Source organism: Sphaerisporangium corydalis, from assembly GCF_025506355.1.
Taxonomy (GTDB): Bacteria; Actinomycetota; Actinomycetes; order Streptosporangiales; family Streptosporangiaceae; genus Sphaerisporangium; species Sphaerisporangium corydalis.
Genome location: NZ_JANZYP010000002.1, coordinates 222,937 through 277,615, shown reverse-complemented (window position 1 = coordinate 277,615; position 54,679 = coordinate 222,937). Strand labels below are relative to the sequence as shown.

The following is a 54,679-nucleotide window of genomic DNA, read 5'->3' as shown; positions in this document are numbered from 1 at the left end:
CGGACCTCCTGACCGCGCTCCACTACCCTGCCACGCACCCCGATAACGTCCGGCGCGGCACGCGGAGTTCCGCCCCTGGCAGGAGCTTCGCCGGCGCGGCATCCCGTGCCCCGGACGGCGTCAGGACGCCTCGGGGGCCAGTTCCCGCACGGCCTGGGGGATGGAGACCTCACCGTCAGGGATCGGCGCCAGCACGGGCGTCGTCAGGCCGTTGGCGACGTACTCCCGGATCCGCGCCCGGCAGGTCGCCGCGTCACCGTGCACGACGAGATCGTCCACGACCTCGTCCGGGATGGCCTTGAGCGCCGCCTGGCGGTCGCCCGCCGCCCAGGCCTCGTGCATCGGGCGCAGGATCTCACCCCGGCCGAGCCAGTCGTGGAAGGCCGCGTACACCGGCACGGTCAGGTACGCCGCCAGCATGCGCCTGCCCAGGGCGCGCACCCTGTCGACGTCCTCGCTCACGCACACGAACAGCCGGGCGATCAGCTCGGTCTCCGGACCCGTCTCGGCCCGCACCTTGCGCACGTCCTGCGGGGAGAGCCAGTTGGTGATGGCGCCGTCGGCCTCCTCGGCCGCGAGGCGCAGCATGCGGGGGCGCAGGGCGGCCAGCACGATCTTCGGCGCCACCTGGGGCGCCCGTTCCAGCTTGAAGCCCCTGACCTCGAAGGTCTCGTACTTCTCTGTCACCTTCTCGCCGGCGAGCGCCCTGCGCAGGAAACGCAGGGTGTCGCGCGTCCTGCCGTACGGCTTGACGAACTCGCCCGCGTTCCAGCGCTCCACGATGACCGGGGACGACGCACCGATGCCGAGCACGAACCGCTCGGGCGCGACGTCGGCGAGCGTGGCGGCCGACATCGCCAGCAGCCCGGGGCCGCGGGTCGACACCGGGATGATGGCGGTGCCGAGGCGGAGCTCCGGCGCCCAGCCGGCGGCCAGAGCGAGCGGGACGAAGCCGTCGGTGCCGCTGACCTCGGCGGACCACGCGTCGGTGTAACCGAGTCCCGGCAGCTCGGCCACCAGGTCCCTGGACTCGGCCATCGTGAGATCGAAGAACGGGATCGTGATTCCCCAACGCTTCACCTGTCCACCTCCGCACCGACCGTACCAACCGGACGGTATGGAGCGCATCGCCTTCGCGCCCCCGATCTTCACGGGCCGGGTTCGCGGGGTCAGGCGCGCAGCTCGCGCATCGCGGTGATGAAGTCCCTGGTCACACCGCGTAGGCCCGGCAGGTGGGACAGGCCGACCAGCCGGTCGATCAGCGGGACCATCACCTCGATCAGCCGGTACGTGCGCTCGCACCCCGGCGAGGTGTCGTGCACCCAGAACAGCACCACCCCGAGGGACGACAGCCACAGCAGCTCCGGGAGCTCCTCACGCAGCTCGACGTCGATGCGGTCGGCGGAGCCCTCGACCACCTGGCGGTAGATCTCGATCGCCGCCTCGCGGGCCGGGGCCGACTCCCCGCTGAAGGGGCTGAGCGGGTTGCTGGGCTCGGAGGCGTGCTTGAAGAACTTGACGGCGAACCCGTGGTACGGCTCCGACACCTGGACCCAGGCGCGGAGCACGCCGTCCAGCCGGGCCGCGAACCTGCGCTCGCCGGCGAGCAGTTCGCGGCAGGCGGCCTCGTGCTCGGCCTGCGCCCGGTCGTAGTAGGCCTGGACCAGCTGCTCCTTGGAGGCGAAGTAGTAGTAGGCGTTGCCAACGGAGACACCCGCCTCGGCCGCTATGGCCCGCATGGTCGTCGCCTCGTACCCCCGCTCCCGGAAAAGGCGCAGGGCCGTCTCGACGATGACATCCCGGGTCTTTTCTCCCCCACGCGCTCTCGGCGTCGATTCGACCACGTGGCCACTGTACGACCCGGAGCCCTTCAAGGTCACAGACGCACAGCATGCCCGCTATTTTCCCGCAAAAATACACAGAGTAGTGGAGTCAGCACTTTGCGCGGGTGGGATAGATCTTCTTGGCGGAGGGGCGCCCTGCGACAGAGGATCAATATGGCTTTGCATCCATGCACTCGGGGACCCGTGTGGCTGGGCGCCTGCGCGCTGCTCGCCGTACAGATCACGGTGATGACGCTGGGCTCCGCAGAAACCGCCTGGGCGGCCACACCGCCGCGCCCCACCACCACAACGCCCCAAACCACCCAACAAAAACCCCAAACCATCCCAAAAGGGACTCAGACCCCACCCAAACTAACCCACCAAGAAGCCCACACCCTTGCCGAAACCACCCCTCGAAAACCTCGCACCCCTGCCGAAACCACCCCACGTAAAGCCCGCACCCCGTCGAATGTCCCCACCGGCAAATCAACCCCCCGAACCACCTCCGCGACCACCCGCGCGAACAACCGAACCACCCACGCGAACCGCGCCGTACCCACGAACGGCCGAACCGTACGCGCGAAGCGCGCCGTACCCGTGAACGGCCGAACCGTACGCACAAAGAGACACCCCGCACGCGCGACCAGCCCGGCCGTACCCGCAGGCAGGCAGGCCGTACCCGCCGTCACCCCAGCCATGGCCGCCGACACCGGCGCCCCCTCGGCGACCGTCCACGCCCTGCCCCTCGACACCCAGGCCCTGCAACCCGTCACCCTCGCCGTACCAGCGAAAACCCGGGCACAACGACCGAACCACCCCAGTGTCCTGTCCCTCGGAACCCGATCCACACCGACAAAAAGCCGCACCGCACCCGCAGAAACCCGAGCGCTCCGGGCAGGGAGGCGGGCGGTGCCGGTGAACGCGCGGGCCGTACGAGCGAGCGGCCGCACCGCGACCGCGAGCACCCGAGCGCTGCGGGCACGGGCGCGGGCGGTGCCGGTGAGGGCGCGGGCCGTGCGGGCGAAGGCCTGGGGCGGGCCGGTGAGCGGCCGGAACGTGCGGTTGCGGGGGATCAGTTACTCGATGCCCGGCCGGACGGCGGACACGACGAGGGCGCGGCGGACGGTCGTGGCGCAGGCCCGGGCGCGGATGGTCGGCGCGATGATGTGGCGGCAGCACCGCCGCTTCCGCGCCGTACGGCTCCAGCACCCGCAGGCCACGCGCCGCCTCCGCCTCGCCGGGCTGAGGTGGCGGTCATCCGGGCACTGCGTCGACCGCCTCGGACCCTCCTGCACGTCCCTGGCCTCCGTGCGGCTGGGAACCCTGTGGGGTCTGGTCAACCTGAGGCACCGCAGCCACTGCCCCCTCACGGTGACCGGCGGGACCGAGACCGGCCACGCCGGGGGCCGCTACAGCCACGGCAACGGCTACAAGATCGACATAGCGCACAACCGGTGCGTCGACCGGTACGTCCGCAGGAAGCGCGCCGGCCAGGTCCGCAGAGACGGCGCCCGCCTCTTCTACGAACGCCACCCCCAGGGCTACACCGTCTACGCCAACGAGCCCAGCCACTGGGACATCCTCTTCCGCTGACCCCCCTGGCGGGGCCGTCGGCCGGGCCCGCCTGGCAGGGCCGTGGCCGGGCCCGCCTGGCAGGGCCGTGGCCGGGCCCGCCTGGCGGGCCGTCGGCCGGGCGCCAGGCGGGGAGGCGGGGAGGCGGGGAGGCGGGAGGGCTAGGCGGAGAACTCCGCGGCGAGGAGTTCGGCGATCTCCGCGGTGTTGAGGGCCGCGCCCTTGCGAAGGTTGTCGCCGCAGACGAACATGTCGAGGGTGTTCGGGAAGTCGAGCGCCTGGCGGATGCGGCCGACGTAGGTGGGGTCGGTGCCGACGACGTCGGCCGGCGTCGGGAAGATGCCGTTCGCCGGGTCGTCCAGCACCACCACGGTCGGGGCCTCCTCCAGCACCGCCCGGGCGCTCGCCACCGTCACCGGCTCGGCGAAGGTGGCGTGCACCGCCAGCGAGTGGGTGGTGATGACCGGGACCCGGACGCAGGTCGCGGAGACCTTCAGGCCGGGAATGCCGAGGATCTTGCGGGACTCGTTGCGGACCTTGAGCTCCTCAGAGAACCAGCCGTCCTCCTTGAGCGACCCGGCCGCGGGCACGACGTTGAAAGCCAGCGGCGCCGGGAACGGCGAGTCGACGAGGTCGGGAACGGCCTTGCGCACGTCCCCGGCGACCGTGCCGATCGTGCGGTTGCCCGCCACGGCGGCGATCTCGTCATACAGCCGCGCGGGCCCGGAGACGCCCATCCCCGAGACGGCCTGGTAGGAGGCCACGACCAGCTCCCGCAGGCCGTACGCGCGGTGCAGGGCGCCGAGGGCGGCCATCATCGACAGGGTCGTGCAGTTGGGGTTGGCGATGATGCCCTTGGGCCGCTGCCGCACCTGCTCGGGGTTGCACTCGGGCACCACCAGGGGCACCTCGGGGTCCATGCGGAAGGCACCGGAGTTGTCGACCACGACCGCGCCACGCGAGGCCGCGATCGGCGCCCACTCGGCCGACACCTCGTCGGGCACGTCGAACATGGCGACCCGTACCCCGTCGAACGCCTCAGGGGACAGGGCGACGACCTCGACCTCCCGCCCCCTGACCACGAGCTTCTTGCCCGCCGAACGCGCCGAGGCGATGAGCCGGATCTCGCCCCACACGTCGGGGCGGCTGGACAGGATGTCCAGCATCACCGTGCCGACGGCGCCGGTCGCGCCGACGACGGCCAGGGTGGGCTTGGTGGCGTTCACTGCCGGGTCACTCTCCTCGCTGGCTTGGTGTGGCCGGTCGCTCATCGGCCGGTCCCCCCGTAGATGACGGCCTCGACCTGGTCGACGTCGAGGTCGAAGGCACGGTGGGCGGCGGTGACGGCCGAGTCCACCTCGTCCTGCCCGACGATGACCGAGATGCGGATCTCGGACGTGGAGATCATCTCGATGTTGACGCCGGCGTCGGCCAGGGCGCCGAAGAACTTGGCGGTGACGCCGGGGTGTGAGCGCATGCCCGCGCCGACCAGGGAGACCTTGCCGATCTGGTCGTCGAACAGGAGCTTCTCGAACCCGATCTCCTCCTGGATCCGCTTCAGGGCCGTCACGGCGACGGTGCCGTCGGCGGAGGGGAGCGTGAAGGATATGTCCGTGCGCCCCGTGGCGGCGGCCGAGATGTTCTGCACGATCATGTCGATGTTGATCTCGACGTCGGCGAGCGTCCTGAAGATGGCCGCGGCCTCTCCGACCTTGTCCGGCACCCCGACGACTGTGATCTTTGCCTCGCTCCGGTCGTGTGCGACACCGGAGATGATCGGCTGCTCCATCTCGATTCCTTCATTGTTGGGATCGGAGACGACCCATGTGCCTTCCCTGCTGCTGAACGAGCTCCTGACGTGGATCGGCAGGCCGAACCGCCGCGCGTACTCCACGCATCGCAGGTGCAGGATCTTCGCGCCGCAGGCGGCCATCTCCATGGCCTCGTCGTAGGAGATGCGGGGGATCTGGCGCGCGGCGGGGACGATGCGCGGGTCGGCGGTGAAGATGCCGTCGACGTCGGTGTAGATCTCGCAGACGTCGGCGTCCAGCGCCGCCGCGAGCGCGACGGCCGTGGTGTCGGAGCCGCCCCGGCCGAGCGTCGTGATGTCCTTGGTGTCCTGGGACACGCCCTGGAAGCCCGCCACGATCGCGATCTGGCCGACCTGCAGCGCCTCCTGGATGCGGCCCGGGGTCACGTCGATGATGCGCGCCTTGCCGTGGGTGGAGTCGGTGATCACGCCGGCCTGCGAGCCGGTGAACGACCTGGCCTCGTGGCCGAGGTTGGCGATCGCCATCGCGAGCAGCGCCATCGAGATGCGCTCACCGGCCGTCAGCAGCATGTCGAGCTCGCGCCCCGGGGGCAGCGGCGTCACCTGCTGGGCCAGTTCGAGCAGTTCGTCCGTCGTGTCGCCCATCGCCGAGACGATCACCACGACGTCGTTGCCGGCCTTTTTCGTCGCGACGATCCGCTGGGCGACCCGTTTGATGCGGGACGCCTCGGCAACGGAGGAACCACCGTATTTTTGGACAACGAGCGCCACGGGATGTCTCCCAAAGGTTCAGTCTGCGGAGCTCTCAGTCTACTGGGGCGTCCAGAAGGCCCAACTGAATTGGCCAGCATGTGGACAACCACCGCGCTGACCTGTGGAAATCCCGGTCAAAACTGTGGATGACGGTCAGCGACCTGTGGACGACCGGGCTCAGCCTGTGGACGATCAGGCCGTCGTGGTCTCCTCGACCACGTCCAGCCGCGTGTGCGCCACCAGCGCCTGCAGAGCCCTCATCGCGGCGCCCGCGTGGTTTCCCCAGGTGTTGAAATAGGAGTACTGCCACCACCACAGCGCCTCGAGCGGGCGTCCCGCGCGGTAGTGCCCGAGCCCGTGGACCAGATCGGCCGCGACGGCCGCCAGGTCGTCCGACAGCCGGTAGGCCGTGACGACCGTGTCCTTGTACGGGTCGAAGACCTCGGCGTAGTCGTCCACCGGGCCGAGGCGGATGGCGAGGGCCGTGCGCACGCCGTCGAGATCGGGGTCCGGGCCGGTCGCGGGCTCGAAGTTGCCCTGCAGGATCACGTCCTGCGCCGCGCCGAGCTGCGAGCCGGCCAGGCTGACCTGCGCGACCTCGACCAGCAGCATGGGGAGCGTCGCGTCGCCGCCCTCACCGCCCGCGAGCCTGGTCAGGCCGTCGAGGTAGTTCTGCGCATGCGTCGCGATGCGATCCGCGAGAGCGCTCCACTCATCAAACATCCAGCAGCCTCCGTCCTTCGAAAGCGCGGCCCAAGGTGACCTCGTCGGCGTACTCGAGGTCGCCGCCCACGGGCAGACCGCTGGCCAATCGTGTCACTTTCAAACCCATCGGTTTGACCAGCCTGGCGAGGTAGGTGGCCGTGGCCTCCCCCTCGAGGTTCGGGTCGGTCGCGAGGATCAGCTCGGTGATCTCGCCGTCCGCCAGCCGCTTCATCAGCTCGCGGATGCGGAGGTCGTCAGGTCCGACGCCCTCGATCGGGCTGATCGCCCCGCCGAGCACGTGGTAGCGCCCGCGGAACTCGCGGGTCTTCTCGATCGCGACGACGTCCTTGGACTCCTCCACGACGCAGATGACGTGGGGATCGCGCCGGGAATCCCGGCAGATCCGGCACTCCTCCTCAGCCGCGACGTTCCCGCAGACGCGGCAGAACCGGACCTTCTCCTTGACCTCCAGCAGCACGTGCGCCAGCCGTTTGACGTCGACCGGATCGGCCGCCAGCAGGTGGAAGGCGATGCGTTGCGCGCTTTTGGGACCGACGCCGGGCAACAGCCCCAACTCGTCGATCAGACTCTGGACGACCCCTTCGTACATGATGCCTAGAACCCCGGCAGCTGGAGACCGCCCCCGCCGAGGCCCTGCGCGAGCGGGCCCAGCTTCTCCTGCTGAAGATCGGCGGCCGCGCGGACGGCGTCCCGCACGGCGGCGATCACCAGGTCGGCGATCGTGTCGGCCGTGTCCTGCGGGTCGCCGGGGTCGACGGCCTTGGGGCTGATCTTGAGTTCGAGCAGCTCACCACTCCCGTTGACGGTCGCGACGACGAGGCCGCCTCCGGCGCTCCCCTGGATCTCCGCGTCGGTGAGCTCCTGCTGGGCCGTCGCGAGCTGCTGCTGCATGAGCTGCGCCTGCTCCAGCAACTGCTGCAAGTTGACATCCCCTGGATTCACGATCGTGCGCTCCTCATGGCTTCGCGTGTGGCACGAGCCTACGGGGTTTGCCACGCATGTTGCACTGGCGCACGTCAGTGTTCGCGTGGGGATACCAGATGGGTGCGCGGTGTCGCCGCCCTCGCGCGGCTAGGGGTGGTCGATCTCGCTGATGATCTGGCCCCCGAGTTCCCGCTGGACCAGGGCCATCCCGGTCAGCGAGTCGGGGCCGGCGTCCGCGTCGTTGTAGGGATCGACGTCGTCCGCGTCGCCCGCCGTGGGACGGCGCGGCACCGCGTCCGGCCAGCCCGCGGCGGCACCCGCCTGGCGCGGCCCGGCCTGCGCCGCGGCACCCGCCGCCGTACGCGCGGCGGTGAAGCCGGTCCTCGGCGGGGTGCCCTCGTCGTCGGGGGGCGGGGCGTCCGGCCACGGCTCGTCCGAAGGCGCCGGGACGCCCTGGGGGCTCTGGGGGCTCTGGGGGCTCTGGCCGTCGGCCTGGCGCCGGTTCCCCGCCGGCGCGTCCTTGCCGCCTGCGGCCGGCCTTCGCGCCGTGGACTGCGCCTGGGGCGCCGCAGGGCCGTCCGGACGCGGGGAGGCGGCCCTCGGCGCGGGCGACTGCCGTACGGCCTGCGCGGGGCCCGAGGAGGCCGGGGCGGAGGCGGCGGACAGGGGCGCGCCACCCGGGGAGTTGCCGACGACGGCCTCCACGCGCCAGTCGCCGCCCATCACCGCGTTGATCGCCGCCGCGACCACGGAGTCCTTGGCGCCGTTCACGAAGTTGCGCATCGCGCCGACCTGGCTGAAGCCGAGCGTGACGATGTTGCCCTCGACGCCGATGAGCTGGGAGTTGGTGTTCACGTTCGCCCACACCGACAGGGAACGCTGCTTGAGGACCTCGAGGACCTGCGGCCAGACCTGGTGGAAGGCCCCTCCCGAGGGGGACACCAACCCCGTCGGGGCCGCGTCGGGACGGCGCGGCGCCTCCTGGGGGGCTCCCGCCTGGGGGGCGCCCGCGCGGGCCGGAGCGGGCCAGTCGTCCGCCGGACGGCGCGCCGCGGGCGCGCGTCCCTCCGCCTGCCGCGCGGCCGGGGCCTCCTGTGCCTGGACCGCCACCGCGGGCCGCGCCGCCTGTGCCTCGGCGGGGCGCGCGGGCTGGACCGGCTGGACGGGCTCGGCGGCGGGCGGCTCGTCCTCGGCGATCACCGTGCCGGCCGCCGGAGGCCCGGACGATATGGGACGGGGGGCGGCCGGAGCAGGAGGGGCGGGAAGCGCGGGCGCCTGGACGCCGGGAGCCACCGGTCCGCCGCGTTCGAGGCGTTCCAGGCGGGCGAGCAGCGCCGCCTCGCCCTGCTCGGCGGCGGGCAGCAGCACCCGGGCGCACATCAGCTCCAGCAGCAGCCGGGGCGAGGTCGCGCCACGCATCTCGGTCAGCCCCGCGTTGAACACCTCGGCGGCCCGGGTCAGCTCGGCGGGCCCCATCGACGCCGCCTGGCCGACCAGCCGCTCCAGCTCGTCGGCCGGACGGTCGAGCAGGCCGTTGGCCGCCGCCTCCGGGACGTTGGCGAGCACCACCAGGTCGCGGAACCGCTCCAGCAGGTCCATCGCGAACCGGCGCGGGTCGTGCCCGCCCTCGATCACGCGGTTCACCGCCTGGAACACCAGCGCACCGTCACGCCGGGCGAACGCCGCGACGATCTCGTCCAGCAGGTCGCCGTCGGTGTAGCCGAGGAGCGAGACGGCGCGGGCGTAGGTGATTCCGGTGTCGCCGGACCCCGCCAGCAGCTGGTCGAGGATCGAGAGGGAGTCACGCGCCGACCCGGCGCCCGCCCGCACCACCAGCGGCAGCGCGGCGGGCTCGTACGGCACCGACTCGGAGCCGAGGATCTCCTCCATGAGCAGGCGCAGCGTCGCCGGCGGCATCAGCCGGAACGGATAGTGGTGGGTGCGGGACTTGATCGTCCCGATGACCTTCTCCGGCTCGGTGGTCGCGAAGACGAACTTCAGGTGGGGCGGGGGCTCCTCGACGAGCTTGAGCAGCGCGTTGAACCCCTCACGGGTCACCATGTGCGCCTCGTCGATGATGTAGATCTTGAAGCGCGCGGAGACCGGGGCGAAGAAGGCGCGCTCACGCAGGTCGCGGGCGTCGTCCACGCCTCCGTGGGAGGCGGCGTCGATCTCGATGACGTCGAGGTGGCCGGGACCGGTCGAGGACAGGGCCACACAGGACTCGCACTCGCCGCACGGGTCGGGCGTCGGGCCCTTCTCGCAGTTGAGCGACCGCGCCAGGATGCGCGCGCTGGAGGTCTTGCCGCACCCGCGCGGGCCGCTGAACAGATAGGCGTGGTTGATGCGGCCGGAGCTGAGAGCCTGCCGCAGCGGCTCGGTGACGTGATCCTGACCCTTGACTTCGGCGAAGGTCCCAGGCCGGTATTTGCGGTAGAGCGCGAGACTCATGCCGTCTCCTCGCCTAGGGGCCGGAGTGCGTGACCGCCGGACGCCCACGAGGGCCGTGCAGCCCGCTCATCCGACGGCACCGTCCCGTGACTCCAGCTAAGAGACCCCTCGCACACCCGACAGAGCCCGCTTATCCTTGCTGCCTTCCGGCCCTGGGGAGGTTCACAGGATGACGCCATGCGAGGGGTCCGAGGACAGTCTAGCGGGGCCCAGCAGTGCTCGGGGCGACCACACCACCGAACACCGAGACCGATTCGTGGTCGTTCCCGTGGTCTTCACGCCCCCCGAAGTCCGGTAAGCTTCTCGGCGGAGGATTCGCCTAGTTGGCCTAGGGCGCACGCTTGGAAAGCGTGTTGGGGGCAACCCCTCAGGAGTTCGAATCTCCTATCCTCCGCGCTTGGTTGAGCAGCAAGAACACGAGGGGCCCGGTCCACCCGACCGGGCCCCTCGTGCTTGGCGGTCTCAGTTCTAGTCTCAGCTGGAGTTCAACTGCGCCGCACGCGCTCGCCGGCCCGGCCGCCCACCTGTCACTCGGTCCCAGAGACTCGGACGCCCCTCAGCCCTCAGAGCATCACAGACAAGATCAGCAAAACCGGCCCCGTTTCCCCCCTCCAGGGAAAGCGCAACGCGGAACCTAAGTTGCCAAGAATGGCCGAAGTCCTAGAGACGCATGATGAGACTGTGTAACCTTGTCCATGGATAAGGACAAGGTTTAAACAAGAGGTTGGTAGCGCATGTGAGCGGAGCGCTCACGGTTCGCTTCATGAAAACGATAAGGCCCCCAGCCGCGCAAAGGTCTCCCAAACCCGGGCTGGGGGCCCTGCCGTTACTGCCAGTCGTCGACCTGCGTCCACACAACGAGCCAGATCACGAACCTGGCGAACGCCAGTCCGGTACGGACTCGTTGGTGAAAGCAAGCGTTCCTGGCGTAGCGGCTCTCGGGCGCCTCGTCCATGAAGTCTCCTTTCGGTTAACCGGCTTGCCTCGGTATCCAAGGCATGAAAGCGATCCGGCCCGAACGAAGACGTTCTGTACAACACGCCTTATCTGAGGCTACTAGTGCTCCACCGCGCGTGAGGCAGGAATTCCACAAGTTCCATCGGAAGCACGTGCTACTAGGCCCTGGTTTCCGAGTTGTCTGATTGAGCGCCCAAAGAAGCCCGTCCAACTGTTCGGCCATGGTCTGCCGCATGGTGTCGGTCACATGCTGGTACCGCGATGCCATGCCAGTACTCGATCAACCCATGATGGCCGACACGGTCCGCTCGGGGATTCCCAGGAGCAGGAGAACGGTGACGGCGGTCTGCCGGGCGTCGTGTAGCCGAGCGTCCCGGAGTCCGACCCTCTTCAGTAGATCTTCCCACTGGTGGTAGTCCCTGTTCGGGTTGAGCGGCTCGCCGGTCGCGGTGGCGAATACCCATCCACCCTCACGCCAGAGCTGGTGAGCGCTCACGCGGTCCTTCTCTCCTGCTCTTGGTGATCTCGCTGGAGGGTGACGAGCTGGCCTAGATCCACGTCATCCCACTTCAGCCCCAGGGCTTCGCCCTGCCGGAGACCAAGTGCCAGCGCGACGGCCCATCGAGCGCTATTGCGGGGTCGGGCACTGGCCGTCCTCAACAGCCGCTTGACTTCCCCGATGTCGTAGGGCTCTACCTCCTCTTCTGAGATGGCGGGGGCTTTGGCGAGTGTGGCGGGATTACTCGTAAGGTGTCCGCGTCGTACGGCCACGTTGAGCGCCGTGCGGACGGTCCGGTGAACGTAATGCGCGTTGCCTGCCGACTTCCCCGCGCTGGATCTTCGCGTAGAGCTTTCCAGGTGCTCGGGGGTCAATCTGTCGAGCCGGTGAGCCCCGATGCCGGGAATGAGGTGAGTGACCACGTCTACCCGGTAGCGGCGTGCGAGTTCTCACGGATGGCGGGGGGAACCGCGATGTTCTCGATCCAGTGCGTCAGACAGGTGGCGACGGTTCAGCGCGGACCGGACTTGCGGACGCTTCCTGCGTCGCGCGCCTTCTCGATCTCGCGAACCGCCTTGATCACCTCGGCCTCGGTCTTGCGCTTCACGTGGCGCCGGTCCGGGTTGCCGTCATCTTTGACACCTACGGTCACCCGCCGTGCCATTTACCGTCTTTGCCAAGGTAGATACTTGAGGGACCGTTCGGCCTACGTCTCATTCAGTGCCCCTCTCAGGCCACGGTCTTCTCGTGCTGACCGCCGTTGGCCAGCCGGTTCTTCACGCACTTGTGCAAGCACTCGATCGGGACCCGGCGGAGTCGGCTGACTACTTTGAAGCCAACGGCGCCGGTCGTCACGAGGTGGTACATGTTGGTCCGGCCGATCCTGAGCTGACGGGCGGCCTCTTCGACAGTGAGTAGCAACATCTCCTCCGGGTCCGTGGCGGCGGCCGGGTGAAGCCGGATGATGTCCCGCGCTGCGGTGGTCATGGTGGGGTGTTCTCCTCAGCGGTACGGCTCAAGCCGTACCGGGGATGGAGGCCTCTTCGGGCTGACCTGCGATGTTGAGGGTGGTACGGCCGTTTCGGCTTCCCCTGCCGAAGGTCAGCAGTTCGCCTCGTTCGGCAGGGTCGAGGTCGGGGCAGTAGCGGGTTCAGGCGTCGGTGAATTCGATGCGGTGGTAGCCCTTGACCTGTCCGATGGGGGCAGGGAATCGGGTGGTGGCCGCTCGATGTCGTACGCGCGCAGCGAAACGCGCAGTCTCTGGTGGTGAGCTCGTTCAAGGGCATGACATCGCGCCGTGTGTGGAGCTGGAAGATCTCCAGAGGGTCGGAACGCCTGGCCAGCCTGCTCGCATACCAGGGGGTTCGTTGGTGTCGTCACTCGCGCCCGGCAGGTCAAAGGAAGGCGTGGGGCGAAGCCCCTCCTTTTGAGGTTCGTGTCGAGTCGGCGGAGTGACGCTCGATGTGAGATCGAATCTCCTGTCCTTCTCCGTTAGGCATGCCCTTTGCCGGTCGCGGGAGCGGGGCTTGGGGTTCAGCGGTGGGCGGGGAGCAGGGTTGGGGGGATGGGTTGCCATTGGACTATGTAGGGGAGGCCGGAGCCGGGGGGGTTCTGGTGGGGGTTGGCCAGGCCGGGTTGGTCGGAGAACGGGGTGGTCAGGGGGCAGGAGGGGGTCAGGCCTAGGCCGAGGCCCGCGCCGGTGGCGAGGGCGAGGGCCAGGCCGGCGACGAACGGCCCCTGGGAGGTGACCTTGGCGCGCATCCACCGGCCGGTCGGCATGATCGGGACGCTCCGCACGAAGTAGGCGGGCGGCGGTATTCGGTCGCAGACGGGAAGCGGCAGCACGTTCGCCGTACGCAAGGTAACCTCCAGCTGACGTTCAGTGGTCGCCTGAATGTCACGGTAACCAGGCATGAGTCGGTAGCCCGGTTCCCGCGCCCGGATCGAACCGATCTCGTCCAGCCGTTGGCCCTCTGTGGTGATGGTCTTGGAACAGGCCCGTCGCCGCGCCCCGCCCCACGTTCGGAACAGGCCCGTCGTCGCCCGCCCCGCGTTCAGAAACAGGCCAGTCGTCGCCGCGCCTCGCCTGGAGAAGGCACTCTGACCTGGGTCTATTCACTACACGTGCATGATCGTTTCCCTGGGGGGAACTAGCGGGTTCATAAATGACCCTGAAAACCTAAGAAAAGGGACAACGGGCCAATGGACTTCCGTGACGATGTCGACCTTGATTCCTCACAGGTCGAAAACCGAGGTGGGGGCGGGGGAATCCGCGGTGGCGGACTCGCCATCGGCGGAGGCGCGGCGGGCATCATCGCCCTCATCGCCGCGCTGATCTTCGGGATCAACCCCGGCGACATCGTCGGCGGCGGCGGCGACACGACGGGCGCGCAGCCGACGTCGGACACCTCCCAGGATTGCAAGAAAGGCTCCGACGCCGACAAGTCGGAGGACTGCCGCGTCGTCGGCGTGGTGAATAGCATCCAGGCATATTGGAAGGACGCCTTCGACAAGGCGGGCAACGGGCAGTACACCCCGGCCAAGACCATTCTGTTCTCGCAGGCGGTGGACACCGGATGCGGTCAGGCCACCTCCGCGGTGGGGCCGTTCTACTGCCCGAGCGACAAGCAGGTCTACCTGGACCTGTCCTTCTTCGACGAGCTGGAGAGCAAGTTCGGCGCCAAGGGCGGCCCGTTCGCGCAGGCCTACGTCATCGCCCACGAGTACGGGCACCACGTGCAGGACCTTCTCGGGACCATGGACAAGGCCGGCGGCAACAGCCAGGGCGCCGACAGCGCCTCGGTCCGGCTGGAGCTCCAGGCGGACTGCTACGGCGGGGTCTGGGCGAACAACGCCGTGGACACCGGCTTCTACGAGAAGCCCTTCACCGACGCCGACATCCAGGAGGCCCTCGACGCCGCGGCGGCCGTCGGCGACGACCGGATCCAGGAGAAGACCCAGGGCCGGGCCGACCCGGAAAGCTTCACCCACGGCACCGCGGCCCAGCGGACCAAGTGGTTCAGCACCGGTTACAAGTCCGGCGATCCCGGGAAGTGTGACACCTTCTCCGGCGGCATCTGAGCCGGTCGGAGGCCCGCTTTCGAACCGCGGAAGCGGGCGAGACCCGAAACCTCTCTTAAACTGAACAGGGTGATCTTCAAGTCAGTCGGTGACGGCCGTCCTTATCCCGAGCACGCCCTGTCGCATCGCGAATGGGCGCGGATACCGCCCCGGCAGGTCAGGCTCGACTCATTGGTCACCACCAAGGCGGTGCTCGACCTGCACTCGCTGCTCGCCAAGGACTCGACGTTCTACGGTGACCTGTTCCCCCACGTCGTGCAGTGGCGTGGGGAGCTCTATCTGGAGGACGGCCTGCACCGCGCGCTGCGGGCCGCGCTGCACCAGCGGTCGGTGCTGCACGCGCGGGTCCTCGACCTGGACGCCCCTGCCGCTCCCGCTGAGCCCGCGTCCGAATGATCCACGTGTTCCGCGCCGGCCCGTGAGCCCGCCTGGCCGACGCGGAACGCCGCCCCGCGATGAGGCCCGTCGCGGAGATCTTCGCGAGTCGTTCACGAGGACCTTCGCGGGGCTTCGCGCGGGACGGCGCGGGTGTGGCCACGAGCCGGATCGCGTCAGCGGTGGGAGTGGTGCCTCCTGTGCTTGGACCCGGAGCGCTTGTGGTGGCTGTGCTTGCGGTGCTTGGAGCCGTGCTTGTGGTGGCGCTTGTGGGCGCGATGCTTGGAGTTGCACTTCCTGCCCCGGCAGGCGGCGGCCTGCTCCTGGGCAGGGGCCGCCGACACGGCCGCGGCGGAGGCCGAGGTGGACGCGCCGGCGGAGTGGATCGCCAGTGCTCCCGGGACGACGAGGACGGACGCCACGAGGATTCCGGTGGCGAGAGCTTGTCTGAGCATAAGAATTCACTCCGTTGATCGTGATGGTCTGAGCCCAGGCGATACCCGGGCGTACGGCGCGTCGTATCGGTTTCTCGGGATATCCCAAACGTCGCGAGAAACTACAAATCTCACCTTAACCGGACGAAATCCAGCGAGCAGCCCGTAAGAGGCAAAGGCTTGGTTTCGTGTATTCAGCCCATCTATGCCGCTATTCAGTGCATTTCCATTGAGGGGCGCGGCGGCCGTGCGGCCCTGATCCATCGCGTCTTCCGGGCCGATCGGCGGGCGAGCCGGGCGGCCCAGGCCGGGGACCCGGTGCCGCAGGTTTATTCGATTGACGCGTTGAGCCGGCGCCGAAAGCCTGGGCAAGTGTTGATACGACGTGAACTTCCAGCAGATGTCCCGGCCATCCGTGAGGTGCACACCGCCGCGTTCGCCCGGCCGGAGGCGACCGGCGGGCCCGTCGCGGAGGCGGTCCTGGTCGACGCCCTGCGTGCCTGTGAGGGCTGGATCCCCGGGCTCTCCATTGTCGCCATCGAGAACGACGCCGTCGTGGGGCACGTCGTGTGCACCCGGGCCTCGGTCGGCCCGGTCCCCGTGCTCGGGCTGGGCCCGCTGGGCGTCCTGCCCGCCCATCAGCGGCGGGGGGTCGGGCACGCGCTGATGCACGCCGTGCTCGGGGCGGCGGACGCGCTCGGCGAACCGCTCGTCGTGCTCCTCGGCCACAGCGACTACTACCCGCTGTTCGGTTTCCGCCTGGCGGAGGAGTACGGAATCACGCCGCCGGTCGCCGAATGGGCCCCGCACTTCCAGGCCCGCACCCTCGCCGCCTATACCCCCTCCATGCGCGGTGAATTCACCTACGCCGAGCCTTTCTCCGATCTATAGCCAAAGAACCGATTAACCGGATACGAGATACGAGATACAACGGCCCGGCATCGCCGACCCAAAAGCCATAACGACATTTATCACGCTATGTCCCTATATATGGGGGATGCAGATCGATGAGCCCCCCGGCCTGGCGGGCTTCGCGCCTGGCGCGGCACGTGGGGGGTCTGCCCCGGGCACTGGGCGCATGGAGAAGGCCCCCAGCCCGGCGGGTGCCGGGCTGGGGGCCTTGGTGGTGGCGGTGGAGGTGGGATTTGAACCCACGGATGGGTTGCCCCATCACACGCTTTCGAGGCGTGCGCCCTCGGCCACTAGGCGACTCCACCGCCGAGCAGCCTACCGGATCCGCCGCCCGGTTCGCGCACGAGAAACGTCCGATATGCGAAGAAAAGGGGCGTTCATGGGCGTCGGTCCGCGAAGAAGTCCCTCAGCACAGCCGAGCACTCCCCGGCGAGCACCCCGAGCACCACCTCGGGCCGGTGGTTCAGCCGCCGGTCACGGACCACGTCCCAGAGCGAACCCGCCGCCCCCGCCTTCGGATCGGCGGCGCCGTAGACGACGCGGCCGACCCGCGCCAGCACCGCCGCCCCCGCGCACATCGTGCACGGCTCCAGGGTGACCACCAGCGTGCAGCCGCCCAGCCGCCACTCCCCGCGCACCCTGGCGGCCTCACGAAGCGCCAGGATCTCCGCGTGGGCCGTGGGATCGGCGTTCGACTCCCGATCGTTGCCCGCCGCCGCCAGCACCTCGCCCGAGGGCCCGAGCACGACCGCTCCGACCGGCACCTCGCCACGCTCGCCCGCCCTGACCGCCTGGGCCAGCGCGAGCCGCATGGGTTCCTCGAAAGGGTCGCCGCTCACGGTCAGGGCCTCTCCGGCGACGGCTAGTGCAGCCGGTCGAGCTCGTCCGCGAAGGAGAGCTTCTCGGCGATGACCGAGAGGGTGTCGGCGGGGAGCACGCCCTCTTCCATGCTCAGTTCCAGCAGTTCCTCGGGCGAGACCCCGAGGTCGCTCAGCAACTCGAAGTCACCGGCGGGCCGGACACCGAGATCGGCCTCCTTGTCGGGCACGACGACCCCGGCGAGCTCGCTGAAGAGCTCGCCGAGCGCGTCGCCGGCCGCCGCGTGGACGTCGGACAGGAACGCCCGGGGCTCGGCGTCCCCGTCGTAGCGCACGATGGAGAACCACTCGTCCTCCACCTCGACGCAGAGCAGGGCGAGCTCGTCGCCCTGGAGGCCGAGGGCGTCCTGCACGGCGTCGCCGAGGTCGTCGGCGATCTCCGCGCTGGTGAGGTCGACCTCCGCGCCGCTCCACCCCTCCGGCGAGCGGACGAAGGCGGCGGCGAACAGAGCGCTGTGGGTTGGTCTCGAGGGCATGGCCCGGCTCCCGAGGTCAGCCGATGGCTGAGTCGACGGCACGTTCAAACGGCTGGGAGAACCCGAGCCGTGCGGCGATGCTGGAAAGCACCTCGTCAGGAAGCAGTTCGAGGTCGCCCGAGAGGGCGCCGAGCTCCATCTCGTCGAGCCCCAGATCGGAGAAGATCGACAGATCGCCCGCCGGGAGGACCATGTCGAGCTCCTCCTCCTCGGGGACGGGGACGTCGAGCAGCTCCAGGACCTGCTGGGCCAGGGGCCAGTCCCACGACGCCGTGATGTCGGAGAGGAATACCTCGACGCTCTCACCAAAGACCCGTAATGCCACGAAGAAGTCATCCCCCACGGCGACCAGGCCAATCGTCGCGCCCATGCTCGGCTGCTGCCGGAGCGCGTGGACGAGCCCATGGAGGTCCGCGGTGAGGCCCACGGGCAGCATCTCGGCTTCCCAGCGGTCGTCCTCGCGATAGACCACGATGGCGAAGTCAAGAGCATCTACGTCTGTCATCTTCACCCTACCGACGCGGTTCTTACCGTTGGCAATGCTCGCAGAATCACTCTGCCCCCGTACGCCCCTCGGGCAAATTGTGATCAAAAACGAGTGCGCCCGGTCAGCTTAGGGTGTGATGGCCGAAACCGACCCGCTCGTACCATTTACCCGGTCCCAGGAGATACCGTTGACAGCCATGAGGACCCACGTCGTCGATCATCCGCTCGTCGCCCACAAGCTCACCGCGCTGCGGGACGTGCGCACGGACTCCCCGACGTTCCGCCGGCTCGCGGACGAGCTCGTCACCCTGCTGGCCTACGAGGCGACCCGCGACGTGCGCGTCGTCGAGACGACGGTCTCGACCCCGGTCGCCCCCGCCGACGGCGTACGGCTCGCGCGCCCCGCGCCCCTGGTCGTGCCGATCCTGCGGGCCGGCCTCGGCATGCTCGACGGCATGACCCGCCTGCTGCCAACCGCCGAGGTCGGCTTCCTCGGCATGGTCCGCGACGAGGGCACGCTCAAGGCGCAGACGTACGCGACCCGGCTTCCCGAGGACCTCTCGGGCCGCCAGTGCTACGTCCTCGACCCGATGCTCGCCACCGGCGGCACCCTCGCGGCGGCCGTCGAGCTGCTGTTCGAGCGCGGCGCCGAGGACGTCACGGCGATCTGCCTCCTGGCCGCCCCCGAGGGCCTGGCCCACATGGAGAAGGTGTTCGCCGACTCGCCCCAGCCGGTGCGCGTGGTGACCGCCGCGCTCGACGAACGGCTCAACGAGCACGGCTACATCGTGCCCGGCCTCGGTGACGCCGGAGACCGCCTCTACGGCGTCGTCTGATTCCTTTTCCTTCTTTACCCAGGTGGACGTTCGTCTCTGTTACATAATGTGCTTCAGTGGGTACACAGAGTTATGACGATGTCACTGTGTTCCCGGTCCCTCAGGCCGTGGACGCACACCTGGGAGAGCAATGGACCAGCCGCCGGATATTGACGCCTATACACAGGTCGAGACCGTGCTTAAGGTCGAGTTCGCCGGGGTTCATCCCGCCGCGACGGTGACGCGATGCATCGAAGCGGCTCACCACGGTGCGATGGAAGTCACTGGTTACGCGTACCCCAGCTTGGTGGAACGCATCGCTCGCAAGCACCTTCAGGTGCTCGCGGTGGTGGCCGGCGAGAGGGAGTGACGCAGGTCACATCCAGACCCCTACATACTGTGGGGTCCGGATGCGCTTTACCGAGCCAATCGGCTGGGTAATGTATACGGTGGGTGCAGTGGGTGAGTGGTTAACGGAGGCGGCAGTGCAGGTCAAGAAGGTTCTAACGTACGCAGCCATCGCGTTTGTGGCTTTCTACCTGTTCACCAGACCGGCTGACGCGGCGAGCGCGGTCAAGGGAGCAATGGACACTGTGGTGAACGCCGCGGATTCGCTGGCCCTATTCTTCACCAAGCTCACATGAGGCTTGTGACCCACGGGGACTCTGCTCCGGCGTCGGTCAATCGTTACCTTCTCCCCCATGAACACCAGGTCATCATGGTTCGGCGCCACCCGGCCGTGCTGTTACGGCCGGTCGCCGAGGTCTTCGGCGGCCTGGTCCTGGCAGGACTGCTGAGCAAGTGGCTCGGTGAGAACCAAGGCTCCCAGGCACTGGTCATCGTCTGGTGGGCCTGGCTCCTGCTGTTGATCCGTTTCGTGTGGAAGGTAGCGGAGTGGTCGGTCGACTACTTCGTGGTGACGTCCAAGCGGATGCTGCTGACCACAGGTCTGGTCACGCGCCGTGTGGCGATGATGCCGCTCGGCAAGGTGACCGACATGAGCTTCCAGCGCTCGCTGCTGGGCCGCATGCTCGGGTACGGCGAGTTCGTCCTCGAGTCGGCCGGTCAGGACCAGGCGCTGTCGACGGTCCCGTTCATCCCCTATCCGGAGACCTTGTACCTGGAGGTCTGCCAGATGCTCTTCCCCAGCTCTGACGACGATGATTAGTCCGCATTCGTCCTGAATCCCGAGTGGTGAGACAGACTTCGCCCTCGGGATTCTTGACGTGGGTATACCCGATTCGGCTGCTTCGTGCCATCATGGCGGAACCATTGACCATATCCCCGCCCTAAGAGATCACATGCCGAGTCAGGGAACCATCGGTGACCGCGTCCGCGGGCTGCGTCTGAGCAGGCGAATGTCTCAGGCTCAGTTGGCTGGACCCGACCTCTCCGACAGCTATGTCTCTCTCATCGAGTCCGGCAAGCGCACGCCGACCCCGGTCGTCGCTCGCCTGCTCGCCGAACGCCTAGGTTGCACCACCGAGTTCCTCCTTCACGGGATCGAGCCGCGTCAGCGCATCGACACCGAGCTCGGGCTGCGCCATGCGGAGCTGGAGCTCTACCACGGGGACGCGGCCATCGCCGCCGACCGGTTCAGCGACATCGTCAAGGCGGCGGGCGAGGACAACGCGCTCCTCGCGGCGCACGCCCGCCTCGGGCGGGCGCGTGCCCTGGAGGCCCAGGGCAAGATCGGGCGCTCCGTGGAGGCCTACGAGCGGCTGCGCCGTGAGGCCGCCGCCCACCCCGAGCGACTGGCGGATGTCCCGCTCACCGTCGCCCTGTGCCGTTGCTACCAGCGCGCCGGCGACGTGATGCGCGCCCGCGACCTGGGCGTCAAGGCGCTGGAGCAGGTCAACCAGCTCTCGCTGTTCCACGGAGAGGTGGCCGTCGACCTCGCCGCGGCGCTGGCCGACGCCGAGATCGGGCTGCCGTACGTCGAGCAGGTGCTCGCCGAGACCGGGGTGCCGGTGTCGGCGGACCGGACGACGGAGATCCTCTCGCTGTGGCAGGCCAGTGTCTCGGCCGCCGAGGGCGAGGACTCGGCGCTCGCGGTGCAGCTCGCCGACGACGCCCTGTCGGCCGGGCGGCCCGCCAGGATCGCCGCGCAGATGGCCAGGATCGCCATGCGCTGGGCCGAGATCTCCGCTTCCCGCTCACCCGGGTTCGGTCAGGTCGAGGAACTGGTCTCGCGGGCGAACGACGTCTTCTCGGTGCTGCCCGCCGAGTCGGTGGAGCACGCGCGGAGCCTCATCGCGCTGGCCCGTGTCCGGCTCAGGTCCACCGACGTGCACAGCGCGGAGCAGCTCGCCACCAAGGCGCTGACCGTGCTCGCCGGTGAGCCCGGCATCATGGCCGCGTCGGCCCACCTGGTGCTCGCCGAGGTCGGTTTGGCACGGTCCGACGAGGGCCTGACGGCCAGCCTGGAGCGTGCCGGAGCCCTGCTGTCGGCGGCCCCCGCCGGCGGCGCCATCCACGATCGCGAGATCGCGGCCGTCTGGCGGGAGCTGGGCGATCTGTGGGGGAAGGCCGGTAGCCGGGAGCAGCAGACGGGCGCGTATCGTAGGGCACTCGAAGCGGTCGGGGTCAGGTCGACCGTTGCCGGTGCCGTGACTTCGGCGGTTTTCGCACGGTAGCCTCCCCCGCCCGGAGCTCCGGATTTGGCGCGGAGACACCGGAATAATTAAGGTCGACCAATCATTGACTCGTAGGATGATTGGTTTCCCGGAGGAGGCAGACTGTGAGTCTGCGTACGGCACAACGGGCTTCCCTCGTCGACCAGGTGATCGAGCAGATCAAGGATCAGATCACCTCGGGATCCTGGCACCTCCATGCCAAGATCCCCACGGAGACGGTGCTCGCGGAGCAGCTCGGCGTCGGCCGTAACACCGTGCGCGAGGCGGTGCGCGCCCTCACGCACGCGGGCCTGCTGGAATGCCGGCAGGGCGACGGCACGTACGTGCGTGCCACGAGCGAGCTCTCCGGGGCCATGGCGCGCCGCCTCCGGGCGGCGGAGCATCTGGAGATCCTCGAAGTACGGCGTGCCCTGGAGGTCGAGGCGGCCAAGCTCGCGGCCGTCCGGCGCACCAAGGGGGACATCGAGCTGATCGAGGCGGCGCTGCTCCGCCGGGAGCAGGCCTGGGCCGAGGCCGAGGTCGACGCGTTCGTGGAGGCCGACCTGGCCTTCCACATCGCGGTCGTCGAGGCCACGCACAACCGCGTGCTGATCGAGCTCTACAAGGACTTCTCGGCGGCGCTGCGCGCCAGCATCGCCGCCGCGGGCGCGCCGCTGGAGAACGGCCACATCCCGCACGACGCCATCGCCCGCGCCATCGCCTCGGGCGACGCGAGCGCCGCCGAGCGCGCGGGCCATGCCTGCATGGAGCACATCGCCATCGCGCTCGCCGACACCCCCGAGCTTCTCGACTGAGCCGGGCCGGTCAGCCGAGCCGCAGTGACATCGTCAGGTAGCGGAAGGTGGGGTCGTCCTCGTCGTCGGTGATCAGCACCGGCCGGGTCGGGGAGGCCATGCTGATGCGGGCGGTCTCGGTCTCCACGCCGGCGAGGCCGTCGAGCAGATAGTGCGGCTGGAAGGCGATCTGGATGTCGTCGCCGTCGAGCTCGGCCTCGACGGCCTCGGCGCCCCGGCCGATGTCGCCGCCCCCCGCCTGGACCAGCACCTGGCCCTGGGTGAACGACAGGCGGACGGCGGTGTGGCGTTCGGCGACCAGCGCGACCCGCTTGACGGCCTCGATGAACGGGGCCACCGCCACGCCGGCCCGGATGGACCATTCGTCGCTGAGCCGCGCGCGGTAGTCGATGAACTGCTCGTCGAGCAGGCGGACCGTGGTGGTGCGGCCGGCGCACTCGAAGCCGGCGATGCCGTCGCCGAAGCCGATCGACACCTCGCCCGCGCGCAGGGACCGCCCGACCTCCACCATCACCCGCGCGGGCACCATCACGGCCGCCGTCTGGCCCGGCCGCTCGGGGTGCCAGAGGAAGTCGCGGGCCGCGATGCGGTAGCGGTCGGTGGCCGCCATGGACACGCCGACCCCGTCGATGTCGACGCGGATGCCGGTGAGCATGGGCAGTGTGTCGTCGCGGCTCGCCGCGACCGCGACCTGGCCGACGGCCGAGGCGAACAGCCCGCCGCCGACGGCCCCGGCCTTCGCCGGCATGGCGGGCAGCGCGGGGAAGTCCTCCACCGGCATCGTGAGCAGCCCGAACTCGGCTCCGCCGCAGGTCAGCACCGCCTCGGCCCCGGAGGTGACGATCTGGACCGGCTCGGCGGGCAGGCTGCGGCTGATCTCGGCCAGCACGCGGCCGGGGATCAGCACCTTGCCCGGCTCCGCGACGTCGGCGTCGATCACCGCGCGCGCGGACACGTCGTAGTCGAACACCGAGAGCGTGAGGCTCTCGCCGAGCGCCTCCAGCAGGATGCCGGACAGCACCGGCACGGCGGGCCGGCCCGGCAGCGTACGGGCGCTCCACGCCACCGCGTCGGCCAGGACATCGCGGTTCACCTGGAACTTCATCCCTGATCCATCCCGTTGGAAATGTCTGGTCCCCAGAAAGGTAGCGCCTGGGTGAGACATTTGGCGGCGGCGGAACGAGTGCGTACCAAACAGGTCGTTCCACGAGGCCGTCCCGGTGGGGGACGGTCAGCCCCGGGTGCCGTGGAGGTAGGCGAGCACGGCCAGCACGCGGCGGTTGTCGTCGTCGGAGACGGCGAGGTCGAGCTTGGCGAAGATGTTCGCGGTGTGCTTGCCCACGGCGCTCTCGCTCAGGAACAGCCGCTGGGCGATGGCGGCGTTCGAGCGGCCTTCGGCCATCAGCTCCAGCACCTCGCGCTCGCGCGGGGTGAGCCGTCCCATGGGCTCGTCCCTGGCGTTGCTGGCCAGCAGCTTGGCGATGACGTCGGGGTCCATGGCGGTGCCCCCCGCGGCCACGCGGCGCACCGCGTCGATGAACTGCCCCGAGTTGAAGACGCGGTCCTTGAGCAGGTAGCCCACGCCTCCCGTGCCGTCGGCGAGCAGCTCCCTGGCGTACAGTTGCTCGACGTGCTGGGACAGGACGAGCACCGGCAGCCCGGGGATGGCCCGCCGTGCCGTCAGCGCCGCCTGGAGCCCCTCGTCGGTGAACGTGGGCGGCAGCCGGACGTCGACGACGGCCACCTCGGGACGTTCGTCGAGCAGGGCCCTCAGCAGCTCGGGCCCGGACTCCACCGCCGCGACGATCTCGAACCCGTGCGCCTGGAGCAGGTGCACCAGGCCGTCACGGAGCAGGTAGAGGTCTTCGGCCAGGACCACTCTCACGTGATGGGCTCCGAGTCCTTCTCCTTGGCGAGCGCGGCGGACTTGGCCGCGAAGACGACCATCACCACCCCGAGGGCGATCATGCCGATGATGGTCGGCCACTGCAAGATCGGGGGAAGGTAGAGCGCGAGGAACCAGCTGCGCTCCGGTGAATTGAAGATCTTGAAGAACATCGCCACCAGGCCCTGGGGGAACAGCGGCAGCCAGAAGAGCCCCCAGCAGACGCCCATCAGCCTGAGGCGCCACGTGGGCAGGTCGGACCCGCCGCAGCCCTCCACGAGGAACGCGCGGGGCAGGTCCACGGTCGCCAGGGTGGGGCCGCCGGGAGGACTGTTCAGGGCGAGAACGCCGTCGAACGCGGCCAGCCGCCGCTCGATGCCGCGCAGGCCGCTGCCCCGCGACGGATCGGCCCCGCCGTGCCCGTCGTCGACGACCGTGACGCGCATGGCCGACCGGCGGTGGCTGATGTCGACCGACACGGTCCTGGCGTCGCTGTGCCTGCTGGCGTTCGCTAGCAGCTCGCTGATGACGAAGTACGCGGCGGACTCGACGGGCGCGTCCGGCCGGCTGGGCAGGTCGACGCTGACCGTCACCTTGAGCGGGCTGTCGAGGGCCATCGCCCGTACGGCGTCGCCCAGGCCGCGCTCGGCGAGGACCGGCGGGTGGATGCCGCGGACGAGCTGGCGCAGCTCGACCAGGGAGGCGGCCGAGGCCTCGCGCACCTTGGCGAGCAGGGCCTTGGCTGCGTTCGGGTCGGAGTCCATGAGCTCCTCGGCCGCGCCCAGGGTCATGCCGATGGCCACCAGGCGCGCCTGGGCGCCGTCGTGCAGGTCGCGCTCGATGCGGCGCAGCTCCGCGGCCTGCGAGTCGACCGCCTCGGTGTGCACCTGCGTGAGGTGGCGCATCGCGTTGGTCAGGCCGGCCCTGGCGGTCGGGGCGAGCAGCAGGCGGGTCCACAGGCCGTGGACGCGGATCACCCTCGGCGCCAGGTACACGCTCAGGGCGATGAGCACCAGCCCGGTGAGCACCCCCATGGGTTGCCACCCGCCCACGAGGACGAGGCCGTACCCCAGCATGGCCAGGGGCGTGGCGGCCAGGAGCCCGCCCACCAGCGGCTCGGTGGTGAGCCAGGCGAAGTCGCGCCAGGTGGCCGGATCCTTGATCATCCAGTTCCACGTGCGGTTGAAGGCCGGGATCATGGACGTGCGGTAGAGCTGACGTCCGTCGCGGTACCAGCCGTCCCGCTGCGGCATGGGCGGCGGGGGCGCCTGCCGGTAGGGCGCGGCGATCTCCACCCCCGACCACGCGGCCGAGAGGCGGCGCGCCTGGCGGGTCCGGCCGCGCACGGCCCGCACCAGCGGCGGGAACAGGAAGATGAGCCCGATGCCGAAGCACAGCAGGAAGACCACCGCGGTCAGGCCCAGCAGGACCGCGTTGCCGACGGCCAGTATGGAGAGCACGAGTCCGCGGCCGTAGCCGGCCGCCGTCCTTGGGAGCATGCGGCCAAGTCTGGTTCACCGGGCCCGTGGTTCGTAGTGGCCCCGGCCACCGAGTCGGGGTGTAGCCAGGTACACCCCCGTCCGGGCCGCAGGCGGATTCCGCCGGGCCGCCGCGATTCCTAGCGTCGACGGCATGGGAATCATCGAGATCACCGGGCTGCGAAAGCTGTACGGACGGCAGGTGGCGGTGGACGACGTCTCGTTCACCGTCGAAGAGGGCGAGATCTTCGGCGTGGTCGGCAGCAACGGCGCGGGGAAGACCACCACGGTCGAGTGCGTGTCCGGGCTCCGCGCCGCCGACGGCGGCACGATCACCGTCACGGGTCTCGACCCGCGCCGCGACCGCGCCGAGCTGCGGCGGAGGGTGGGCGTCCAGCTCCAGGACTGCTCCCTCCCCGACAAGCTCAAGGTGGGAGAGGCGCTCGACCTCTACGCGTCCTTCTACGACCGGCCGGCCGACTGGCGGGAGCTGATGGAGGACGTCGGCCTCGGCCCCAAGCGGAACACGGCGTTCGCCAAGCTGTCCGGAGGTCAGCGGCAGCGGCTGTCGATCGCCCTCGCCCTGGTCGGCGCGCCGCGCGTGGCCATTCTGGACGAGCTCACCACGGGCCTCGACCCCCGGTCGCGGCGGGAGACCTGGGAGCTCATCGAGCACGTCAGGGCGCGCGGGGTCACGATCATCCTGGTCACGCACTTCATGGAGGAGGCCGAGCGGCTCTGCGACCGGCTCGCCGTGATCGACGAGGGCCGTGTCGCCGCGATCGGCACCCCCGCGGACCTCGTCGCGAGGGTGGACGGCGGCCAGCGCGTCACCTTCCGCGCCGTTTCCGGGGCCGACGACGTCCTGCGGGCGCTCCCCGAGGTGTCCGGCGTCGTCCGCGACGGCGACACCATGACCGTGACCGGCAAGGAAGGGCTGCTGCTCGCCGTCACCTCGGCCCTGGCCGCCGCCGGGCTCGTCCCCATGGACCTCCGGACGGAGCGCGCCACGCTGGACGACGCCTTCCTGTCCCTCACCGGCCACGCGGCCACCGACGCCTCCTAGGAGACCCCCCATGACCACCCGAACCGCACCGTCCGCCGCGACGACCACCCCCCGGCGGGCGGGCCTGCGCAAGCTCCTGTTCACCGAGACCCGGCTCTACCTGCGCGAACCGCTCACGGCGTTCTTCACCATCGGACTCCCTCTCGGGCTGCTGCTGGTCCTCGGCAGCGCCATCCCCGGGTTCCGCGACCCCGACCCCGCGCTCGGCGGCGAGCGGATCGTGGACGGCCAGCTACCGGCCATGATGATCCTGCTGTCGGCGATGACCTCGGCCTTCAGCGTGATGCCCGCGGTGCTCGCGGTGTACCGGGAGCGCGGGGTCCTGCGCCGGCTGTCGGTGACCCCGGCCTCCCCGGCCGCGCTGCTGGCGACCCAGCTTCTGCTCAACCTGGCGACCACGGTCGTGGCCGCGATCCTCACGGTCGTCGGCGGGCACCTGGTGCTCGGCACGCGGCTTCCCGGGCAGGTGCCGTGGTTCGTCCTGGTCTTCCTGCTCGGCGTCACGGCCCTGTTCGCCATCGGCCTCGCCGTGGCGGCCGTGGTCCCGAACAGCCGCGTCGCCGGCGGGCTCGGCGCGGTGGTGATGTTCCCGATGCTCTTCCTGGCCGGCATGTGGCTGCCGCGCGACCTGATGCCGGAGTTCCTGCGCCGGATCAGCGACTTCACCCCGGCGGGCGCGTTCGGCCAGGCCCTGCGCGACTCCTGGGGCGGCGCGACGCCCCAGGCGCTGCACGTCGCGGTCATCGTCGCGTGGGCGCTGGCGGCCGATGTGTTCGCGGCGCGCGCGTTCCGCTGGGAATGACGCGCCGGCGCGGGAGCGAGGGGTACGGCCCGCAGGGGCGGCCGTACCCCTCGCTTTATTTGACCGATCGTTCCTGATACGGTCCGTCCATGGCGAGGACCAAGGAGTTCGATCCGGACGTGGCGCTGCAGGCGGCCCTCGAGCTGTTCTGGGAGCGGGGGTACGAGGCGACGTCCATGTCCGACCTGGTGGAGCGGCTGCGCATCGGGCGCGCCAGCCTGTACGCCACCTTCGGCGGCAAGCACGACCTCTACATGAAGGCGCTGAGGCGCTATCTGGAGTCCCGCAGCCCGTCGCCGATCGAGATCCTCTCCCGGCCAGGCCCCGCCCTGCCCGCCGTACGGGCGCTGGTCGCCTTCTACGCCGCCGACTCCGCCGGGGACGTGCGGCGGCGGGGGTGCATGGTGGTGAACGCGGCGGCGGAGATGCTTCCGGGGGACAGCGAGGTCACCCGGGTGCTCGACGCCAACTGGACGGGGCTGGAGACGGCGCTGACCTCGGCGCTGACGCGGGCGCGCGCCGAGGGCGACCTGGCGGCCGATCGGGACCCGAGGGCCCTGGCGCGCTTCCTCCTGGTGTTCCTGCAGGGGCTCCGGCTCATGAGCAAGGGGTCCCCCGAGCCTGGACGGCTCGAGGATGCCGCCGCCGAGGCGCTCTCGGTCCTGACCTGATCCTCACCTCGGGCGCAAAGGGGCCGATCCCTGCCCGCTATCTGGAATGAACAGTCAATTATTAGTGGAGAAGTTATGAGATTTCACGACAAAGTGGTGTTGGTCACGGGGAGCGGTTCGGGCATCGGCCGGGCCGTCGCGCTCGGCTTCGCCCGCGAGGGCGCCACGGTCGTCGCCGCCGGCCGCCGCAGGGAGCCGCTGGACCAGACCGTGAAGCTCATCGAGGCCGAGGACGGCCGCGCCACCGCGCTCACCGTGGACGTGACCAGCTCGGCGGACGTCGCCGCCCTCGTCGCCGACATCGTCCGGCTGCACGGACGGCTCGACGTCGCGGTCAACAACGCCGGCGTGTTCAGCATGGGGCAGGTCGCCGACATCGGCGAGGACGACTGGGCCCGCACGATCGACGTCAACCTGACCGGTGTCATGCTGTCGATGAAGCACGAGATCGCCGCCATGCGCCAGGGCGGCGGAGGCGTGATCGTCAACGTGTCCTCGCAGGTCGGGACCCATCTGCGGATCCCCGGCCTCGGCGCGTACGCCGCCTCAAAGGCGGCCGTCACCGCGCTCAGCCGCACGGCCGCGCGGGAGTACATCCGCGAGGGCATCCGGATCAACGTGGTGAGCCCCGGGCCGCATGACACGCCGATGTCGTCGCGTCCGGGTGAGACCCGGGCCGACCGCGACGAGCGGATCAAGCAGCAACTCCCCATCGGCCGCGTCGGCACCCTCGACGAGATCACCGCGACCGTCCTTTGGCTGTCGTCGGATGAGGCGGGCTTCGCCGTGGGCCATGACCTGGTCGTCGACGGCGGCTCCACCGCCTGACCCCCACGGGGGCGCGCTCGCCTCCGGGCCGGGGAACGCCGGTGGTTACCCGTGACGTAATCGCGGCCGGCGGCCCCGGCCACGTAACCTCGCGACATGACGACCGCGGCGCTCTCCCAACGGCCCGTAGGCGAGCTGTTGCGCCAATGGCGTGAACACCGCAGGCTCAGCCAGCTCGATCTGGCCATCCAGGCCGACATCTCGACCCGCCACCTCAGCTTCATGGAGACCGGGCGGTCCAACCCGAGCCGCGAGATGGTCCTGCACCTCTCCGCGGAGCTCGACCTGTCGCTGCGCGAGCGCAACCGCCTGCTGCTGGCGGCCGGGTTCGCCCCGGTGTTCTCCGAGAGCACCCTGAACGCGCCCCAGATGACGGCCGTGCGCAAGGCGCTCCGGCAGATCCTCGCCGGTCACGACCCCTACCCCGCCGTCGTGGTGGACGGGCGCTGGAACCTGGTCGACGGCAACGCCAGCCTCGCGCTCTTCACCGGGCTGATGGCGCCGCACCTGCTCGCGGCGCCCGCCAACGTGCTGCGGGCGAGCCTGCACCCGCAGGGCCTGGCCCCGCACATCGTCAACCTCGGCGAGTGGCGGGGACACCTGCTCGGACGGCTGCGGCGCCAGATCGCCCTCACCGCCGACCCCCTGCTGGAGGCCCTGTACGAGGAGCTCGATTCCTACCCCTGCGACCAGCCGGAACCCGACGTGGAGATACCGGGGCCTGGCGAGATCGTCGTTCCGCTCCGCCTGCGGTACGAGGGCCGCGAGCTCGCGTTCTTCAGCACGATCGCGACTTTCGGCACGCCTCTCGACATCACGGTCGCCGAGCTGGCCATCGAGTCCTTCTTCCCCGCCGATCCCGCGACGGCCGAGACCCTGCGGACCGCCTTCGCCGATCCCCCCGCCGGGACCCCCTGAGGGACGCCCGGCGGTCCGGCGCGGTCCTGTGAAATCCTGGCGCCCATGCTCACAATCGCCCACGTCAGCGATGTCCACATCGACGGATCCGCGCGAAGCGCCGAGCGCGCCGAGCGGGTCGTCCGCCACCTGTCCGGCCTTCCCGGGCCGATCGACGCCGTCCTGGTGACCGGCGACATCGCCGACCACGGGACCGCCGAGGAGTACGAGATCGCCCACGGGCTCCTCCGCTTCCCGTACCCGACGATCATCTGTCCCGGCAACCACGACAGCAGGCCGGAGTTCCGCAAGGTCCTCCTCGGCGAGGCCGGGGGGACCGACGGGTCCGCCGCGATCAACCAGGTGCTCAGGGTGGGCGGGCTGACCGTCGCCCTGTGCGACTCCAGCATCCCGGGGCGCGACGACGGCCACCTCGACGAAGAGACGCTGCGGTGGCTCACCGAGATCCTCGCGTCGGCCACCGGCCCGGTCCTGGTGGGCATGCACCACCAGCCGGTGCCCGTGGGCGTCCCCTACGTCGACGACATCCGGCTGCGCGAGCCCGAACGCCTGGAGGCCGTGCTCCGCGCGCACCCCCGCGTCGTCGCCCTCCTCGTCGGCCACGTCCACACGCCGGCCTCGACCGTCTTCGCGGGCCTGCCCGTGTACGTGGCGCCCGGCGTGGCCTCGACGGCGCTGCTCCCGCAGGAGACCACGGCCCATCCGCCGCTCGACTTCGATCTGCCGCCGGGGTTCGCGCTGCACGTGCTGTCCGACGACGGCCGCCTGACGTCGCACGCCCGCGTGATGCCGGCCCTGGACATGTGACCTTTTGGTCACATAAGCTCGGCGGGCGGCGGCCGAGCCGGGCCGACCTGGCGAACCGGTTGGAGAACCGAGCAATGAGCACACCAGCACAGACGACGCAGGTCTACCAGATCTTCATCAAGGCGACCCCCGAGCGGATCTGGGAGGCCATCGTCAAGCCGGAGTTCACCGCGCGCTACTTCCATGGCGCCCACATCGAGAACACCGCCGAGCGCCACGTGTCCCACGGGCCGGACGGCGCGCTGTGGGGCGACGGCCCGGTCACCGAGTACGACCCGCCGCGCAAGCTGGTCCACGAGTGGCGCTCCCTGTACGACCCCGAGCTCGCGGCGGAGGAGCCGAGCCGGGTCACCTGGGAGATCGAGCCCGCGGAGGGAGGATTCTGCAAGCTCACCCTGGTCCACGACCGGCTCCAGGGCGCTCCCAAGACGGCCGAGAGCGTCTCCGGCCCGGGGTGGATGTTCGTCCTGAGCGGCCTCAAGACCCTGCTGGAGACCGGCGCCCCGCTCGCCGGCCCGGCCTGAGCGTCGCCGGATCCCGCCTGGGCGCGTCGCCGCCGGTCCGCCCAGGGGCGCCGGCCCGCTCCCCCGGTCAGGCGGCGCCGGTTCGCGTGGCGGCCACGACGACGGCGGTGTAACCCATCGTGAAGCGGCCCCCGAGGGCGTCGATCGCGGCACCGGCACCCGCCAGCACCGCCTCCTGCTGGTCCGGCGAGAACAGGGCGTAGGCGCCGCTGGTGGGGAGCTGGTCCAGCCATTCGTCCCGGGTGTAGGGCCGTTCCCATGCGAACCGCCGCCGCTCCGGATCACCGAACGCGCCCGCCTCCCGCATCCCGTCGGCGGCCTTGTCGCACAACGCCGAGTAGGGGTCCACGCCGGGCGCCCACGCGCGGGAGGCGAGCGAGCCGGGCAGTATCCGCTCGTAGACCTCGGAGAAGGCCGCCGCCACGTCGGGCGGCGCCTGCATCACGTTCCAGAACACGGCCAGCCGGCCGCCGGGCCGCAGTGCCTCGGCGGCCTTCGCCGCGCCCGCGACCGGATCCACCCAGTGCCAGGCCTGTCCCGAGACGACCGTGTCGAACACCCGGCCGGCGGGGTCCCAGGCCTCGAACGCCGCCACCTCGACGTCGAGCCCGTCGCGTCGCGCCCATTCGGCCATCCGCGCGTCGACCTCGACCCCGAGCACCGTGCAGCCGGCCGCCTGGAACAGCCGGGCCGCGATGCCGGTGCCGATGCCGACGTCGACGACGGCGGGCCCGGGACCGGAGGCGACGATCCAGTCCACCATCGCGTCGGGGTAGCCGGGCCTGGCCCGGTCGTAGCGTCCTGGGTCCGAGCCGAACGACTCCGCCATCTGGCGGGCCTGGTGAGGGACATTCTGGGGAAGGGGCGCCTGCCCCGGAGGTATAGTGGGCATGCGCCCACCTTAAGTGGGCATGTGCCCACTCGTCAACGGGGCGGGCCTGGAAGATCGGGGTGCACGGGTGCCGACAGGGATCGCCATCCGCGACGCGCGCGAGCAGCTCTTCGACGCCGCCGAGCGGGTCCTGCTCAGGGACGGGCCGAGCGCGCTGACCAGCAGGGCGGTCACCACCGAGGCGGGCTGCGCCAAGGGCGTCCTGCACCGGCACTTCGCCGACTTCGACGCCTTCCTCGCCGGGCTGGTGCTGGACCGCGTCGGCCGGCTCGGCGGCCAGGCCGCCGCCCTGCGCGAGTCCGCCGGCACCGGCACCGTCGCCGGCAACCTCACGCTCGCGCTGACGGACCTGTTCGGCACGGTCGCCGTGGCGATCGTCGGCCTGGTGATCTCCCGGGACGACCTGCGCGCCCGGCTGCGCCAGGCCCGGCCGACCGGCGTCCCGCTCCTGGCGGAGGCCACGGCCATGATCGCCTCCTACCTCGCCACCGAGCGCGAGTTCGGCCGCATCGCGGCCGACGCCGACGTCGACACGCTCGCGCTCACGCTGATCGGGGCAGGGCACCTGCTGTTCGCCGACCGTAAGGGCACCCCGCCCGAGAACGGGGCCGTCCACACGGTCGTGGCCACGGTCCTCGCCGACGTCGTGCAACGACGGCTGCTCTGAGCGGGCTCAGTGGGGGGCCATGTCGACGAAGCGGCTGTAGTGCCCCTGGAAGGCCACGGTCACCGTGGCGGTGGGGCCGTTGCGGTGCTTGGCCACGATGAGGTCCGCCTCGCCGGCGCGCGGCGACTCGCGCTCGTAGGCGTCCTCCCTGTGCAGGAGGATCACGACGTCCGCGTCCTGCTCGATGCTGCCCGACTCGCGCAGGTCCGACACCTGGGGACGCTTGTCGGTGCGCTGCTCGGGACCTCGGTTGAGCTGGGAGATCGCGATCACGGGGACCTCCAGCTCCTTGGCGAGCAGCTTGAGCGCACGGGAGATCTCCGAGACCTCCTGCTGGCGGCTCTCGGTCTTCTTCGGCGAGCTCATGAGCTGGAGATAGTCGACGATGACGAAGCGCAGGTCGTGCCGCTGCTTGAGGCGCCGGCACTTGGCGCGGATCTCCATCATCGACATGTTGGGCGAGTCGTCGATGAACAGGGGGGCCTCGGCGACCTCGCTCATGCGGCGGGCGAGACGCGTCCAGTCCTCGTCGTTCATGGTGCCGGAGCGCATCGTGTGCAGCGCCACCCGCGCCTCCGCCGACAGCAGGCGCATCGTGATCTCGTTGCGCGACATTTCCAGGGAGAACACGACGGTCGCCATGTGGTGCTTGATGGCGGCCGACCTCGCGAAGTCGAGGCCGAGGGTGCTCTTGCCGATGGCGGGGCGGGCGGCCACGACGATCATCTGGCCGGGGTGCAGCCCGTTCATCAGGGCGTCGAGGTCCTGGAAGCCCGTCGGGACGCCGACCATCTGCCCGCTGCGGCTGCCGATGGCCTCGATCTCGTCGAGCGCGCCGGGCATGATCTCCGACAGCGGGCGGTAGTCCTCGCTGGTGCGGCGCTCGGTGACCGCGTAGATCTCGGCCTGCGCCCGGTCGACCAGCTCGTCGACCTCCTCGTTCTGCCCGCCGTACCCGTAGGAGACGATGCGCGTGCCGGCCTCGATCAGCCGGCGCAGGATCGCCTGCTCCCGGACGATCTTGGCGTAGTAACCGGCGTTCGCCGCCGTGGGGACGACGGCGGTGAGGGTGTGCACGTACGCACCGCCGCCGACGCGCGCGATCTCGCCGCGCTTGGACAGCTCGCCGAAGATCGTGACCGCGTCGGCCGGCTCGCCCCGCCCGTACAGGTCGAGGACGGCGTCGTAGATGATCTGGTGCGCGGGCCGGTAGAAGTCGTCGGCGCGCAGCACCTCGACCACGTCGGCGATGGCGTCCTTGGAGAGCAGCATGCCGCCCAGCACGGACTGCTCGGCCTCGATGTTGCTGGGTGGGGTGCGCTCGAACGGTGCGTCGAAGGCGGGGACCGCGTCACTGCTCACCTGGCCGCCTTCCATCGAACATCCCGGGCCACCCCCGAAGTAGCCGGGCTGACAGTTTCGCCGGTTCTGAACGAACCGGCAACGCGTCCTGTCGACAAGGTTGTGGATAACGTGTGCACTTCTCGTCACGAGGTGTGGGAACGCTGGGGACAACTCTGTGGATAACTCTTGTGCATAACTCCGCAACCCCTGCTGAGCAGGGGAAACTGTATCCACGGGCTGTGGAGAAAAGAAAGTCGCCATGATTCGTCCACAGGTGTCGTGGCGTGTCTCCACTATGGCGGCGTAAGAGACAAGATGGACATGTGACTCTTACCCCCCGCGTCGGCAACCGGGAGATCCTCGCGCTGGCCGTGCCGGCGTTCGGCGCGCTGGTGGCCGAGCCGCTCTTCATCCTCGTGGACTACGCGATCGTCGGCCGCCTCGGCACGGTCTCGCTCGGCGCCCTGGGCATCGCGGGCACCGCACTGACCTCCGTGGTCAGCGTGTGCGTCTTCCTCGCGTACGGCACCACGGCGGCGGTGGCGCGACAGGTGGGCGCGGGCGACCTCACCCGCGCGGTCAAGCTGGGCGTCGACGGGCTCTGGCTCGCCGCCGCCATCGGCCTGGCGCTGATCGCGGCCTGCTGGCCGCTCGCGCCGTGGATCGTCGAGCTGTTCGGCGCCTCCCCCGGCGTGACCGCCCCGGCGATCACCTACCTGCGGATCAGCCTGCTCGGCATCCCGGCCATGCTGATCGTCCTGGCCGGAACCGGGATCCTGCGCGGCCTGCAGGACACCGTGACCCCCCTCGCCGTCTCCGTGGGGTCGTTCACGCTCAACGCCGTGCTCAACCTGGTGTTCGTGCTCGTCCTGCACTGGGGGATCGCCGGGTCGGCCTGGGGCACCGTACTCGCGCAGGGGCTCGGCGCCGCCGTGTACCTGCTCGTCGCCGCCCGTGCCGCCCGCCGCCACGGGGTGTCCCCGCGACCGGATCTCGCCGGGATCAGGGACTCCGGCACCGCGGGCGTGGCGCTGCTGATCCGGACGGTCTGCATGCGCGTCGTCCTGATCCTCGCCACCGCCGTCGCCACGCGCATGGGCCTCGCCCAGCTCGCGGCGCACGCCATCGCGACCCAGATCTGGACCCTGCTCGCCTTCGCCCTCGACGCCATCGCGATCGCGGGCCAGGCCATCACCGGGCGCGCCCTCGGCGCCGGCGACGTGCGCGGGACGCGCGCGGCCACGCGGACGATGGTGGGGTGGGGCATCTGGTACGGGGTGGTACTCGGGCTCGCGATCGTGCTGCTGCGACCGGTCATCCCCGGCCTGTTCGGCGCGGACGCGGCCGTCGGCGCCGAACTCCGGACGGTCCTGTGGATCGTCGCCCTGCTGCAGCCGCTGGCCGGCGTGGTGTTCGTCCTGGACGGCGTGCTCATCGGCGCGGGCGACCGGCGCTACCTGGCCTGGACCGCCGCCCTCGCGACGCTCGCCTACCTGCCCGCGGTCCTCGCCGTCGTGCACTTCGGCGGCGGCCTGGTGGCCCTGTGGACGGCCCTCGCGGTGTGGATGGCGGCCCGGCTGGTCACCCTGGCCGGACGCTCGTACGGCCACGCCTGGCTGGTCACCGGCGCCTGAGGCCACCCCCGGGCACCGGCACGGCGGACCCGGTGTACGCGAGCACCTGACCCAGGCCCGGCATCTGGCCTCAGACCAAGGAAAGGGCCCCTTCCCTTGGCGGGAAAGGGCCCTTCGGGACCACGTGAGCCGTCGGCTCAGGTGCCGACCACCTCGACGTCGAGGTTGGCCGCCACCTCGGGGTGCAGCCGGACCGAGACGCGGTGGGAACCGACGCTCTTGATCGCGTTGGTGATCTCGATGCGGCGGCGGTCGAGCAGCGGACCGCCCGCGGCCTTGACCGCGTCGGCGATGTCGCCGGTCGTCACCGAGCCGAACAGGCGGCCGGTGTCGCCGGCGCGCGTCTTCAGCGTCACCCGAAGGGCGCCGAGCCGGCCGGCGACCTCCTTGGCGGTGCCGAGGTCGCGGATGTCGCGGGCGTCGCGAGCCTTCTTGATCGACTCGATCTGCTTCTCGCCGCCACGGGTCCAGCGCATGGCGAACCCGCGCGGGATCAGGTAGTTGCGGCCGTAGCCGTCCTTGACCTCGACGATGTCACCGGGGGCGCCGAGGCCCGAGACCTCGGTGGTGATGATGAGTTTCATGTCAGAGCCTCCTGTCAGCGCGCGGTGCTCGTGTACGGCAGCAGGGCCATCTCACGCGCGTTCTTGATCGCGGTCGCCACGTCACGCTGGTGCTGGGTGCAGTTGCCCGTCACCCGGCGGGCACGGATCTTGCCGCGGTCGGAGATGAACTTCCGCAGCAGCGCCGTGTCCTTGTAGTCGACGTAGGAGATCTTGTCATGGCAGAACAGGCAAACCTTTTTCTTCGGCTTGCGCAGTGCCGGCTTCGCCATCGTGGTGCTCCTCCTAAGAGAGCCCCGCGTGATGCGGGAATGGTCGGTCGGATACTGGGACTGGTGTTGTGATCAGAAAGGCGGTTCGTCGCTGAGGTCGCCGCCGCCGCCACCCTGGGAGCCGCCGAAGCCGCCGCCCTGGTTGTAGCCGCCGCCACCCTGGTTGTAACCACCGCCGCCGCCACCGAACCCGCCGCCCCCACCGGGGGGTGCCGGGCTGGCCGAGGCCCACGGGTCGTCGGCTCCGCCGCCGAACCCGCCGCCACCGCCACCGCCGCCGCCCTGACGGGCGGTCTTGTTGACCTTGCAGGTGGCGTTACGGAGGGACGGGCCGACCTCGTCGGCCTCGACCTCGTAGACGGTGCGCTTCTCGCCTTCCTTGGTCTCGTACGACCGCTGGCGCAGCCGCCCCTGAACGATGACCCGCATTCCGCGCTGGAGGCTCTCGGCGACGTTCTCCGCCGCCTGGCGCCACACGTTGCAGGTCAGGAAGAGGCTCTCGCCGTCTTTCCACTCGTTGGTCTGTTTGTCCATGAACCGCGGAGTGGATGCGATGCGGAACCGGGCCACGGCCTGCCCCGAGGGGGTGAAACGCAGCTCCGGGTCGTCGACAAGGTTGCCGACGATGGTGATCGTTGTGTCGCCTGCTGCCATCGGTCGCTTTCGCCTTCCTGCGTGAATCTGCGCAGCCTGTTGGGCCTCAGAGTACGGCTACCGCCCGACAAAAAGCCGGGCTTCGGCATGACCCGAAGCCGCTCAGTGCATGTCGGGACGCAGGACCTTGGTGCGCAGGATGCCCTCGTTCAGGTTGAGCTGGCGGTCCAGCTCCTTGACCGTGGCGGGGGTGGCGGTGAGGTCGATGACGGCGTAGATGCCCTCGGACTTCTTGATGATGTCGTAGGACAGCCGGCGACGGCCCCACACGTCGACCTTCTCCACGGTGCCGCCGTCATTGCGGACGACGCTGAGGAACTGGTCGAGCGAGGGAGTGACCGTACGCTCATCGAGTGACGGGTCAAGGATGACCATCAGTTCGTAACGACGCATGCGAACTCCAACCTCCTCTGGACTTTCGCGGTCACGACACCATGCCGTGACAGGAGGACGCTGACGCCTTCGCCCGCGCCTTCGGCGGCGGAGCGGCACACGCGGTGGACAACACACGCGCATAACAGACGTAGCCCGAGGAGTCTACCAGTGTTCCCCGACCACTCGGCCGCGATTGCCCGCCGCCGGTAAGGGGAACGTCATGAGGCAAGAGAGGAGGTGGCCGCCATGCCACAAGCCCTCGGCCCCACCGAGAGCGAGCCCTTCCGCCTCACGCTCAACTCGGACGGCGGCAAGCACACCCGGGAGAACGCCCTCACCCTGGTCGCGCTCGCCTGCGGCCTGGTCGCGTTCGTGTGCGGATTCGTGGTGAGCGCCCACATGATCGCGTCGTGGGCGGGTCTCGTGGGGTTCGTCGTCGGGATGTACTCGCAGTACGTGTCCGCCACGACCGCGGAGCGCTCGGTGAACATCGTCGCCATCGTCGGATCGTTCGTCGGCGTGGCGATGGGCATCTACCACGGCGGGTTCATCCCCTGACGGGCGATGCCGCAAAGAGCGACGGGAGCGCCCCCGAGGCACTCCCGTCCGTGCGGCGGCGGACGCGGCTCAGTTGCCGCCTCCGATATGAAGGTCGACACCGAGCAGGATGAGGAACCAAAGGAAGACCGCAAGGAGCGCCTGGGCGATCCTCTTGAGCAGGCTTGGCGTGATGTAGTCGTGAACCCACGCCACGTAGATGCCGATGAGAATGTAGATCAAGCCTAAGAGGCTGACCCCGCGGCGGTAGTAGGCCACAGTCGTCTCCTATGTCTCACGCGGTACGCGGGTTTCTGGGCGTACCGATCCGGCGGCTCCACTGCCCCTGCCCAGGGCGTTGAAACGGCTACGCTCGACCCCATGGTGCGCATCGGAGCTCACGTCGACCAAGACGACCCCCTGGCCCACGCGACGGCGCGTGACGCCGAGGTCGTGCAGTTCTTCCTGGGTGATCCCCAGGGGTGGAAGGGGCCGGTCCTGCCCGCCTCGGCGGACGCCCTGAAGGCCTCGGCGGTCGACGTCTACGTCCACGCCCCCTACGTGATCAACGTCGCCACGGCGAACAACCGCATCCGCATCCCCAGCCGCAAGCTCCTCGCGGGCCAGCTGGAGGCCGCGGCGTCGATCGGCGCCAAGGGCCTGATCGTGCACGGCGGCCACGTCGGCAAGGACGACGACCCGCAGGTGGGCTTCGACAACTGGCGCAAGGTGTTCGAGCGGCTCGAGAGCCCCATCCCCGTGCTCATCGAGAACACCGCGGGCGGCGGCAACGCGATGGCGCGCAGGCTGGAGAGCGTGGCGCGCCTGTGGGAGGCGCTCGACGGCTTCGACGTGGGCTTCTGCCTGGACACCTGCCACGCCCACGCCGGGGGCGAGGAGCTCGCCGAGGTGGTCGACCGGGTCAAGGCGATCACCGGCCGCATCGACCTGATCCACTGCAACGACTCGCGGGACACCTTCGACTCCGGCGCCGACCGGCACGCCAACCTGGGCAAGGGCCAGATCGACCCGGAGCTCATCCTCGGGGTGTGCCGCGCGGCGGGCGCGCCGATCGTGGTGGAGACGCCGGCCGACGGCCAGGCGGCGGACATCGCCTTCCTCCGCGAGCACCTTTGATCCACAGCCTGTGGATAAGTCCCTGGATTACTCCACCGCGAAAGTGGGTAGGGCGCCACGCCGACGCGAGCCGGTGAGGTGCCGCGCCGATGGCGGGCGGGCCCTCAGCCCGCCCAGGCCCCGCTGATGAAGGTCATGGTGTTCAGCACCATCAGCGGCCCCGCGATGAGCGCGTAGAGCACGAGCACGGCGCGGTGCCGCCGCGCGACCTGCCCGACCATGATCCAGAGCGGGAACCACAGCAGGATCGAGCGCGGGATCGACAGGTAGTACGCCGAGAAGGCCAGCGCGCCGAGCTGCAGGCCGACGTACACCAGCTCGCTCCACCGCCGCGCGACCAGCAGCCAGATCACCACGGCGAACCCGACGAGCGCGCCCGCGATCTCCATGCGGAACGCCCAGACGAACTGGCCGTCGCCCGCCGCCATCTGCCAGGTCGTCCAGAACGACTGCCACGGCCAGACCATCTGCCGGCCCCAACCGGCCTCCTGGGCGTGCTGCCAGGCGAGCCAGTCGCCCGTACGGGAGTGCTGGTAGGCGGAGTAGAGCACCAGCGGCACGAACGGCACCAGCAGCCAGGCCGCCTTGCCCGCCCTGCCGCGCCGCATGACGAACTCCACGATCAGCGCCAGCGCCAGGAACAGGCCGGTGATGCGCACGCAGGACGCACCGGCGGCGAGCAGCCCGGCGGCCATCCAGTTCTGGCGCCGCGCGTAGAGCCAGGCGGGGATCGCGAAGGCCAGGAACAGCGACTCGGTGTACCCCGCGAACAGGAACACCGCCGTCGGCCAGAGCAGCAGCGCCAGCACCGAACGCCGACCCGACCCCTCAGGGCCCTCGAAGTCGCCGAGTCTGGCCAGGGCCACCATCGCCACCATTCCGGCGACGAACGAGATGAACAGGCCGGCGAGGGACCAGTCGGGCACGATCACGTGGACCAGGCGGAGGGCCAGCGGCATCCCGGGGAAGAAGGCCGGCAGCCCCGGGTCGGGGTTGGCGGCGGGGTCGCCGCCATAGCCGAACTTCGCGATGTCCACCAGGAGCTTGGCGTCCCAGTGCTGCCATCGTTCCAGGAACGGCACGAGGGTCTTGTCCCCGGCGAGCACGCTCGCCCCGACCGTCGCGGCGATGACGATCCCGGCACGCGATCCCAGCCACAGGAGCAGCGCGTCGCCGTCGGACTCACGGGCCGGCACCCGAGAAGCGGTCTCCTGGGGGGAGGTCTGCACACATAGGAGGATAGATGGTCATCCTGGACTTCCGATCAGGAACGCCACCCATCGGCGCGCACTCCTGCGACTCGTCGGCGCGCACCGGCGTCACGCGGAATTGGGCGCGATCTCCCCACGGGCCGGGGACGAGGCGACACGCAGGACGAAACGGTCGTCCGCTCCGTCGAAGACCCCGCCGGTCGGATCGTCCACGCCGCCCTTCCTGATCACGTCGTGCTCGGGACGCAGGATGTCCCGCACGACGAACGCCGCCATGATCGCGATCGTGAGGGCCCGGCCCCAGACCGCGGTGAAGTAGGTGCCGTCACTGATCCCCAGCGTCTCGTTGCCCGGCTGGATGCCCACCAGATAGAGCCAGATCGCGAAGAAGTACCAGCACTCGGCCACCTGCCAGAGCAGCAGGGGCTTCCAGTTCGGCCGGGCCAGCACCGCGAACGGCACCAGCCACAGGACGTACTGCGGGGACCACACCTTGTTGGTCACCATGAACGCGGCCAGGACCAGGAACGCGAGCTGCATCAGCCTCGGCCGGGTCGGCGCGGCCAGCGCCAGCACGGCGACCGCCACGCAGATCACGCCGAACGACGCGATGCCGAGGATGTCCAGCCGGGAGGGGTCGCCGAGGAACGGCCACTGCTTCATCTGGAAGAAGTACCAGAGCGAACCCCAGTCGGCCCCGCGCTCGCTGCTGAAGGTGTAGAACCGCTTCCACCCCTTGAACGCCAGGAGCATGAACGGCAGGTTCACGACCACCCAGGTGATCACCGTGCCGCCGAGCATCCAGAAGAACGCCTGGAACTTGCGGGTGCGCAGCGCCAGCAGGAACAGCGGGCCGAAGAACACCAGCGGGTAGAACTTGGTCGCGATGGCCAGCCCTAGCAGCACCCCGGCCAGGAAGTGCCTGCGCCGCGCCCACGCGAGGAACGCCCCGAGGCTCAGCGCCCCGCAGAGCAGGTCCCAGTTGATGAACGCCGTGAGGATGAGCGCGGGCGCCAGCGCGTACCAGGCCGCGTCCCAGGGCCGCCCCTGCATGCCGGACAGCGACGCCATGACCAGCACGCCGACGATCAGCGACACCGCCATGACGATCACGGTGAGGTCGTAGAACCAGACCCCGGGCTCGCTGAGCCCCGACACGATCTTCTGGATGACCCACATGAGGGAGCCGATGCCGACGGGGTACTCCACGTCGTGGCCGAAGTACGGCGCCAGTCCCTGGTCGAGCTTCTCGTTCCACCACAGCGGATAGATGTCGGTGTAACAGAAGTTGAGGAACTGCTGGGTGCCGTCGTTCCAGGCCCCGCCGAAGCGGCAGGGCGCCTTCCACGCGTACGCCAGCATCGCCCCCAGGGCGGCGAACAGCCCCAGGGGGACCAGCGGCAGCACCACCCGCCCGACCGGGCCGGCGGAACCGGGGGCGTACGTCGGCCGGCTCACCGGATCACCGCGAGGGGGTGGGAGCGGTCGTCGGCCGGCGCGCGCCGCTGGGCGTCGGCGAGGGCGTCGGCGCGGTGGACTTGTCGGTGCCCGGCGTGTCCCCCTGGTTGATCGGGTCGCCGCCGTTGTTGTTGCAGTTGTCGTCCCACGGAAGACAGCCGCCGCCGTTGTCACCGCCGCCGTTGTCGCCCCCGCCGCCGTTGTCGTCGGGGAACCCGTTGTCGTCGGGGAACCCGTCGTCCTGCGTGGGCGTCGGTGTCGGGGTCGGCTCCGGTTTGGGCGCCAGGTCGAGGGGCGAGCCGATGTTCGTCGGCGGGGGGAACTCCATGGACTTCTGCCCCTTCATCGCCTCCACCATGAACGCCCGCCAGACACGGGCCGGCACGGTGCCTCCGTCGAAGTTGTTGCCCAGGGACATCTCGGCGCCGTTCTTGCGGTTCTCCTTGTACATGCCGACGGCCGAGGAGAGCTGCGGGGTGAAGCCGACGAACCAGGCTTCCTTGTTGTCATTGTTCGTACCGGTCTTGCCGGCGACCGGACGGTCGGCCAGCGCGGCGGCCGTACCCGTTCCGCCCTTCACCACCGAGCGCAGGGCGACGATGGCGTCCGACGCGACCTCTTCGGAGATGACCTGCTTGGGCGTCTTGTCCTCGCGGATGACCTCCCCCTTGTCGGGGTGCGTCACCTTGATGACGGTGTGGGTCTGGTAGTGCTTGCCGTTGTTGGCGAAGATCGAGTACCCGGACGCCTGCTCGACGGGGGTCACGCCGGCGCTGCCGATGGAGAACAGGAACCGGTGCTCCGACACGTCCTTGTCGAGGCTCTCCTTGCTCAGTCCCGCGTCCTCGGCGATGCGCTTGACCGCGTCCAGCCCGACCTCGGCGCCCATCTGGCCGAAGGCCGTGTTGATGGAGTGCTGCGTCGCGTAGATGACGTTCATCGACTGCGGCGTGGAGTGCCCGTTGAAGATCGGCGTCGTGCCTTCGAGCTTGAGCGGCTGCTTGCCGGTCACGTAGCTCTTCAGGCTGTGCCCGGCCTCCAGCCAGGCCGCCAGCACGTACGGCTTGAACGCCGACGCGGCCTGCTTACGCGCCTGGAACGCCTCGTTGAACTGGTCGGGGTTCTTGCCCAGGTAGTCGTTGCCACCGTAGAACGCCACCACGCGGCCGTTGGTGGGATTGACGGCGGCCAGACCGGTGTGGACCTCCTTGGGGAGCCCGGAGGTCGTCTGGATCACGGCCGTCCTCGCCGCCTTCATGAGGTCCTTGTCGAACGTCGTGTAGATCTTGTAGCCGCCGGTCTCGATCTCGGAGCGCGGCAGGCTCTTGTCCAGCTCCTTGAGCACCTCGGTCAGCATGTAGCCGCGCAGGCCGTCGAACGCCTCGGAGTCCTTGCGCTTCTTCACCTTCGGGAACTTCAACGTCGTGGAGTACGCGCCGTACTTCTGCGGGTCGACCTTGACCATCTGCTTCAGCACGTAGTCGAAGCGGAACTTCGTACCGGAGAAGTCCTTGTTCTCCTCGGCCTTGTCGAACGCGCTGGGCTGCTGGATGCGGCCGGCCAGGTAGGCGCCCTGGGCGGGGGTGAGGTCCTTGGCGCCGTGCCCGAAGAACTCCCGCGCCGCCGCGTCGATGCCGTAGGTGTTGCGGCCGAAGGGGACGGTGTTCAGGTAGTACTCGAGGACCTTCTCCTTCGACCATTCCTTGTCGAGCTTGATCGCGATGAAGATCTCCTTGATCTTCCGCTTGACCGACCGCTCCTGGCTGAGCCCCTTGAAGTAGGTCCTGGCCATCTGCTGGGTGATCGTGGAGGCGCCCTGGACCTGGGTCCCGGTGACGGTGTTCCACGCCGAGCGGACGATGCCGGACAGGGAGATGCCCGAGTCGCTGTAGAAGGTGTCGTTCTCGGCGGCGATGACCGCGTCCCGTACGTACGGCGGGACGTCCGCGAGCTTCACGGCCCGCCGCTCGGTGCCGAGGCGCGCCATCAGGGAACCGTCGGCGTAGTAGAAGGTGCTGCCCTGGGAGATGGCCGCGTCCTGGGCGTCCTGCTCGGTCGGCAGCTGGGTGTTGGCGTACGCGACGGCGATCATGCCGAAGACGCCGGCCACCACGACGGCGAAGCCGGCCATGACGATCTTCCAGTTGGGGACGAACCGCCGCCAGCCGGTGCGCTTGGCCGGTTCCCCGGCCGCCTGACGCCTGCCGGGACCGTCGCCGGGGGGGCCGCCGCCCGGACCTCGCCCGCCCGGGCCACCGGGTCCGCCGGGACCACCAGGTCCGGCCGGGCCGCCGGAGCCTGGGCCGCCACGGGCCCTGCGGCCTCCTCGCCTGGCGCCCACGTCGTTGCTCACGACCGTCTCGGAACCCGAGCCGTCACGCCTCGGCGGGCCGCCGGGCGCGGCGGACACCTGCCCTATCGACTGCGTGTCCTCGAAGGCGGCCTCGGAACGGCGGCCCCTCGGGTCGCTCGCGGGACGGCGGGGGTCGGCCTGGGCCCTGCGGGGGTCGGCGGCGGGCCTGCCGGCGTCACGCTGCGCGCCGCGCGGGTCGGCCGCCTGACGGCCGGGGTCGGCCGGAGCGCGGCGCGGGTCGCCCGCGCCCGGCCCGGCGGCACCGGGGTGACCGGGGTGGCCTGCGGGCGGCCCCTGCTGGGGACGCCTGCCGGGGTCGCCGGGCTGGGACGGCGCGGCGCGGCGGCCCGCGTCGGAGGACGGCGCGGCACGGCGCCCCGCGGAGGGATCGGGGATCTGCTCGGGACGCGGCGCGGCGCGACGGCCGGAGGCGGCGTCGGGCGCGGCGCGGCGGCCGGTGGAGTCAGGGGACTGTGGTCCCGGATATCCGCCGGTGGGCGCGCCGTCCTCGGCAGAGCGTCGGCGCCGCCCGGGACGTCCTGATCCACCGGGGGCCTCGGATGGGTCGGGGCGGCCGGTCGGCTCGGAGCCATAGCTGCTGTAACTCACGCGTCCTCGTTGGGTCATCTGGCGATCGGGAGGGTCTTCGACGTGGTCCGCCGCGGGTGGAGAGCACCCCTCGTCGAGCCGGGGGTCTCTACCTGCGCTGGGCTACGTCTCCGCGGTCTGTCCGTCTTTGCCGGAGTTGCCCGGTGGCCCGCCGTTGCCTAGGACGAAGGAAACCGTCAGGTGATTCCATGAACAACCTTGGCAGACCTCGACAACGTAGACCCGGAATTCTTCGTATTCCTTGGCCATCTGAACAAGGTCTGACGTGGCTTTTACACGCCCTGCGCTGCGACCTAGCTGGTCTCCGTAGACATATGTGACATGAGTCACGTTCCGGTGCTCGCATATGGGGCAGGCGCGTTTCGTTGGCTCACCGTGGTACCGAGCGGCACGCAGAAGGTAGGGGTGGGCGTCACACACTTCGCTCCTGGCCGCGCGCCCGGAGCGCAGCGACTGGACCGTCGCGCGCTTCGCGAGGCCGTAGTCCACGACCCCTCGCTGTGACCACATGAGCGTCAGACTACGACTTTTTTATCCATTCCGCCCAACTGCTTGACTCATTCGCCGATTGCACACTATGCCGACGCGACGTATCCTCAGGATGTATCGGCTCGATACATCAGCGGGACACATCGACGCGTGAGGGGGCGGTTCCAGTGGCGGTTAGCAGAGGCGGAGTCCTCGAGCTGGCCGTGCTCGGCTCGCTCCACGAGACACCCTTGCACGGCTACGAGCTGCGGAAACGCCTCAACGCCCTGCTCGGAATGTTCCGCGCGTTCTCCTACGGCTCGCTCTACCCGTGCCTGCGGCAGTTACTGGCCGACGGGCTCATCGCGGAGGAGCCGCCCGAGGAACGCGGCCCATGCGCCACGACGCAGAGCCCGCGCGAAGGCACCCTGCCCCTCACCGGCCGCCGGTCGAAGATCGTCTACAAGCTGACGGCCGAGGGCAAGGAACGCCTGCAGGACCTGCTCACCCAGGCGGGTCCCTCCGCCTGGGAGGACGAGAGCTTCGGGGTTCATTTCGCCTTCTTCCGCCATACAGAGGCGGAGGTCCGGCTGCGAATCCTGGAAGGCCGCAGAAGCCGGCTGGAAGAACGGCTGGACGGGGTCCGCACGGCTCTCGCCCGCACGCGTGAGCGGTTGGACAGTTACACCTTGGAATTACAGCGACACGGTTTGGAATCAGTCGAGCGCGAGGTGCGCTGGCTGAACGAGCTGATCGATACCGAACGTGCGCAAGCCGTCCGGCCAAGAACGGACAGGGCGGAGGCGCAGGATGCCGAGCCCGTTCCTGATAAGACGAACGAGTAAAGGAGCGAGTGCGATGGGTTCCGTGCGCGTAGCCATCGTCGGCGTCGGCAACTGTGCCGCGGCGCTGGTGCAGGGCGTGCATTTCTACCGGGATGCCGACCCCGCCAGCCGGGTGCCGGGCCTGATGCACGTCCAGTTCGGCGACTACCACGTCCGTGACGTGGAGTTCGTCGCGGCGTTCGACGTCGATGCGAAGAAGGTCGGGCGTGACCTGTCCGAGGCGATCGTGGCCTCGGAGAACAACACGATCAAGATCTGCGACGTGGCGCCCACCGGCGTCACCGTCCAGCGTGGCCCCACATACGACGGGCTCGGCGAGTACTACCGGGAGATGATCGAGGAGTCCGACGACGAGCCGGTCGACGTGGTCGCCGCGCTCAGGGAGTCCGGGGCCGACGTATTGGTGTCCTATCTCCCCGTCGGTTCCGAGGACGCCGACCGCTACTACGCCCAGTGCGCCATCGACGCGGGCGTCGGCTTCGTCAACGCCCTCCCGGTGTTCATCGCCTCCGACCCGGTCTGGGCGCAGAAGTTCACCGACGCCGGGATCCCCATCGTCGGCGACGACATCAAGTCCCAGGTCGGCGCGACCATCACCCACCGGGTCATGGCCAAGCTCTTCGAGGACCGCGGCGTCGAGCTGCTGCGCACGTACCAGCTCAACTTCGGCGGCAACATGGACTTCATGAACATGCTGGAGCGCAAGCGCCTCCAGTCCAAGAAGATCTCCAAGACGCAGTCGGTCACCTCGCAGATCCCGCACGAGATGGCCAAGGCCGACGTCCACATCGGCCCGTCCGACCACGTGCCGTGGCTGGACGACCGCAAGTGGGCCTACGTGCGCCTGGAGGGCAAGTCCTTCGGCGACACCCCGCTGAACCTGGAGTACAAGCTCGAGGTCTGGGACTCGCCGAACTCGGCCGGCGTCATCATCGACGCGGTCCGCGCCGCGAAGATCGCCATGGACCGGGGCATCGGCGGCCCGATCCTCTCGGCCTCGTCGTACTTCATGAAGTCGCCGCCGGAGCAGTACTCCGACGACGACGCCCGCGACGCCGTCGAGAAGTTCATCCGCGGCGAGGTGGAGCGCTGACGTACCGCTGAGTCCGCGACCCGCCGGCGAACGTCACAACGGAACGAAAACGGCAGGACACGGGAAGAGGCGCCAGGACTCCACAGGGGGCCCTGGCGCCTCTCTGTCGTCCGGCCACCTGTCCGGGAGAGACCCACGTCCGGCCTCCCGCTCACGCGGGGGCACCCTGCCAGGGGCTCCGGGCCGCGGGCGGCAGACCGGAGGGGTCCGCAGCGGCCCAGGCGGCCGGGTCGGGGCCGAGCGCGATGAGGAGCGGCACCTGTTCGCCGCACCACGGAGAGATCGCGAGCAGCCCGCTCATGACCCCGTGGGTGAACTCGTCCCACGGCATCCACCGGGTCGCGCCGACCTCGTCGGGGTTCGGGCGCGCGTCGGTGTCGACGACGGCCCGGTAGACCGGGCACAGCTCGTGCTCCACCGTCCCGTCCCCCATCACCGCCCGGTAGGAGAAGCCGGGCAGCACGAGCTCGAACCCCGTGGCGTCCAGGCCCAGCTCGTAGGACAGCCGCCGGGTGACCGCCTCGGCGGTCGGCTCGCCCGGGAGCGGGTGCCCACAGCAGCTGTTGGTCCACACGCCCGGCCAGGTGCGTTTGTGCGACGCGCGGCGGGTCAGCAGGACCCTTCCCTTGCCGTCGAACACATAGCAGGAGAACGCCAGGTGCAGCGGCGTGTCGGCGCCGTGCACGGCGGACTTGGGTGCGGTGCCGATCGCCTCGCCTTCGGCGTTCACGAGCACGACATGTTCCTCATGAGTCACCCGACCGAGGGTACGTGATCATGCCCGCCCGCGACCGGTGTCCGACCCGCCGTCAGGCTCCCAGGTCAGAGATGCCCCACCAGGTTGGACAAACCCCACCCCAGGTGGTCCGGCCGTCTACCCCGCGACCGCCTTGGGACCACCCTCGCCACGCGCCCACCGGGAAGGTACGGCCCTCCCGGCCCCGCGCCCACCGGGAAAACCCGAAACCCGGGGAACATCCGATCTCAACCGCCCGCCCCCTGGTCCAGCGCCCATCGGCGAAGGCGACAAAGCCCCCCTGAACGGATATCAGGGATGTTCCCGATGTGGCCTCGGACACGTGCCCAGTAGGCTGGCCCGCGTGTCATTCGTCTCCGACCTTCGTGCCGTCCTTCGAGGCCGGGACTTCCGACGTCTGTTCGCCACCCGCCTGGTGTCGCAGTTCTCCGACGGCGTCTTCCAGTTCGCGGTGGCGGGCTACGCGTTCTTCACCCCGGAGAAGCAGACCAGCGCGGCCGAGGCGGCCGTCGCGTTCGCCGTCCTCCTGCTCCCCTACTCCATCCTCGGCCCGTTCGCCGGGGTGTTCATCGATCGCTGGTCGCGCCGCCAGATCCTGGTCATCGCGCCGATCGTGCGGGGGGTCTTCCTGATCCTCGCGGCCCTGCTGGTCGCGCTGAACGCGCCCGACTGGTGCTTCTACAGCGCCGCACTGGCGGTGCTGGGCGTCAACCGGTTCTTCCTGTCCGCGCTCAGCGCCTCCCTCCCCCACGTGGTCGAGGGGGAGCGCCTGATGCTGGCGAACGCCGTCACCCCGACCTCGGGCACCATCGCCACCTTCGTCGGCGCCGGCGTCGGGTACGTGCTGCGGCTGGTCTTCGGCGCCGAGCACGGCGGCACGGCCATGCTGCTGGTCTTCTCCGGCGTGGTGTTCGGCCTGAGCGCGCTGATCGCCTCCACCATGCACAGGGCCCTTCTCGGCCCGTCCTTCGACCCGGACCGGCCGCAGGCCCGCGACGCGGTGCGCAACGTGGTCACCGGAATGGTCGACGGCGCACGCCACGTGCTCCACATGCGGGCCCCCGCCGCCGCGCTGGCCAGCATGGCCGCCCACCGGTTCCTGTACGGCATGACGATCGTCATGACCGTGATGCTCTACCGCTTCTACTTCACCACCAACGTCGAGGCCGGCCTGTCCCACATCACCGGCGTGCTCGCGACGTCGGGCCTGGGTTTCTTCACGGCCGCGCTGATCACCCCCTGGGCGACCAACCGCTACCGCCCGGAGACGTGGATCCCGATCATGCTGGCCGTCGGCGGCGCGCTGGAGCTGCTGCTCTGCCTGCCGTTCAACCAGGTCGGGTTCCTCGCGGCCGGCTTCGTCCTCGGGGTCACCGGGCAGAGCGTGAAGATCTGCACCGACACGATCGTGCAGCGCGACGTCGAGGACGCCTACCTCGGCCGGGTGTTCTCGATCTACGACATGCTCTTCAACGGGATGTTCGTGGTGGCCGCGGTCGTGGTGGCGCTCCTCCTGCCGGCCAACGGCAAGTCCTACCTCGTCCTGGTCATCGCCTCGATGGGGTACGTGGTCAGCGCCCTCGGCTACCGGTTGATCACCGGCCCCCTCCCCGCCGGCACCCCCCAGCGGGTGGCCCGCTGATCCCGGCGACCTCTCAGGGGGCGGGCGGGAGGTTCTGGGACTTCGACCAGAGCGTCAGGGCCTGGCGGGCGGCCTCCTTGCCGACGATGCCCTGGTCGAGGCGCATCTCCAGCAGGAACTTGTAGGCGCTGCCGATGATCGGCCCCGGGCCCACGCCCAGGACCTCCTGGATCTCGTTGCCGTCGAGCTCGGGCCGCATCTTGGCCAGCTCCTCCTCGTCGGCGAGGCGGGCGATGCGCTGCTCCAGGTCGTCGTAGGTGCGGGACAGGGCCTCGGCCTTGCGCTTGTTGCGCGTCGTGCAGTCGGCCCTGGTCAGCTTGTGCAGCCGCTCGACCAGGTGCCCGGCGTCGCGGACGTAGCGGCGGACCGCGGAGTCGGTCCACTCGCCGGTGCCGTACCCGTGGAAGCGCAGGTGGAGCTCGACCAGCCGGGAGACGTCGGCCACGACGTCCTTCGGGAACCGCAGCTCGGTGAGCCGCTTCTTGGTCATCTGGGCGCCCACCACCTCGTGGTGGTGGAAGGAGACGCGTCCGGCGTCCTCGAAGCGGCGCGTCTTGGGCTTGCCGATGTCGTGCAGCAGGGCCGCCCAGCGCAGCACGCGGTCGGGGCCCGCCGCCTCCAGGGCGATGGCCTGCTCCAGCACGATGAGGGTGTGCTCGTAGACGTCCTTGTGCCGGTGGTGCTCGTCGATCTCCAGCCGGAGCTTGGGCAGCTCGGGCAGGACGTGCGCGGCGAGGCCGGTGTCGGACAGCAGGGCCAGGCCCTCTCGCGGGTGCTCGCCGCAGATGAGCTTGTCCAGCTCGTCGCGGATGCGCTCCGCCGAGACGATCTCGATGCGGTCGGCCATCGCCGTCATGGCGGCCACCACCGACGGCTCGACGGTGAAGCCGAGCTGGGAGGCGAAGCGCGCGGCACGCAGCATCCTGAGCGGGTCGTCGTCGAAGGACTGCTCGGGCGTGCCGGGGGTGCGCAGGACCTTCGCGGCGAGGTCGGTCAGGCCGCCGTAGGGGTCGACAAACTCGTGCTTGGGCAGCCGCACCGCCATGGCGTTGATCGCGAAGTCGCGGCGCTCCAGGTCGGCTTCGAGGGTCTCCCCGTAGATCACCTCGGGTTTGCGCGACTTCGGGTCGTAGGACTCGCTGCGGTAGGTGGTGATCTCCAGCACCCAGTTGTTCTTGCGGAGGCCGACCGTGCCGAAGTCGATCCCGATGGTCCAGATGGAGTCGGCCCACCCCTTGACGATCTCCAGCACCCGTTCCGGGCGGGCGTCGGTGGTCAGGTCGAGGTCGTTGCCGATGCGGCCGAGGAAGACGTCGCGAACCGACCCGCCGACGACGGCGAGCTCGTGCCCGTGCGCGGCGAACAGCTCGCCGAGCTCATCGGCGATCGGGGCAATCCGCCGGAATAGGTCGATCACGGCCCTCTGCTGACTAACGCTCAGATTTGAGACGGACAAGCTGGGTAGGTCCTTCGGTTACGGAAGAGATTCTCCGCGCTAGCCCTGGTGTAACCCGCCCGGGGGTCCACCCCATGCGAGCACCAGGTTCCGGACAGTCGCAGATCTATCGGGGGCACCCGGACAAGACAAGGAGCACGAGAGATGAAAGACGCCCTCGCGATCCACCGTTGGCTCCTGTCCCACCAGATCCACCATGAGATCGTACGGCTTCCCCGCCCCTTGACGTGCGCCGACGACCTCCCCCAAATTCTCCACGTCGCTCCGGCCTCCTGCGTCCGCGTCACGGTGTTCGAGGTCACGACGCGGAACACCCGCGAGCCGGTCGCCGTGGTCACGACGGTCGCCTCACCGCCCCGGCCAGGGGCCGTCGGCGCCCTGCTCGGCGCCAGGCGCGTGCGCCCGGCGCCGGCCTTCCTCGTCAACTCCGCCACCGACTACGCCGCCACATCGGTGTCACCTCTGCTTCTTCCCGATGACCTCACCGTCCTCGTGGACGAGCGGCTGGGACACCCCGGCGACCCCGACGACCTGATGTACACCCCCACAGGAGAACGCCGAACAGCACTACGGCTTCGTGCCCTTGACCTGCTGTTGCTCACCCCTGGGAAGTACGTGGACCTGCAGGCGGCCCGCCACAAGACGGTACGCATGCCGGGCGCCAAGGACGTACGCCCCGTGATGGGCGGCCCTCGCTGCGAATCGCCGCCCGCTCTGCTTTAGGCCATACCATTCTGGGCGTGCGCCGAACTCCACCCCTGGCCGCCACGTGACCCGCGGTGCCGCCCTGATCTCCGTGCTGACCGCCGCGTTCCTCATGGCCCCGGCGGCGCTGGCCGGTTCCGGCGTGGTTCCCGAAGCCGCCGCCGAGAGCCTGACCAGCGCGGGCGCCGCCCCCGGCACGCCCGCGCCCGCGCGCACTTCGGGCCGCGAGGACGCCGCGATCGTGGTGAGCTCCATCACACCCCAGGCGCCCCGCGAGCCGGCCACGCCGCTCACCTTCAGCGGGACGGTGGCCAACAACGGCGCCGTCCCCCTCACCGGCGTGTCGGTACGCCTGCGGTCGTCGCGCCAGCCGTTCGCCAACCGCACCGAGATGCAGACCTTCGCCGACGGCGGCCCGATCCTCGACTCCTCGCGGCGCAGCGTCTTCGTTAGCCAGCTGGCCCCCTCGGGAAAGATCCCCTGGGAGTTCAGCCTCACCCCCGCGGCACTGGAGCTGTTCCGGTTCGGCGTCTACCCCATCACGATCGAACTGGTGGACGCGGCGGGCCGCCAGCTCGCCGCCCAGCGCACCTTCCTCCCCTACGCCCCCAAGACCCAGCCCGTCACCCGCACCAAGATCGCCTGGGCGCTCCCGCTCGTCGACCAGCCCCACCGCGGCGACGACGCCACCTTCGTGGACGCGGGCCTGAGCCAGGCCGTCGCCGATGGCGGGCGGCTCGGCCGGATCCTGAAGCTCGCCGAGACGCCGTCCAAGGGCGTGAGCTGGTTCGTCGACCCCGCGCTGCTCGACGACGCGCAGGCCATGTCGGGCGGCTACTCCCTGCGGTCCGGCACCTCCACCTCCAAGAAGCCGGCCGACCAGAACGTGGCCGACTGGCTGCGCAGGGTGCGCGCGGCCCTCGCCAAGGTCCCCGTCTCGGCCACCCCCTACGCCGACACCGACGTCACGGCCGTCAGCCACCACGGGCTCGACTCCGCCACCGGCATCGCGCTGGACAAGGGCGCCTCGGTCGCCACCGACCTGCTCGGCAAGGAGGTGAGCACCGCCACCAACTGGCCGGTCGGCGGGGTCATCGACCACGACGGGCTGGACGCGCTGGCGGTGGGCGACGTCCGCACCGTCCTGCTGTCGGCGGCGGCCCTGCCCGCGAACCCGCCGCTCACCACCACCCCCAACGCCGCCACCACGGTCGAGAGCGTCGAGGGCACGGTCAACGTCCTGCTGGCCGACCCGGTGCTCAGCCAGCTCCTCACCACGGCCGGCGCGTCCGCGCCCGGGGCCATGACCCTGGTCGGCCAGCGGTTCCTCGCCGAGACCGCGATGATCGCCGCCGAGCCGTCCGACGGGCCACGCGCGGTCGTCGCCGCCCCGCCGCGCCGCTGGAACCCCGACCCGGCCTCAGTGAGCGCCCTGCTGAAGCTGGCGGCCTCCGCGCCGTGGCTCAGGCCCGTCTCCCTCGGTTCGGTCAAGCCGGGGAAGACCAAGGTGCCGCGCGCCGACCTGGTGTACTCCGAGAAGGACCAGCAGGCCGAGCTGAGCAAGTCCTACGTCGCGGGGGTCAGGAAGCTCAGCAACCGCGCCGAGCTCACGGCCACCGTCACCAGCGACCACCGCCGGGTCTTCGACACCGCCCTGCTGCGGCTCACCTCCACCGCCTGGCGTGGCCGGGCCGGCAACGCGGGGCCGCTGCTCAAGCAGATCGACGCGTCGGTCACGAACCGGACCAGCGCGATCTCCATCTCCACGGTCGAGCAGCGCACGCTCGCCGGGCAGAACGGCATCGTCCCGATCAGTGTCCGCAACGACCTGCCCGACCAGGAGGTCACCGTCGGCGTGCGGATCACCTCCGGTAACCGCAAGCTGCTGACGATCGGCCCGTACGAGTCGCCGGTGACCATCAGCCCGGGCAAGACCCGGTCGCTCGACATCCCGATGAAGACCAACGGCGACGGCGAGACGACGCTGAAGGTGCAGCTCACCAGCGCGAACGGGATCCGGTACGGCGTGCCGGTCCAGGTGCCCGTGACCCTGACCGGCTACACCGCCATCGCGCTGGTGATCGTCGGAGCCGTCCTGACGCTGGTGCTCGCCGCGTTCACGCTGCGCGTGCTCCGCCGCCACGCGCGGCGCCCCGCCAAGGGCCGCAGGGCCGGGCGGCCCGTCCCCCGGCCCGTACCCGAACCCGCACAGCATCGAGAGGGGCCCTCATGAGCCGGATGTTGCGCGCCAGCGCGATCATGGCGGCGGGGACGATGGTCTCCCGCCTGACCGGCTTCGTGCGCACGGCCGTCCTGGCCTCGGCCATCGGCGTCGCCGCCCTGGGCGACGCCTACAACATCGCGTACACGATCCCGTTCATCCTGTTCGACCTCCTCATCGGAGGGATGCTCAGCAGCGTGGTCGTGCCGATGATCGTCAAGGCGCAGAAGCAGGACGCCGACGGCGGGCGGGCCTACGAGCAGCGGCTGATGACCGTGGCGACCCTGGCGCTGCTGGCCATCGCCGTGGTGGGCGTGCTGTGCGCCCCGCTGCTCATCCAGCTCCTCACGACCGACCTGACCCCGCGCGCCACCGAGGTCGCCACCACGCTGGCGCGCTACATCCTGCCCCAGATCGCGTTCTTCGGGATCGGCGCGATCGCCG

The 54,679-nt window shown here is 70.0% G+C and carries 59 protein-coding genes, 2 tRNA genes and 1 other RNA gene (1 of these 62 cut by a window edge); 28 read left to right on the top strand and 34 right to left on the bottom strand.

Annotation, left to right across the window (positions count from 1 at the left end; genetic code table 11):
* Positions 1-120: 120 nt before the first annotated feature.
* The gene (locus tag NYZ98_RS02910; RefSeq protein ID WP_262840858.1) at positions 121-1,080 is read right to left on the bottom strand and encodes an LLM class F420-dependent oxidoreductase; all 960 of its coding nucleotides are present in this window, start codon (positions 1,078-1,080) and stop codon (positions 121-123) included.
* Between the two features lie 89 nt (positions 1,081-1,169).
* The gene (locus NYZ98_RS02905) at positions 1,170-1,844 is read right to left on the bottom strand and encodes a TetR/AcrR family transcriptional regulator (protein ID WP_262840857.1); all 675 of its coding nucleotides are present in this window, start codon (positions 1,842-1,844) and stop codon (positions 1,170-1,172) included.
* A gap of 888 nt (positions 1,845-2,732) precedes the next feature.
* Between NYZ98_RS02905 and NYZ98_RS02900 the strand changes: the two genes are divergently transcribed.
* Positions 2,733-3,416 carry a hypothetical protein gene (locus NYZ98_RS02900; protein ID WP_262840856.1) on the top strand — a complete coding sequence of 228 codons (684 nt, stop codon included), beginning with the start codon at positions 2,733-2,735 and terminating at the stop codon, positions 3,414-3,416.
* A gap of 140 nt (positions 3,417-3,556) precedes the next feature.
* On the opposite strand, the gene NYZ98_RS02895 is transcribed toward NYZ98_RS02900, so the two are convergent.
* From NYZ98_RS02895 to ffs, 7 genes are all read right to left on the bottom strand, one after another.
* Entirely contained in the window at positions 3,557-4,666 is a 1,110-nt protein-coding gene (locus NYZ98_RS02895) for an aspartate-semialdehyde dehydrogenase (RefSeq protein WP_380706997.1), read from the bottom strand.
* Positions 4,663-5,937 carry an aspartate kinase gene (locus NYZ98_RS02890; protein WP_262840854.1) on the bottom strand — a complete coding sequence of 425 codons (1,275 nt, stop codon included), beginning with the start codon at positions 5,935-5,937 and terminating at the stop codon, positions 4,663-4,665. The genes NYZ98_RS02895 and NYZ98_RS02890 overlap by 4 nt, the downstream gene beginning before the upstream one ends.
* 174 nt (positions 5,938-6,111) lie before the next feature.
* A complete protein-coding gene (locus tag NYZ98_RS02885; RefSeq protein WP_262840853.1) occupies positions 6,112-6,642 on the bottom strand; it encodes a DUF5063 domain-containing protein in 531 nt (176 codons plus the stop codon).
* On the bottom strand, positions 6,635-7,234 hold the full coding sequence (gene recR / locus NYZ98_RS02880) for a recombination mediator RecR (protein ID WP_262840852.1): 600 nt from the start codon (positions 7,232-7,234) through the stop codon (positions 6,635-6,637). Before recR ends, NYZ98_RS02885 begins: the two co-directional genes overlap by 8 nt.
* Before the next feature lie 5 nt (positions 7,235-7,239).
* Positions 7,240-7,587, bottom strand: a complete 348-nt coding sequence (locus NYZ98_RS02875; RefSeq protein WP_262840851.1) for a YbaB/EbfC family nucleoid-associated protein — start codon at positions 7,585-7,587, stop codon at positions 7,240-7,242.
* Positions 7,588-7,716: 129 nt separating this feature from the next.
* On the bottom strand, positions 7,717-10,020 hold the full coding sequence (locus tag NYZ98_RS02870) for a DNA polymerase III subunit gamma and tau (protein ID WP_262840850.1): 2,304 nt from the start codon (positions 10,018-10,020) through the stop codon (positions 7,717-7,719).
* A 96-nt stretch (positions 10,021-10,116) separates the two neighbouring features.
* Positions 10,117-10,212, bottom strand: an RNA gene (gene ffs / locus NYZ98_RS02865) — signal recognition particle sRNA small type.
* Between the two features lie 116 nt (positions 10,213-10,328).
* On the opposite strand from ffs, the gene NYZ98_RS02860 reads away from it, so the two are divergent.
* Positions 10,329-10,414: transfer RNA gene (locus tag NYZ98_RS02860), tRNA-Ser, on the top strand.
* Between the two features lie 843 nt (positions 10,415-11,257).
* Here NYZ98_RS02860 and NYZ98_RS02855 read toward each other — a convergent pair.
* From NYZ98_RS02855 to NYZ98_RS02840, 4 genes are all read right to left on the bottom strand, one after another.
* A complete protein-coding gene (locus tag NYZ98_RS02855) occupies positions 11,258-11,473 on the bottom strand; it encodes a tyrosine-type recombinase/integrase (protein WP_262840849.1) in 216 nt (71 codons plus the stop codon).
* A gap of 514 nt (positions 11,474-11,987) precedes the next feature.
* Positions 11,988-12,140: a hypothetical protein gene (locus tag NYZ98_RS02850; protein ID WP_262840848.1), complete on the bottom strand. Its 153-nt coding sequence runs from the start codon at positions 12,138-12,140 to the stop codon at positions 11,988-11,990.
* Between the two features lie 65 nt (positions 12,141-12,205).
* Positions 12,206-12,463: a MerR family transcriptional regulator gene (locus NYZ98_RS02845; RefSeq protein ID WP_262840847.1), complete on the bottom strand. Its 258-nt coding sequence runs from the start codon at positions 12,461-12,463 to the stop codon at positions 12,206-12,208.
* Positions 12,464-13,009: 546 nt separating this feature from the next.
* Positions 13,010-13,336, bottom strand: a complete 327-nt coding sequence (locus NYZ98_RS02840) for a hypothetical protein (RefSeq protein WP_262840846.1) — start codon at positions 13,334-13,336, stop codon at positions 13,010-13,012.
* Positions 13,337-13,678: 342 nt separating this feature from the next.
* Here NYZ98_RS02840 and ypfJ point away from each other — a divergent pair, with 342 nt between their 5' ends.
* Both ypfJ and NYZ98_RS02830 read left to right on the top strand, forming a co-directional pair.
* Entirely contained in the window at positions 13,679-14,557 is an 879-nt protein-coding gene (ypfJ, locus tag NYZ98_RS02835; RefSeq protein ID WP_262840845.1) for a KPN_02809 family neutral zinc metallopeptidase, read from the top strand.
* A 69-nt stretch (positions 14,558-14,626) separates the two neighbouring features.
* On the top strand, positions 14,627-14,953 hold the full coding sequence (locus NYZ98_RS02830; protein ID WP_262840844.1) for a type II toxin-antitoxin system VapB family antitoxin: 327 nt from the start codon (positions 14,627-14,629) through the stop codon (positions 14,951-14,953).
* 155 nt (positions 14,954-15,108) lie between these two features.
* Here the strand turns inward: NYZ98_RS02830 and NYZ98_RS02825 are convergent, their stop codons facing one another.
* Positions 15,109-15,387, bottom strand: a complete 279-nt coding sequence (locus NYZ98_RS02825) for a hypothetical protein (protein ID WP_262840843.1) — start codon at positions 15,385-15,387, stop codon at positions 15,109-15,111.
* A 351-nt stretch (positions 15,388-15,738) separates the two neighbouring features.
* Here NYZ98_RS02825 and NYZ98_RS02820 point away from each other — a divergent pair, with 351 nt between their 5' ends.
* Entirely contained in the window at positions 15,739-16,257 is a 519-nt protein-coding gene (locus tag NYZ98_RS02820) for a GNAT family N-acetyltransferase (protein WP_262840842.1), read from the top strand.
* Between the two features lie 236 nt (positions 16,258-16,493).
* Here NYZ98_RS02820 and NYZ98_RS02815 read toward each other — a convergent pair.
* The 4 genes from NYZ98_RS02815 to NYZ98_RS02800 all read right to left on the bottom strand — a co-directional run bounded on the left by NYZ98_RS02815 (position 16,494) and on the right by NYZ98_RS02800 (position 18,137).
* Positions 16,494-16,583, bottom strand: a tRNA-Ser gene (locus NYZ98_RS02815).
* A 72-nt stretch (positions 16,584-16,655) separates the two neighbouring features.
* The gene (gene tadA / locus NYZ98_RS02810) at positions 16,656-17,090 is read right to left on the bottom strand and encodes a tRNA adenosine(34) deaminase TadA (protein ID WP_262840887.1); all 435 of its coding nucleotides are present in this window, start codon (positions 17,088-17,090) and stop codon (positions 16,656-16,658) included.
* 50 nt (positions 17,091-17,140) lie between these two features.
* Positions 17,141-17,632: a tRNA adenosine deaminase-associated protein gene (locus NYZ98_RS02805; protein ID WP_262840841.1), complete on the bottom strand. Its 492-nt coding sequence runs from the start codon at positions 17,630-17,632 to the stop codon at positions 17,141-17,143.
* Positions 17,633-17,648: 16 nt separating this feature from the next.
* On the bottom strand, positions 17,649-18,137 hold the full coding sequence (locus NYZ98_RS02800; protein WP_262840886.1) for a tRNA adenosine deaminase-associated protein: 489 nt from the start codon (positions 18,135-18,137) through the stop codon (positions 17,649-17,651).
* A 178-nt stretch (positions 18,138-18,315) separates the two neighbouring features.
* On the opposite strand from NYZ98_RS02800, the gene upp reads away from it, so the two are divergent.
* The 6 genes from upp to NYZ98_RS02770 all read left to right on the top strand — a co-directional run bounded on the left by upp (position 18,316) and on the right by NYZ98_RS02770 (position 22,363).
* Positions 18,316-18,954, top strand: a complete 639-nt coding sequence (gene upp, locus NYZ98_RS02795) for a uracil phosphoribosyltransferase (RefSeq protein ID WP_262840840.1) — start codon at positions 18,316-18,318, stop codon at positions 18,952-18,954.
* A 130-nt stretch (positions 18,955-19,084) separates the two neighbouring features.
* A complete protein-coding gene (locus tag NYZ98_RS02790) occupies positions 19,085-19,303 on the top strand; it encodes a three-helix bundle dimerization domain-containing protein (RefSeq protein WP_262840839.1) in 219 nt (72 codons plus the stop codon).
* Between the two features lie 40 nt (positions 19,304-19,343).
* A complete protein-coding gene (locus tag NYZ98_RS02785) occupies positions 19,344-19,577 on the top strand; it encodes a hypothetical protein (protein ID WP_262840888.1) in 234 nt (77 codons plus the stop codon).
* Positions 19,574-20,101 carry a PH domain-containing protein gene (locus NYZ98_RS02780; protein ID WP_262840838.1) on the top strand — a complete coding sequence of 176 codons (528 nt, stop codon included), beginning with the start codon at positions 19,574-19,576 and terminating at the stop codon, positions 20,099-20,101. The genes NYZ98_RS02785 and NYZ98_RS02780 overlap by 4 nt, the downstream gene beginning before the upstream one ends.
* Before the next feature lie 133 nt (positions 20,102-20,234).
* Positions 20,235-21,569: a helix-turn-helix domain-containing protein gene (locus tag NYZ98_RS02775; protein WP_262840837.1), complete on the top strand. Its 1,335-nt coding sequence runs from the start codon at positions 20,235-20,237 to the stop codon at positions 21,567-21,569.
* Positions 21,570-21,673: 104 nt separating this feature from the next.
* Positions 21,674-22,363 (top strand): FadR/GntR family transcriptional regulator, encoded by a 690-nt coding sequence (locus NYZ98_RS02770; protein WP_262840836.1) that lies wholly within the window; start codon positions 21,674-21,676, stop codon positions 22,361-22,363.
* Between the two features lie 10 nt (positions 22,364-22,373).
* Here the strand turns inward: NYZ98_RS02770 and dnaN are convergent, their stop codons facing one another.
* From dnaN to NYZ98_RS02755, 3 genes are all read right to left on the bottom strand, one after another.
* Complete coding sequence (dnaN, locus tag NYZ98_RS02765; RefSeq protein ID WP_262840835.1) at positions 22,374-23,468, bottom strand: DNA polymerase III subunit beta; 1,095 nt, start codon at positions 23,466-23,468, stop codon at positions 22,374-22,376.
* A 126-nt stretch (positions 23,469-23,594) separates the two neighbouring features.
* On the bottom strand, positions 23,595-24,248 hold the full coding sequence (locus tag NYZ98_RS02760; RefSeq protein WP_262840834.1) for a LuxR C-terminal-related transcriptional regulator: 654 nt from the start codon (positions 24,246-24,248) through the stop codon (positions 23,595-23,597).
* Positions 24,245-25,747: a sensor histidine kinase gene (locus NYZ98_RS02755; RefSeq protein ID WP_262840833.1), complete on the bottom strand. Its 1,503-nt coding sequence runs from the start codon at positions 25,745-25,747 to the stop codon at positions 24,245-24,247. Before NYZ98_RS02755 ends, NYZ98_RS02760 begins: the two co-directional genes overlap by 4 nt.
* A gap of 133 nt (positions 25,748-25,880) precedes the next feature.
* On the opposite strand from NYZ98_RS02755, the gene NYZ98_RS02750 reads away from it, so the two are divergent.
* From NYZ98_RS02750 to NYZ98_RS02720, 7 genes are all read left to right on the top strand, one after another.
* On the top strand, positions 25,881-26,792 hold the full coding sequence (locus NYZ98_RS02750) for an ABC transporter ATP-binding protein (protein ID WP_262840832.1): 912 nt from the start codon (positions 25,881-25,883) through the stop codon (positions 26,790-26,792).
* Between the two features lie 10 nt (positions 26,793-26,802).
* The gene (locus NYZ98_RS02745) at positions 26,803-27,594 is read left to right on the top strand and encodes an ABC transporter permease (RefSeq protein ID WP_262840831.1); all 792 of its coding nucleotides are present in this window, start codon (positions 26,803-26,805) and stop codon (positions 27,592-27,594) included.
* A gap of 89 nt (positions 27,595-27,683) precedes the next feature.
* The gene (locus NYZ98_RS02740; protein WP_262840830.1) at positions 27,684-28,265 is read left to right on the top strand and encodes a TetR/AcrR family transcriptional regulator; all 582 of its coding nucleotides are present in this window, start codon (positions 27,684-27,686) and stop codon (positions 28,263-28,265) included.
* A 75-nt stretch (positions 28,266-28,340) separates the two neighbouring features.
* Positions 28,341-29,093, top strand: coding sequence for an SDR family NAD(P)-dependent oxidoreductase (locus tag NYZ98_RS02735; RefSeq protein WP_262840829.1), 753 nt, complete (start codon positions 28,341-28,343; stop codon positions 29,091-29,093).
* A 96-nt stretch (positions 29,094-29,189) separates the two neighbouring features.
* Positions 29,190-30,011 carry a helix-turn-helix domain-containing protein gene (locus NYZ98_RS02730; protein ID WP_262840828.1) on the top strand — a complete coding sequence of 274 codons (822 nt, stop codon included), beginning with the start codon at positions 29,190-29,192 and terminating at the stop codon, positions 30,009-30,011.
* A gap of 45 nt (positions 30,012-30,056) precedes the next feature.
* Entirely contained in the window at positions 30,057-30,818 is a 762-nt protein-coding gene (locus NYZ98_RS02725; RefSeq protein ID WP_262840827.1) for a metallophosphoesterase, read from the top strand.
* Positions 30,819-30,892: 74 nt separating this feature from the next.
* The gene (locus tag NYZ98_RS02720) at positions 30,893-31,342 is read left to right on the top strand and encodes an SRPBCC family protein (protein WP_262840826.1); all 450 of its coding nucleotides are present in this window, start codon (positions 30,893-30,895) and stop codon (positions 31,340-31,342) included.
* Between the two features lie 67 nt (positions 31,343-31,409).
* Here NYZ98_RS02720 and NYZ98_RS02715 read toward each other — a convergent pair whose 3' ends face one another.
* On the bottom strand, positions 31,410-32,234 hold the full coding sequence (locus NYZ98_RS02715; RefSeq protein ID WP_262840825.1) for a class I SAM-dependent methyltransferase: 825 nt from the start codon (positions 32,232-32,234) through the stop codon (positions 31,410-31,412).
* A 67-nt stretch (positions 32,235-32,301) separates the two neighbouring features.
* Between NYZ98_RS02715 and NYZ98_RS02710 the strand changes: the two genes are divergently transcribed.
* On the top strand, positions 32,302-32,901 hold the full coding sequence (locus tag NYZ98_RS02710; protein ID WP_262840824.1) for a TetR/AcrR family transcriptional regulator: 600 nt from the start codon (positions 32,302-32,304) through the stop codon (positions 32,899-32,901).
* A 6-nt stretch (positions 32,902-32,907) separates the two neighbouring features.
* Here NYZ98_RS02710 and dnaB read toward each other — a convergent pair whose 3' ends face one another.
* Entirely contained in the window at positions 32,908-34,263 is a 1,356-nt protein-coding gene (dnaB, locus tag NYZ98_RS02705; RefSeq protein WP_262840823.1) for a replicative DNA helicase, read from the bottom strand.
* Positions 34,264-34,568: 305 nt separating this feature from the next.
* On the opposite strand from dnaB, the gene NYZ98_RS02700 reads away from it, so the two are divergent.
* Entirely contained in the window at positions 34,569-35,879 is a 1,311-nt protein-coding gene (locus NYZ98_RS02700) for an MATE family efflux transporter (protein WP_262840822.1), read from the top strand.
* A 137-nt stretch (positions 35,880-36,016) separates the two neighbouring features.
* Here the strand turns inward: NYZ98_RS02700 and rplI are convergent, their stop codons facing one another.
* The 4 genes from rplI to rpsF all read right to left on the bottom strand — a co-directional run bounded on the left by rplI (position 36,017) and on the right by rpsF (position 37,761).
* Entirely contained in the window at positions 36,017-36,463 is a 447-nt protein-coding gene (rplI, locus tag NYZ98_RS02695; protein ID WP_262840821.1) for a 50S ribosomal protein L9, read from the bottom strand.
* Between the two features lie 14 nt (positions 36,464-36,477).
* The gene (gene rpsR / locus NYZ98_RS02690) at positions 36,478-36,714 is read right to left on the bottom strand and encodes a 30S ribosomal protein S18 (protein ID WP_061256131.1); all 237 of its coding nucleotides are present in this window, start codon (positions 36,712-36,714) and stop codon (positions 36,478-36,480) included.
* A 72-nt stretch (positions 36,715-36,786) separates the two neighbouring features.
* Complete coding sequence (locus NYZ98_RS02685) at positions 36,787-37,368, bottom strand: single-stranded DNA-binding protein (RefSeq protein WP_262840820.1); 582 nt, start codon at positions 37,366-37,368, stop codon at positions 36,787-36,789.
* 102 nt (positions 37,369-37,470) lie between these two features.
* Positions 37,471-37,761: a 30S ribosomal protein S6 gene (gene rpsF, locus NYZ98_RS02680; RefSeq protein WP_262840819.1), complete on the bottom strand. Its 291-nt coding sequence runs from the start codon at positions 37,759-37,761 to the stop codon at positions 37,471-37,473.
* 228 nt (positions 37,762-37,989) lie between these two features.
* Between rpsF and NYZ98_RS02675 the strand changes: the two genes are divergently transcribed.
* Positions 37,990-38,301: a hypothetical protein gene (locus NYZ98_RS02675; RefSeq protein WP_262840818.1), complete on the top strand. Its 312-nt coding sequence runs from the start codon at positions 37,990-37,992 to the stop codon at positions 38,299-38,301.
* Between the two features lie 69 nt (positions 38,302-38,370).
* On the opposite strand, the gene NYZ98_RS02670 is transcribed toward NYZ98_RS02675, so the two are convergent.
* Positions 38,371-38,559, bottom strand: a complete 189-nt coding sequence (locus NYZ98_RS02670; RefSeq protein ID WP_262840817.1) for a hypothetical protein — start codon at positions 38,557-38,559, stop codon at positions 38,371-38,373.
* Positions 38,560-38,661: 102 nt separating this feature from the next.
* Here NYZ98_RS02670 and NYZ98_RS02665 point away from each other — a divergent pair, with 102 nt between their 5' ends.
* Positions 38,662-39,417 carry a deoxyribonuclease IV gene (locus NYZ98_RS02665; protein ID WP_262840816.1) on the top strand — a complete coding sequence of 252 codons (756 nt, stop codon included), beginning with the start codon at positions 38,662-38,664 and terminating at the stop codon, positions 39,415-39,417.
* A 104-nt stretch (positions 39,418-39,521) separates the two neighbouring features.
* Here the strand turns inward: NYZ98_RS02665 and NYZ98_RS02660 are convergent, their stop codons facing one another.
* The 4 genes from NYZ98_RS02660 to NYZ98_RS02645 all read right to left on the bottom strand — a co-directional run bounded on the left by NYZ98_RS02660 (position 39,522) and on the right by NYZ98_RS02645 (position 45,558).
* Positions 39,522-40,646, bottom strand: coding sequence for a mannosyltransferase family protein (locus NYZ98_RS02660; protein ID WP_262840815.1), 1,125 nt, complete (start codon positions 40,644-40,646; stop codon positions 39,522-39,524).
* Between the two features lie 90 nt (positions 40,647-40,736).
* Positions 40,737-42,086 (bottom strand): glycosyltransferase family 87 protein, encoded by a 1,350-nt coding sequence (locus NYZ98_RS02655; RefSeq protein ID WP_262840814.1) that lies wholly within the window; start codon positions 42,084-42,086, stop codon positions 40,737-40,739.
* Positions 42,087-42,090: 4 nt separating this feature from the next.
* Positions 42,091-45,048: a transglycosylase domain-containing protein gene (locus tag NYZ98_RS02650; RefSeq protein WP_262840813.1), complete on the bottom strand. Its 2,958-nt coding sequence runs from the start codon at positions 45,046-45,048 to the stop codon at positions 42,091-42,093.
* Positions 45,049-45,150: 102 nt separating this feature from the next.
* On the bottom strand, positions 45,151-45,558 hold the full coding sequence (locus NYZ98_RS02645) for a DUF5318 domain-containing protein (RefSeq protein ID WP_262840812.1): 408 nt from the start codon (positions 45,556-45,558) through the stop codon (positions 45,151-45,153).
* A gap of 146 nt (positions 45,559-45,704) precedes the next feature.
* On the opposite strand from NYZ98_RS02645, the gene NYZ98_RS02640 reads away from it, so the two are divergent.
* Together NYZ98_RS02640 and NYZ98_RS02635 are read left to right on the top strand one after the other, a co-directional pair.
* The gene (locus NYZ98_RS02640; protein ID WP_262840811.1) at positions 45,705-46,361 is read left to right on the top strand and encodes a PadR family transcriptional regulator; all 657 of its coding nucleotides are present in this window, start codon (positions 45,705-45,707) and stop codon (positions 46,359-46,361) included.
* Positions 46,362-46,374: 13 nt separating this feature from the next.
* The gene (locus tag NYZ98_RS02635) at positions 46,375-47,454 is read left to right on the top strand and encodes an inositol-3-phosphate synthase (protein ID WP_262840810.1); all 1,080 of its coding nucleotides are present in this window, start codon (positions 46,375-46,377) and stop codon (positions 47,452-47,454) included.
* 151 nt (positions 47,455-47,605) lie between these two features.
* On the opposite strand, the gene idi is transcribed toward NYZ98_RS02635, so the two are convergent.
* Positions 47,606-48,211 carry an isopentenyl-diphosphate Delta-isomerase gene (idi, locus tag NYZ98_RS02630; protein WP_262840809.1) on the bottom strand — a complete coding sequence of 202 codons (606 nt, stop codon included), beginning with the start codon at positions 48,209-48,211 and terminating at the stop codon, positions 47,606-47,608.
* A 343-nt stretch (positions 48,212-48,554) separates the two neighbouring features.
* Between idi and NYZ98_RS02625 the strand changes: the two genes are divergently transcribed.
* Positions 48,555-49,853: an MFS transporter gene (locus NYZ98_RS02625; protein ID WP_262840808.1), complete on the top strand. Its 1,299-nt coding sequence runs from the start codon at positions 48,555-48,557 to the stop codon at positions 49,851-49,853.
* A gap of 13 nt (positions 49,854-49,866) precedes the next feature.
* Here the strand turns inward: NYZ98_RS02625 and NYZ98_RS02620 are convergent, their stop codons facing one another.
* Entirely contained in the window at positions 49,867-51,309 is a 1,443-nt protein-coding gene (locus NYZ98_RS02620) for a CCA tRNA nucleotidyltransferase (protein ID WP_380706980.1), read from the bottom strand.
* A gap of 144 nt (positions 51,310-51,453) precedes the next feature.
* Between NYZ98_RS02620 and NYZ98_RS02615 the strand changes: the two genes are divergently transcribed.
* The 3 genes in view from NYZ98_RS02615 to murJ are tightly spaced (at most 46 nt apart) and all read left to right on the top strand, a layout consistent with a single transcriptional unit that may run on beyond the window.
* On the top strand, positions 51,454-52,032 hold the full coding sequence (locus NYZ98_RS02615) for an aminoacyl-tRNA deacylase (protein ID WP_262840807.1): 579 nt from the start codon (positions 51,454-51,456) through the stop codon (positions 52,030-52,032).
* Between the two features lie 46 nt (positions 52,033-52,078).
* Positions 52,079-54,247, top strand: coding sequence for a DUF6049 family protein (locus NYZ98_RS02610; RefSeq protein WP_262840806.1), 2,169 nt, complete (start codon positions 52,079-52,081; stop codon positions 54,245-54,247).
* Positions 54,244-54,679, top strand: the beginning of a protein-coding gene (gene murJ, locus NYZ98_RS02605; RefSeq protein WP_262840805.1) for a murein biosynthesis integral membrane protein MurJ. Its footprint extends 1,187 nt past the window's final position; 436 of the gene's 1,623 nt are visible here — the first part of the coding sequence; its start codon is at positions 54,244-54,246; its stop codon lies off the right edge, out of view. The genes NYZ98_RS02610 and murJ overlap by 4 nt, the downstream gene beginning before the upstream one ends.

Coding starts and splice junctions, on each gene's coding strand:
- NYZ98_RS02750 (WP_262840832.1), top strand. CDS start 25,881: ATGGGAATCATCGAGATCACCGGGCTGCGAAAGCTGTACGGACGGCAG.
- NYZ98_RS02805 (WP_262840841.1), bottom strand. CDS start 17,632: ATGCCCTCGAGACCAACCCACAGCGCTCTGTTCGCCGCCGCCTTCGTC.
- NYZ98_RS02745 (WP_262840831.1), top strand. CDS start 26,803: ATGACCACCCGAACCGCACCGTCCGCCGCGACGACCACCCCCCGGCGG.
- rpsF (WP_262840819.1), bottom strand. CDS start 37,761: ATGCGTCGTTACGAACTGATGGTCATCCTTGACCCGTCACTCGATGAG.
- NYZ98_RS02790 (WP_262840839.1), top strand. CDS start 19,085: ATGGACCAGCCGCCGGATATTGACGCCTATACACAGGTCGAGACCGTG.
- rpsR (WP_061256131.1), bottom strand. CDS start 36,714: ATGGCGAAGCCGGCACTGCGCAAGCCGAAGAAAAAGGTTTGCCTGTTC.
- NYZ98_RS02645 (WP_262840812.1), bottom strand. CDS start 45,558: ATGTGGTCACAGCGAGGGGTCGTGGACTACGGCCTCGCGAAGCGCGCG.
- tadA (WP_262840887.1), bottom strand. CDS start 17,090: ATGCGGCTCGCGCTGGCCCAGGCGGTCAGGGCGGGCGAGCGTGGCGAG.
- NYZ98_RS02775 (WP_262840837.1), top strand. CDS start 20,235: ATGCCGAGTCAGGGAACCATCGGTGACCGCGTCCGCGGGCTGCGTCTG.
- NYZ98_RS02785 (WP_262840888.1), top strand. CDS start 19,344: ATGCGCTTTACCGAGCCAATCGGCTGGGTAATGTATACGGTGGGTGCA.
- NYZ98_RS02845 (WP_262840847.1), bottom strand. CDS start 12,463: ATGACCACCGCAGCGCGGGACATCATCCGGCTTCACCCGGCCGCCGCC.
- NYZ98_RS02850 (WP_262840848.1), bottom strand. CDS start 12,140: ATGGCACGGCGGGTGACCGTAGGTGTCAAAGATGACGGCAACCCGGAC.
- NYZ98_RS02755 (WP_262840833.1), bottom strand. CDS start 25,747: ATGCTCCCAAGGACGGCGGCCGGCTACGGCCGCGGACTCGTGCTCTCC.
- NYZ98_RS02715 (WP_262840825.1), bottom strand. CDS start 32,234: ATGCCCACTATACCTCCGGGGCAGGCGCCCCTTCCCCAGAATGTCCCT.
- NYZ98_RS02685 (WP_262840820.1), bottom strand. CDS start 37,368: ATGGCAGCAGGCGACACAACGATCACCATCGTCGGCAACCTTGTCGAC.
- NYZ98_RS02870 (WP_262840850.1), bottom strand. CDS start 10,020: ATGAGTCTCGCGCTCTACCGCAAATACCGGCCTGGGACCTTCGCCGAA.
- NYZ98_RS02665 (WP_262840816.1), top strand. CDS start 38,662: ATGGTGCGCATCGGAGCTCACGTCGACCAAGACGACCCCCTGGCCCAC.
- NYZ98_RS02730 (WP_262840828.1), top strand. CDS start 29,190: ATGACGACCGCGGCGCTCTCCCAACGGCCCGTAGGCGAGCTGTTGCGC.
- NYZ98_RS02895 (WP_380706997.1), bottom strand. CDS start 4,666: ATGAGCGACCGGCCACACCAAGCCAGCGAGGAGAGTGACCCGGCAGTG.
- NYZ98_RS02720 (WP_262840826.1), top strand. CDS start 30,893: ATGAGCACACCAGCACAGACGACGCAGGTCTACCAGATCTTCATCAAG.
- ypfJ (WP_262840845.1), top strand. CDS start 13,679: ATGGACTTCCGTGACGATGTCGACCTTGATTCCTCACAGGTCGAAAAC.
- upp (WP_262840840.1), top strand. CDS start 18,316: ATGAGGACCCACGTCGTCGATCATCCGCTCGTCGCCCACAAGCTCACC.
- NYZ98_RS02800 (WP_262840886.1), bottom strand. CDS start 18,137: ATGACAGACGTAGATGCTCTTGACTTCGCCATCGTGGTCTATCGCGAG.
- NYZ98_RS02725 (WP_262840827.1), top strand. CDS start 30,057: ATGCTCACAATCGCCCACGTCAGCGATGTCCACATCGACGGATCCGCG.
- NYZ98_RS02740 (WP_262840830.1), top strand. CDS start 27,684: ATGGCGAGGACCAAGGAGTTCGATCCGGACGTGGCGCTGCAGGCGGCC.
- recR (WP_262840852.1), bottom strand. CDS start 7,234: ATGTACGAAGGGGTCGTCCAGAGTCTGATCGACGAGTTGGGGCTGTTG.
- rplI (WP_262840821.1), bottom strand. CDS start 36,463: ATGAAACTCATCATCACCACCGAGGTCTCGGGCCTCGGCGCCCCCGGT.
- NYZ98_RS02635 (WP_262840810.1), top strand. CDS start 46,375: ATGGGTTCCGTGCGCGTAGCCATCGTCGGCGTCGGCAACTGTGCCGCG.
- NYZ98_RS02825 (WP_262840843.1), bottom strand. CDS start 15,387: ATGCTCAGACAAGCTCTCGCCACCGGAATCCTCGTGGCGTCCGTCCTC.
- NYZ98_RS02885 (WP_262840853.1), bottom strand. CDS start 6,642: ATGTTTGATGAGTGGAGCGCTCTCGCGGATCGCATCGCGACGCATGCG.
- NYZ98_RS02780 (WP_262840838.1), top strand. CDS start 19,574: ATGAGGCTTGTGACCCACGGGGACTCTGCTCCGGCGTCGGTCAATCGT.
- dnaN (WP_262840835.1), bottom strand. CDS start 23,468: ATGAAGTTCCAGGTGAACCGCGATGTCCTGGCCGACGCGGTGGCGTGG.
- NYZ98_RS02615 (WP_262840807.1), top strand. CDS start 51,454: ATGAAAGACGCCCTCGCGATCCACCGTTGGCTCCTGTCCCACCAGATC.
- NYZ98_RS02735 (WP_262840829.1), top strand. CDS start 28,341: ATGAGATTTCACGACAAAGTGGTGTTGGTCACGGGGAGCGGTTCGGGC.
- NYZ98_RS02675 (WP_262840818.1), top strand. CDS start 37,990: ATGCCACAAGCCCTCGGCCCCACCGAGAGCGAGCCCTTCCGCCTCACG.